Origin of the sequence: Pararhodobacter zhoushanensis (genome assembly GCF_025949695.1) — a bacterium.
Taxonomy (GTDB): domain Bacteria; phylum Pseudomonadota; class Alphaproteobacteria; order Rhodobacterales; family Rhodobacteraceae; genus Pararhodobacter; species Pararhodobacter zhoushanensis_A.
On sequence record NZ_JAPDFL010000001.1, the window covers coordinates 3,306,724 to 3,363,484 of the forward strand.

Sequence of the window (56,761 nt, forward strand, 5' to 3'; positions counted from 1 at the left end):
GGCGGCGATGGAGCCGCATATCATCAAGAAATGGGCCTGGGACGAGGCACAGCAGCGTCAGATCCATGCCGAGCATTTTGCTGAAAAACCGTTCTTTGCCATAGCGTTGAAGGGAGAGCGTATCGGCACGGTATCGATGCAGTCGCAAGTCAGTTATGTGCGGTTTGGCGAGTTTTACTTGCTGCCGGACCACCAATGCCACGGCATCGGCGCACGGGTTCTGGACCATTGTCTGAGCATAGCCGACGAGATGGACGTGCCTGTGCGGCTGGAATATCTTCGCTGGAGCCCGGTTGGCAGCCTGTATTCCCGGCACGGGTTTATCGAGGCCGGACGCTCTGACCTGAACATATTCTTGCAGCGCCCCGCCAAATCTGTCCGCGAGTCGGCGTAGACCCTGCGTTGTGACCTTCAGACTTTCTTGTCCAGCTGATGCGGCTCTTCGCTGAGGGTTGACGGCGCGCGGCTGACAGGTGGTTCCGGCGCTGAGGGTTCTGGGGTTTCGTCGGTGTCATCCGTGACGCTGGCTGCGTCGGTTTCGCCCTCAGGTTCGTCAACCTCGTCACCCGGTGGGGGGAAACGGATTGGGCAGGCGGTGCCTCTCTGACCGGGTCGGCAAGCCGGGTGCGAATATCTTGCAACACGTTGATTTCAAAAGCCGGCGGAGGCCCCACGGGCCGCTCGCGCGCGGTTTGGTTGCGCGGGGGTTCAGCCGGGGCGCGGCTGTCCACGGGCGCAGGCGCGCGTGCCGTTTCCACCGGGGTAGCGCGGGCAACCGCGCGATGACCCTGCGGTTGCCCGGTCAGGGGCAGGTCACGGGCCGGGGCGCTGCTGGGCGCGAGAGGGGACAGAACAGTGGTCATGGCAAACCTCGATGCGTGTCGATGCCCTCACTCTATATATGGAGCCTTAAGCGTCTCTTAACGTCTCAAGTTTTAACGAAAGAAACCCCGGCGCGTTGGGAACGCGGACGCCAAGGCGACAGCCCTGCCCGCCCCCCACCCGCGCAGCAAAAAGGCGCGACCCCGAAGGATCGCGCCTGATCTGACTGCGTCTGAACCCTCAGCCCTTGAGGATCGAACGCCCGGCGTATTCCGCCACTTCACCCAGCATTTCCTCGATACGGATCAACTGGTTATACTTGGCCAACCGGTCCGAGCGCGCCAGCGAGCCGGTCTTGATCTGACCGCAGTTGGTGGCGACGGCCAGGTCGGCAATCGTCGCATCCTCGGTCTCGCCCGAGCGGTGCGACATGACGTTGGTATAGCGCGCGCGGTGGGCCATATCGACGGCCTGCAGCGTCTCGGTCAGGGTGCCGATCTGGTTGACCTTGACCAGCATCGAGTTGGCGACGCCGTCCTTGATACCCTTGGCCAAGCGCTTGGGATTGGTGACAAAAAGATCATCGCCCACCAGCTGGATCTTGTCGCCCAGACGCTCGGTCAGGATCTTCCACCCCTCCCAGTCATCTTCGGACATGCCGTCCTCGATCGAGATGATCGGATAATCTTCGCAGAGTTTCGCCAGATAATCAGCGTTTTCAGCCGAGGTCAGGCTCAGACCTTCGCCCTTCATCTCATATTTACCATTGCGGTAGTATTCGGTGGAGGCACAGTCGAGCGCGAGGTAAATGTCTTCACCGGGTATGTAGCCCGCTTTTTCGATGCTGCTCAGGATCAGATCCAGCGCCGCCGTGGTCGAGCTGAGGTTGGGGGCAAAGCCACCCTCGTCGCCAAGGCCGGTGGACAGGCCCTGTGCGGTCAGCTCTTTCTTCAGCGTGTGGAATACCTCTGACCCCATGCGCACGGCATCGCGGATGTTGCCCGCGCTGACCGGCATGATCATGAATTCCTGAATGTCGATGGGGTTATCGGCATGCTCGCCGCCATTGATGATGTTCATCATCGGCACGGGCAACACGCGGGCCGAGGTGCCCCCGACATAGCGATACAGCAGCTGTCCGGTGGCCTCGGCGGCGGCTTTCGCCACAGCGAGCGAGACGCCCAGAATGGCGTTGGCACCCAGCCGCGACTTGTTCTCGGTGCCGTCCAGCTCGATCATCGCGCGGTCGATGGCGACCTGCTCGGTCGCATCGGCACCGATCAGCAGTTCGGCAATCTCGCCGTTCACCGCGGCGACGGCGTTCAGCACGCCCTTGCCCATGTAGCGCGCCTTGTCGCCGTCGCGCAGCTCGACGGCTTCATGCGCGCCGGTCGAGGCGCCCGAGGGCACAGCGGCACGGCCCATCGTGCCGTCTTCGAGGATGACGTCGACTTCGACCGTCGGGTTGCCCCGGCTGTCGAGGATTTCGCGGCCGATGATATCAAGGATGGTGGTCATGGCGCCCCTCATGTTGGCTGTTTGGCGCCTCTATACTGCGCGGGACCCGGCGTTGAAAGGCCCGCCCGCGCGCGTTATCGCCACCGTTAGCGCCTGTGCCGCCGCTTAACGCTCACGCAGGCGCAGATTGCGCATCAGCGTGTAGAACCCGGCCACCACGATCAGCCCTGCCCCCGCCAGCGTCATCGCGTCGGGCCGCTCGCCAAACAGCGTCACCCCGATGATCATGGCGAAGACCAGACGCGCATAGCGAAACGGCGTTGTCGCGCCCAGATTGCCCGCCCGGGTGGCCAGCACCAGCGCGGCATAGGCCAGAATGCCACTGATGGCGGTGCCGAGCATGAACACGGCTTCCAGCGCATTGGGCATCACCGGCGCATCGCCGGTGATGGCCAGCAGCATCAGACCGCCGGGCACCCCGGTCAGAAACCCCCAGCCCGAGATCTTGAAGGTGGAGATGTCGCGCGGCACCGAGGGCGTGACCAGATCGCGCCCGGTCAGAAAGACGACGGCCAGCAGCGGGATCAGGACCAGCACGTCGAACCCGGCCATGCCCGGGCGCACGATCATCAGCACGCCGACAAAGCCGACAAGGATCGCGCTCCAGCGCCGCCAACCGACTGATTCACCTAGGAAAAGCGCCGCGCCCAGCGTCACGGTCAGCGGCACGGCCTGCAGGATCGAAGACACCACGCTGAGCGGCACAATCGCCACGCCCAGCACCATGGTCATCACGGCGCCCGTCTCGAACAGGTTGCGCCACAGCACTGCACCCTTGAGCGCGCGCAGATCCATCAGCCGCCCGCCCTCGCGCCGGACCATCAGGCCGAACACCAGCCCGCCGATCAGCCCCAGCGCGATGGCGATTTCGCCAGCCGGGATGCGCTGTGCCAAGGTTTTGATGAAGGCGTCTTCGATGGCGAAGCCTGCCATAGCGGCCACCATCAGGATCGGACCACGCACGCTGCTCATCGCCACACTCCTTGATTGTCCCGGTCACAAAGCGGGCAAGGCGCCCTGCCGGAAGGCGCGCCAAACAGGGGTTGACCCCGGCCGCCGCCACGGGTTCACTCGCACACTCATTTCACAGGTTCAAGATCCCCTATGTCCTCTGCCCCGCGCCGCCCGCTCGATCCGACCGGGTTCTGGCTTATGTTCGGTCTCGCGCTGCTGTTCGGCGCCAATAATCTCATGATCAAGCTGGGCAACGAAGGGTTGCAGCCGGTGTTCTTTGCCGGGGTGCGCTCGGTCATCGGCACGGGCGCGCTGGCGCTGTGGATGGCGTGGCGCAAGATCCCGGTGCGGCTGGACCTGTGGCGCGCCGGGCTGGTGATGGGGCTGTTGTTCAGCGCCGAGTTCATGCTGCTGTTCATCGCGCTCGACAACACCAGCGTCGTGCGCGCCTCGTCGCTGTTCTACGCCATGCCGATCTGGCTGGCACTGGCGGCGCATTTCCTGTTCCCGGGCGAACGGCTGACCGGCCCGCGTGCCTTGGGCTTTGCGCTGGGGTTCTCGGGTGTCGTGCTGACGCTGGCGGGCCGCGCCGGGGGCTTGGGGGACGGCAGCATCGCCGGCGATCTGGCGGCGATCTTCGCGGGCGTTTCCTGGGCGGCCATCGTGGTGGTGTCACGCAAGACTACGCTGGGCAACACCCCGGCCGAGACGCAGATCCTGTGGCAAACGGTTGTTTCGGCGGTCCTGCTCTGCGCGCTTGCCCCGCTCTATGGCGGCCCCTTGGTGCGCGATTTCGACAGCTTTCAGGCGATCATGCTGGTCGTGCAAGCGCTCGGCGTGGTCTGCGTCGGCTTTGTCACCTGGTTCTGGCTCCTTGGCCGCTATCAGGCGTCGACGCTGGCCAGCTTCAGCTTCCTGACCCCGGCGCTGAGCGCGCTGCTGGGCTGGCTGGTCCTCGACGAGCCCGTCGCGGCCACCACCCCCATCGCCATCGCCTTGCTGATCACCGGCCTGATGCTGATCAACCGCCACCGCGCCTGAGCCATTTTCTGTCTAAAAATATCCACGGGGGGATTTTCAAGGGGGCGCGTGCGTCCCCCTTGAAGCGGGGGCCCGGGGGCGGCAGCCCCCCGCCTTAACAGTAAACGTGGGGCGACAGCCCCCGGCACCTAGAGCGCCAGAGCCTCGTCCAGCAGCGCCTCCAGCGCCGCCTTTGGCACATCGGCGGTGACAAAACTCTCGCCAATCCCGCGCGCCAGAATGAAACGCATGGTGCCGTCCTGCACCTTCTTGTCCTGCGCCATCAGCGCGATCAGCGCGTCGCGGCCCGGCAGATCGCCCGGAATATCCGACAGCCGCCGCTTCATGCCCATGCGGGCCAGATGCTCGGCCACCCGCTCGGGCGCTTCTTGTGAACACAGACCCAGTCGCGCCGACAGATCGAAGGCCAAAAGGCAACCGATCGCCACACCCTCGCCATGCAGCAGCCGGTCCGAAAACCCCGTCGCCGCTTCCAGCGCATGGCCGAACGTGTGGCCCAGATTGAGCAGCGCGCGGTCGCCCTGCTCGGTCTCGTCGCGCTCGACGATATCGGCCTTCATCCGCACCGCGTGGCGCACCGCCTGCTGGCGCAGCGCCTTGTCGCCCGCGGCCATGGCGGGCGCGTTGGTGTCGAGCCAGTCAAAGAACCCGGCATCCCCCAGCAGCCCGTATTTCACCACCTCGCCATAGCCCGCCAGAAAATCCCGGCCCGGCAGGCTGTCGAGCGCATCAATATCGGCCAGCACCAGCGCGGGCTGGTGGAACGCGCCGATCAGGTTCTTGCCCCGCGGCGAGTTGATGCCGGTCTTGCCCCCGACCGAGCTGTCAACCTGCGCCAGCAGCGAGGTCGGGATCTGCACGAAGCGCACGCCCCGGCGCAGCACGGCAGCGGCAAAGCCGACCAGATCGCCGATCACCCCACCGCCCAGCGCGATGACGATATCCCCGCGCTCGACTTTCTGCTCCAGCAGCCATTCCACCGTCTGTTGCAGATACGGCCAGCTCTTGGTGCCTTCCCCGGCGGGCAGGATCAAAACCTCGCTGGTGATGCCGTCGGCCGAAAGCCCGGCGCGCAGACGGTCCAGCTGGCAGGCGGCGACGGTTTCTTCGGTGACCACGGCCACACGCGGACGGCGCAACAGCGGCGCAATCTCGGCCCCGGCGCGCGCGATCAGCCCGCGTCCGACGCGCACGGTGTAGGACCGCGCGCCCAGATTGACGGCGACATCTTCGATCGGGGCGGTGGTCATGCGGGGGGACTTTCAAGCTTTTCCAGCACATCGGGACGCTCGGCCAGTGCCTCGACTACCTTCAGGGCCGTGGTTTCAATGGCATAGTCTGCCGTCGTGGCGACGATCAGATCCGCCTGCGCATAGGACGGCTCGCGCGCGCGCATCAGATCGGCCAGCGTCTGGCGCGGGTTCGGTGTGCGCAGCAAGGGCCGCGTGTCCTTGCGTTTGACCCGGCTCCAGAGCGTGTCGAGATCGGCTTTCAGCCAGACCGACACGCCCAGTTCCGACACTTTCTCACGCGTATCGGCGCGCAGGAACGCGCCGCCGCCGACCGAGAGCACGCAGGGTTCGCCCTCGATCAGGCGGGCGATGACGCGGGCTTCCTTGTCGCGAAAGAAGGCCTCGCCGTCGCGCGAAAAGATTTCCGCGATCGTGGCATTGGCGGCACGCTCGATCTCGGCGTCCGAATCAACGAAGGGCACACCCAGCACATGGGCCAATTCCTTGCCCACGGCGGATTTTCCCGCCCCCATCATCCCGACCATCATGACGGTCTTGTGCAACCTCGGCTTCATCAAAACACCCGGCCCACTTCACATGCAGGCGATTTTTCGCTTTGTCCCCCTGAATGGCGTGAACTTGCCCAGAGTTCCAGTTATAAATCGGCAAACAACCGGCAGCAGATTGCCGAACCGATGTGAGGATCGAGCCCCCTATGCCCCGATATGACGACCGCCCCGGTTTTTTTGGCTACCTGTTCAGGCTGGTGCTGATTCTGGTGCTGGTGGGTGGGCTTGGCTTTGTTGCCTTTGCCTATTTCGGCGATCTTGGTCGCCCCCCCGAGCCGCGCAGCTTGCCGGTCGATCTGCAGCTGGGTTGACCCATATGGTCGCGCGCCGCTTTTCCACCGATTCGCTGCGCACCGTGTTTGTGGTGCTTGGCCTTGGGATGCTTCCCGGCAGTGTTCTGGCGCAAAATCCCAGCCCCTTGTCCGCCATCGACTGGTTACAGACACGCGGCGGGGTCGAGATGCCCGGCGCCTATCCGATCACCCCACCCGTGGCCAGCAGCGTGGGCGGCAGCACGGGCATTTCCGTGCGCGCGCTGGATGCCCTGCGTCCCGAGGCGGTGGGCCTGTACCCCGCCGCCCGGGTCGGCTTGCCCGCCGCGCTCTGGGGGACGACCCCGGCGCGGGCGCTGTCGGATCTGATTGCCGATCTGCCCGCCGACATGCTGCCGTCGTTGCGCGATCTGTCGCTGCGCCTGCTGCTGGCCGAGTTCAACGCCCCCTGCCCGGCACCGAGCCGTCGCCGGTGCCCGATTTCCTGCTGACCCGCATCGACAAGCTGATCGAATTCGGCGCGTTGGACCAAGCGGCGGCGGTGCTCGATACGCTGGATTCGGATGCGCCCGTGCTGCGGCTGCGCCGCTTTGACATCGGCCTGTTGCTGGGTGACGAACACACCGCCTGCCAGCCCGTCTTGCGCGAAGAGCCCCCCGTGGGCGATGCCGCCGCGCTGATCTTCTGCATGGCCCGCGCCGGGCAATGGCAGGAAGCATCGGCGCTGCTGGATGCGGCAGCGGAAGAAAACCGGGTCGCGCCCTATCTGGCTGAATTGCTGCAACATTTCCTTGACGGCGACGAAACGCTGCCCGGGGCCTCGACCCTGTTGCCCCCGCCCCCCGGCACGCCCGATCCCCTGACATGGCGTCTGCGAGAGGCTGTCGGCGACGGCCTGCCAACGCTTGGCCTGCCGGTCTCGTACGCCCATGCCGACCTGCGCGGCACCCAAGGCTGGCGCGCGCAGATCGAAGCCGCCGAGCGGCTGGTGCGCGCCGGGGCGCTGTCGCCCAACCGGCTGCTGGGGCTTTACACCGAGCGGCGCGCGGCGGCCTCGGGCGGGATCTGGGAGCGGGTGCGCGTGGTTCAGCGGCTTGATACCGCCCTGCGCAACGCGGATGCGGCGGCGACAAGTGCTGCCTTGATCGACGCCTGGCCGCAGATTCAGGCCGGTGAGCTGGAGGTGCCGCTGGCCAGCCTCTATGCACAGCCGTTGGGACAGATCGGCCTGACCGGCGAGGCGCGCGCGATTGCCTACCGCATGGGCCTGTTGTCCGAAGCCTATGAGACCGTCGCCCTGGGGCTACCCGCGGGCGCAGATGCTGAAGAGCGTTTCCTTGCTGCCGTTGCGCGCGGTCTGGACCCGGCGCAAGCGGGCGCGATGCGCGGCGAACTGGCCGCCGCCGTGGCGCTGGCCTTCGGGCCCGAGCCACCCCTGCCCGAGGGCATGGCCGAGCGGCTGGCAGAGGGGCGGCTGGGCGAAGAAATGCTGCGCATTCTGATGCAACTGGGCGGACCGGGCGATCCGCGCGTGCTGGCCGAGGGGCTGGGCGGCTTGCGCGCGCTGGGGCTGGAAGACATCGCCCGGCGCACGGCGCTGGAAAGCCTGTTGCTGGAGCGCCGGGGCTGATGGCCCTGAGCGACGACAACCGCCAGATTTCCACGTTTCTTGAGGCCATCGCCGCCGAAAACGGTGCCGCGCGCAACACGCTGCTGGCCTATGGGCGCGATCTGGCCCATGCGGCCGAGTGGCTGTCGGGGCATGGCAGTGCGCTGGACAGCGCCGGGCGCGATCAGATCGAGGGGTATCTGGTCTCGCTCGATGCCGAGGGCCTGTCGCGGGCCACGCGCGCACGGCGCCTGTCGTCGCTCAAGCAATACTACCGGTTCGCCTATGACGAAGGGTGGCGCACAGACAATCCGGTCTTGCGCATTGACGGGCCGGGGCGCAGCCAGAAACTGCCGGGCACGCTGACCGAAGACGAGGTGTCACGCCTGCTTGACGCCGCGCGCGACCACGGTCGCGACGCGGGCGAGCGGGCACGCAATGCCTGTCTGTTCGAGCTGCTCTATGCCACCGGCCTGCGGGTCAGCGAATTGGTGACGCTGCCGCAAGCCGCCCTGCGCGGCGCGCCCGAGATGCTGATGGTGCGCGGCAAGGGCAACAAGGACCGGCTGGTGCCACTGTCCGACCCGGCGCGCGCGTCGGTGGCGATCTGGCTGGCGCACCGCGACCGGGACGAGGATCTGGCGCGCAAGAAGGGGGTGCCGCCCTCGCGCTTTCTGTTCCCGGCGCGCGGGGCCGAAGGGCATCTGAGCCGCGTGCGCTTTCACACCATCGTCAAACAGGTCGCCGCCCGCGCCGGGCTGGACCCGGAACGCGTCAGCCCCCACGTGCTGCGCCATGCCTTCGCGACGCACCTGCTGGCGGGCGGTGCCGATCTGCGGGTGATCCAGACACTGCTGGGCCATGCCGATCTGGGCACGACCGAGATTTACACCCATGTGCTGGATGAACGCCTGCGGCAGCTGGTGATGGATCACCACCCGCTGGCACGGCGCTGAGGGCGTTCAGGGCAGAGCGCTATCCCGTGACACCAGCATGCGGCGTCGACATCGCCACGGCGAAGGCGGGCCAAGAGTGCGCCCGAGGACAGCAGACGCGCCGCCGGAACCAGCAGCGCGCGCAGCGGCCCTGTCTGTGCGCTTTCGTCAACGCACCAACCAGCGCAGAAACAGCGCGACTACCGATAACGGCACCGCCCCCGCCTGTCTGATATCCGTGCGGCTCAGGAATGCTCTTCCGCCGCCGTCGCTGCCAGCGCCTGAGTGAAGGCGCGCAGCGCGTCGACATGGCTGAGGCTGCCGACGACCCGCACCGCCCCGTCGCGCCCCTGCTGGGTGACAGCCAGATGCAGCGCGCCGGTGCGCTCGAAGATGCGCAGCGCGGGTTTGAGGCGCGACCCGGCGTCGATGCTCAGGCCTTGGGACAGAAGGCTATCAAGCGCCTCGGGGCTGAGCGCCCCGGTGGTGCCCTCCTGCTTGGTGATATGCGCGATGCCCACAAGTTGCAGCAGATACTCCTGCGGTCCCTGCGCAATACGCACATCGCGCCGGGCAAGCTGCGCCAGAAAGAACGAGCGTTTCACAAAGCGGCTGGCGACGGCCGAGGCGGTCGAGATCGCGGCCAGCACGGCTATGGCGGTCTGCCAGTCGCCGGTCAGTTCGAACACGATCAGCGTTGTCGAGACCGGCGCCCCCAGCACCGCCGCCGCGATCGCGCCCATCCCGGCCAGCGCATAGGTGGTCGCGCTGCCGGAATAGGCCGGGATCAGCTGCGTTGCGATCAGGCCAAAGGCCAGCCCGGTCAGCGCGCCGATGACCAGCGCCGGCGAGAACACCCCGCCCCCCATGCGCCCGCCCAGCGTGATGGCAACCGCGATGGTCTTGGCGACGGCGATCAGCATCACCTCGCGCAGGGCCAGATCGCCGGTCAGCGCGCGGGTGGTGACTTCATAGCCGATGCCGATCACCTGCGGCACGAAGATCGCGATGACCCCGACCAGCGCCCCGGCCACGGCAGGGCGCAGCCAGCGCGGCATCCCGGTGCGGGCCTGAACGGCGCTGGCGACGGTCTCGGCGAAGAAGATCGTCCGCATCAGGGCGACGGCGACCAGCCCGGCGACAAGGCCAAGGATCAGATAGGCCGGGATCTCCCAGTAAAACGCCACCATATTGCGCACCGGCAGCGTGAACTCGGCCACGTCGCCAAAGGCCAGCCGGTTGACCAGCGTGCCCATGATCGAGGCTATCGCAATGGGCGCGAATGCGTGCAGCGCGTAGTGGCGCAGCACCACTTCCATCGCAAAGATCGCCCCGGCGATGGGCGCGTTGAACGAGGCGGAGACGGCAGCGGCCACCGCGCAGCCGAGCAGATCGCGCCCGGTGATGCCATTGGCGTGGATGCGGTTGGCGATGCGGGTCGAGATCACCGCGGCAAGGTGCACCACCGGCCCCTCGCGCCCCGCCGAGCCGCCCGAGCCCAGCGTGATCATCGACGCCACCGCCGAGGCCAGCCCCTCGCGCACCTCTACCCTGCCCCGGTGCAGCGCCGCACCTTCGATCACATCGGCCACGGCGCGGACCCGGCCATCGGGGGTGAATCGATGCAGGATCAGGCCGACGATCAGCCCACCGGTGGCCGGAATCGCCACCAGTTGCCACCACGGCATGACCGAGGCCGAGGCCAGCACGGCGTGGTCCTGCGCGTTATAAAGCAGCGACTCCAGCGTCAAGATGCCCAACCGGAACAACAGCGCCGCCAACCCCGCCGCCGTGCCCAGAAAGAAGGCGATCAGCCAGAACAGCGCTTCGGACGGGCCGTGCTGGCGCACGCGGCGCAAGCCCAGACTGAACTGGCGCAGGATCTTGCGGCGGTGGCTGGTGCGGCTCATGGACGGTCCCTCACTTGGGTCTTGCAAAGCGCAGATTGCCCCCGGTTGCAAGGCTTTGCACAGGATGACCAAGGTATTGGCGCGGGCGACAGGCTCTCTGGCATCGCGCCCGGCCGCGCGCTAAGCTTGGGCCAGTTTGAGGAGACACCGATGCCGACCACCGCCGCCGCGCTTGATGCGCTCACTGACCTGCTGGGCGACCGCCTGAACCGCTCGCAATCCGACCGCGACCTGCACGGACGCTCGGAAAGCCATTTCAAGCAAATGCCCCCCGACGCCGTAGCCTATCCCGAAAGCACCGCAGAGGTCGCCGAGATCGTCAAGATCTGCCATGGCGCGGGCCTGCCGATCATCGGCTGGGGTGCCGGGACGTCGCTGGAAGGGCACGCGCTGGCGCCGCGCGGCGGGGTGACGGTGGATTTCTCGCGCATGGCCAAGGTGTTGGACATCGTGCCCGAGGACATGGTGGTCAGCGTCCAGCCGGGCGTGACGCGGGAAGCGCTGAATACCGAATTGCGCGCAACGGGCCTGTTCTTTCCGATTGATCCGGGCGCGAATGCCTCGATCGGCGGCATGGCCTCGACCCGTGCGTCGGGCACGACGGCGGTGCGCTATGGCACGATGCGCTCGAACGTGCTGGGGCTTGAGGTGGTGCTGGCCGACGGGCGGGTGATCCGCACCGGCACGCGGGCGCCGAAATCCTCGACCGGGTATGACCTGACGGCGCTGTTTGTCGGGGCCGAGGGCACGCTGGGGCTGATCACCGAGATCACGCTCAAGCTGCACGGCCAGCCCGAGGCCTCGCGCTCGGCGGTCTGCGCGTTTGATACGATGGCGGGCGCGGTGGATGCGGTGATCGCGACCATCCAGTCGGGCATCCCGATGGCGCGGATCGAGTTCGTGGATACGGCAGCGGCAGCGGCGTTCAACAAGGGCGCGGGCACCGACTGGCCGGATGCGCCGCATCTGATGGTCGAGTTCCACGGCTCGGAGGCGGGGGTGATCGAGCAAACCGAACGCTTCGCCGAAATCGCCGGGGACTTTGGCGCGCAGGGGTTCCGCTGGGCGGCCAAACCCGAGGAACGCACCGCGCTCTGGGCGATGCGCCACAACGCGTATCGCACGACGCTGCAGGCCTATCCGGGCTGCACGGCGATCACCACGGATATCTGCGTGCCGATCTCGCGGCTGGCGGAAGCGGTCGAGGAAACCGCCGCCGAAATCGCCGCCTCGGGACTGCCGGGACCGATCGTAGGGCATGTGGGCGACGGCAACTTCCACGCGCTGCTGCTGCCCAAAACCGGCGATGCGGCTGAGTGGGAAACTGCAATGAAACTCTCGGCCAACATGGCCGAACGCGCGCTGCGGCTGGGGGGTACGGTGTCAGGCGAGCACGGGATCGGGCTGGGCAAGACGAAATACATGCGCGCGGAACATGGCGACGCCTGGGACGTGATGGGGGCGATCAAGGCGGCGCTCGACCCCGAGGGCGTGATGAACCCGGGCAAACTGCTGCCGGGGAACTGAGACAAGGCGGGTGCGGCGCTCAGGGGCATCGAGCCCCTGAGCGCCGCGCGGGGGCGCTGCCCCCACCGGGCCGTTCCGGCCCGCCCCCCGGGATATTTAAGGAGCAAAGAGGGGCGTTAACGAAGGGTTAACCGCGCTTTCTTTGCTCTTCAAATATCCTCGGGGGGTGAATTCGCTGAAAGCGAAGAGGGGGGCTGACAGCCCCCCTCCTTTTTCCTGGCGAAACCGGCGAAAGCGTCAGGCTTTGCCTTTGTAGATATCGACCAGCTTGCCCAGCATCGACAGCGCATCCTCGCGCGACCGCTGGAAGCTGTTGCGCCCGATGATCGAGCCGTTGCCGCCGCCATCGCGGATCGCGCGGGCGTCGTCGTACACTGCGTCTGCGCCTTTGGCAGCGCCACCCGAGAAAACGATGATCCGGCGGCCATTGAACGACGATTGCACGCAATGCTTGACGCGTGCGGCTTGGGTGGCGACGTCGATGGCTTCCTTCTCGTAGACCTTCTTGGCTTCGGGCAGCATCAGGTGGTCGGTCGAGAGCTTGATCTTGATGATATGCGCGCCCAGCAGCGCCGCGATATGGGCGGCATAGGCCGCCACGTCGATCGCCGTTTCGCCGTCCTTGGTGATCGCTTCCCCGCGCGGGTAGGACCAGATCACGGTAGCCACGCCCTTGGCGGCGGCCTCTTTGCGCATTTCGACGATCTCTTCGAACATGTCGAGCGCGCAGTCCGAGCCCGGATAGATCGTGAACCCGATGGCCGAGCAGCCCAGACGCAGCGCGTCATCGACCGAGGCGGTGATCGCCTGGTTCTTGCCCGCGGTGTCCGACATCAGCGAGTTGGACGAGTTCACCTTCAGGATCGTCGGGATCTGCCCGGCGAAGGTATCGGCGCCGGCTTCCAGCGAGCCCAGCGGCGCGGCATAGGCCGAGAGACCGGCGTCGATCGCCAGCTGGTAGTGGTAGTGCGGGTCATACCCCGCCGGGTTCGGCGCGAAAGAGCGGGCAGGCCCGTGCTCGAACCCCTGATCCACCGGCAGGATGATCAGCTTGCCGGTGCCGCCCAGCTTGCCCTCCATCAGAATACGGCACAGGTTGGCTTTCACACCGGGGGTTTCGCCCTCGTAGTTGGCCAGGATCTTTTGAACGAGCTTGGTGGCGCGCATGGCGGGTCCCTCTTGTTTGACTGCTGGGGACAGGGATACGCGGGGGAAAGTGACACGACAATGGCGCGGTTGAGACGTTAGCGCCCACAGTCGGAATTTTCTGCGCCCGCGGCAGAAAACCACGCCAAATCAGCGCGATTTCGCCGGGGCCGGGCCGCGGACCGCCGTGGCGGGCCACTGGGATGGCGGATCGGGCGGCGGCGGTTCGATGCCCCCGCCGCCCGGGGGTTCGTCAGTGGTCGAAGACCAGCGAGCGGTGCACCGTCGCCCCGGCCCAAGACCCGTCGGCGACGGCCAGAGCCAGCGAATGCGGCACGCGCGCCGCGTCGCCACAGGCATAGATCCCGGGCCGCGAGGTTTCCTTCAGCGAGTCGGTGTCGATCTGCTGACCCATGGGGGTTTCGGCCAAGCTAAGCTCTGCCGCCTGTGCGATCCCGGTGGCAGGCGTAGCGCGCGAGGTCACGAAAAGCCCGGCGAAGGGTTTCAGACGGCGGCCGTCGGTCAGCACGACCTCGGCTTGGCCCTCGATGGCCGCGATCGGCGTCTCCTCAACGGTGATACCGTACCCGCGCATGGCGGCGGCGTGATCGTCATTCATGCTGAATGCGCCATTGATCAACAGGGTCACGTCGCCCCATTCGGAAAACAGCCCGACATGGCCGGTGATCGCAGGCGCCGAGGCGATGACGCCGATGCGGCCGCGGTTCAGCTCGTATCCGTGGCAATAGGGGCAGTGGAATACCGATTGCCCCCAGCGCTCGGCAAGGCCGGGGATCTCGGGCAGCGTGTCACTGACGCCGAGCGCGAGGATTACCCGGCTGGCGCTGAAAGCCGCGCCATCGCTCAGGTGGACGACAAAGTTGCCCTTTTCGCCCTCGATCCGGTTCGCTTCACCGTCATACCAGTCGAGATCCGGATACGCCTCGATCTGGGCGCGGGCCTTGGCGGCGATGACGGCAGGGTCTTCGCCGTCCTGAGTCAGAAAGCCCTGCGCGTGGCTGGCGAACCGGTTGCGGCGCTGGCCTGCGTCAATGATCAGGACATCACGGCGGGCGCGCAGCAGTTGGAGGGCGGCGGCCATTCCGGCATAGCCGCCACCGATGATGATGACATCGGGCATGGGATTACTCCTGTGGGGGGGGTCGTTTGGCGTCTGGCTGCGTGACGGCGCGCAAAGTCGCGCGCCAGCGTGGCGAGGGTGATATGGGCGAAGTGGTCGAGCAACAGGGCTTCGGCCTGAGCGAAGGCATCATGAAGGGCGGCGTTGACCGCCTGCTCGACGAGACAATCGGGGGTCTCATTCCGGTTGCCGATGGCAAAGACCGCGGGTTCGCCCAGCGCGTTGTGCAGATCGCGCAGGGTGACCTGTTCCAGATCGGCGGTGATCGTCCAGCCCCCCGAGGGACCGCGCGCCGAGGCGACGATCCCCGCCTCGCGCAGCAGGCCCATCGTACGGCGGACCACGACGGGGTTGGCGGTCATGCACTGGGCAAGGGTTTCCGAGGTCATCGGCTGGTCGTGTTCGGCCATGTGCAAAAGCGCATGCAGAACGGAGGAGAGGCGGCTGTCGCGTTTCATGTAACTTCATTTATTACGATTCGATCCGCGCGTCAAGATCGGGGCGGGACGGGGTGGTGTTTCGCCCGCGCCCGGCACGCCTTGCGGCGCGCAGGTCTTGGGCGACCCGCGCGCCGCCGTTCCGGCGGCGCAGGGGGCATTCTGCCCCCTCGGCCCGTGCCGGGCCTCACCCCCTGAGGATATTTGCAGAGCAAAGAGGCGCCGTTTCGGTCAGTCGAGGCGCAGGCCGCGGGCGCGGAAGAGTTCTTCGGCGATGATCAGTTTGCGCACTTCGGTGGTGCCGCCGCCCAGGCTTGCGATGCGAGCGTTGCGGTAGTGGCGGTTGACCTCGGTCTCCCACACGAAGCCCGAGCCGCCGTGGATCTGCACCGCCCGGTCGGTGACCTGCGCAATCATGTCCGCGCCGAACAGCACCGAGCCGGCGCAGAGGCGGTGGATCTCGCCCCTGCCCCCCTCGCCGCGCGCCAGTCCGTCGCAGGCCGAGAGGGCGCGGTAGGCATAGAGGCGGGCGGCGTCGATCAGCGTGGCCATCTCGGCCAGATGCGCCTGGATCATCTGGAAACTGCCGATGGGTTTGCCAAATTGCCGCCGCGTCGCGGCATAGTCGAGCGAGAGGTCGAGGCATCGCTGCGCCGCGCCGATATAGGGCAGTCCCAGAAAGGCGCGCTCGATGTCGAGGCCGGACATGACCACGCCGACCCCGGCGTTCTCGGCCCCCAGCAGATTGGCCGCCGGGACGCGCACACCCTCGAAGACCAGCTCGCCGGTGGGGCAGCCGCGCCAGCCCATCTTGGTTAATGTCTGCGCCACCGAGAAGCCCTGCGTCCGGGTGTCGACGACAAAGGCCGAGATGCCCTTGGCCCCGCGTTCGGGTGCCGTCTTGGCGTAGGTCAGCACCAGATCGGCGACCGGCCCGTTCGAGATGAACATCTTGCGTCCGGTCAGCACATAGTCATCGCCATCGCGCACCGCCTTGAGCGCCATCGAGCCCAGCGCATCGGACCCCGCCCCCGGCTCGGTCAGCCCCAGCGCGCCGATCTTGCGCCCGGCGATCAGGTCGGGGACGAAACGGGCGATCTGCTCGGGCGTGCCATTGCGCAGGATGTTGTTCAGGCACAGGTTTTCATGCGGCCCCCAGATGAAGGCGGCGTTGGTGTTCCAGTACCCAAAAGCCTCGGCCACCATGCCCGCCGACATCAGGTCCATACCTGCGCCGCCCAGATCCTGCGGCGCGGTCAACCCGCAATAGCCATCCGCGCCGAGCTGCGCGATCAGCTGGTCGGGGAACCAGTCCTCGTCATCCATGCGGGCGAAAAGCGGGTGCAGCCTGGCTTCGGCGTAGCGAAAGGCGGCGTCGTAGAGGGCTTGCTGCTCGGGCGTGGGGGTGAACTGCATGATTTATACCGCGCTGATCTGGCCGGGGGCCTCGGCACGCTGGAAGGCGGGGCGCGCCTTGAGCCGGGCGAGATAGGCCTGTGTCTGGGGTTTGTAGTGCTGGCTGATGCCGATCAGCTCGCCCAGATAGAGCGCATAACCCACGGCGATATCGGCGGCGGTGAAACGGTCGGCGCAGAGGAAATCGCTGTGCTCGACCCGCGCGTTCACCAGTTTGAGCCGCGCAAGGAACCATTGCGTGTAGTCGTCGACGACCTGCGGCTGGCGGCGGTCACCGGCCTCGAACCGGCCATACCGCAGGACCAGCGTTTGCGGGAAGGTCAGCGTGGCATCCGAGTGGTAGAGCCAGTTGAGCCAGTCGCCATAGGCCGGATCATCGGCGGCGACGGCGAGAGAGCCTTCGCCATAGCGGCGCGACAGGTAATGGGTGATGCCACTCGATTCCGTCATATGGGTGTCGCCGTCGGTCAGGTAGGGCACGGTGCCCAGCGGATTGACGCCCAGAAACTCGGGGTTGGTGGCGCGGGGCGGGAAGCCCAGCATGTGCAGCTGATAGGGCACGCCCAGTTCTTCCAGCGTCCACAGGGGGCGGAAGGAGCGTGCGCCTTTGCTATGCCATAGCTCGATCATGGGGACTCCGGGTCGAGGGTTATCAGGGGTTGGCGCGCGCGGACCTGCGCGCCTTTGGTCAGCGCAAGGCTGGTGATGCGGCCCGCGAAAGGCGCGCGGAGCGGGTGCTCCATCTTCATCGCCTCCAGAATGGCGAGGGTCTGGCCCTGTGTCACCCGGTCACCGAGCGCGACGTCAACGGCCAGCACGGTCCCCGCCATCGGGGCAAGGATGCGCCCGTCGCCCTGCTGGGCGCGGGTTTGCGCGGGCGCAAGGGTGATGTCGGTGAGTGTGAGATCGGCGAGATGGAGCGTGTCGCCGTCGCGGGCATAGGGCAAGGTTCGGGCGACGCCGTTCAGGCGGGCGCGGGCATGGGTCGGGGTGACGCTGTCCAGCGTGACACGGGGGCCGTCAGGGAGATGGGCGGTGGGGCCGTCCAGCGTGACGGTCACGCTGGCGGTGCCGGTGCCGGTGTCAAAGCGCCGGGTCAGGGTTGGGCGCGGGCCGGTGGTGAAGCCGAAGCGCGGCGCGGGGGCTCCGGCAAGGAGGAGCACGGCGAGCGCCAGCAATGCCGGGTCTGGCGGGGTTGGGGTGAGCGAGGGGTCGGTTGCGAAATCGCGCTCAAGAAAGGCGGTGGTCGCGTTGCCTTGGGCGAAGACCGGGTGCGCCAGAACGCGGCTGAGGAAGGGTTTGTTGGTGCGCAGCCCCAGTACTTCGGTGCGGCTGAGGCCCTCGATCAGCCGCTGGCGCACGGTTTCGCGGTCGGAACCGTGGGCGATCAGTTTGGCCAGCATCGGATCAAACCCTGCGCCGACCTCGACGCCCTCGGCCAGCGCATCGTCGCTGCGCAGGCCTTCGTCCGGGGCCCAGCGCAGGATGCGCCCGGTCTGGGGCAGGAAGCCATTGGCGGGGTCTTCGGCATAAAGCCGCACCTCGATGGCGTGGCCGGTCAGGGTGATCTGGTCCTGGCTCAGCGGCAACGGCTCGCCGCGCGCGACGCGGATCTGCCAGTCGACCAGATCGAGCCCGGTAACAGCCTCGGTCACCGGGTGTTCGACCTGCAGGCGGGTGTTCATCTCGAGGAAATAGAACGCGCCATCTTCGAGCAGGAACTCGACCGTCCCAGCGCCCTGATAGCCGCAAGCCTTGGCCAGCCCGACTGCCGCCGCGCCCATCTGTTCGCGCAGGGCGGCATCCACGGCGGGCGATGGCGCTTCCTCGACCACCTTCTGGTGTCGCCGCTGGATCGAGCAATCGCGTTCGCCCAGATGCACCACACTGCCGTGGCTGTCACCAAACACCTGCACCTCGATATGGCGTGGCGCGAGGAGCGCCTTCTCAAGGATCAGCGCGCCGTCGCCGAAACTCTTCTCGGCCTCTGATGCAGCGCGGGTCAGCGCCTCGGGCAGCGCGGCCAGCGCGCGCACCAGCCGCATCCCCTTGCCGCCGCCGCCCAGCGCCGCCTTGACCATCAGCGGCACGCCAATGCGCGCGCCCGCTTCCAGCAGATCCTCGGTCGCGCCGGGCAGGCAGGGCACCCCCGCGGCCTGCGCCGCCGCCTTGGCGCTGCCCTTGTCGCCCATCAGCGCGATCGCTTCGGGCGAAGGGCCGATGAACACCAACCCGGCCTCAGCGCAAGCCGCGGCGAAACCGGCATTTTCCGACAGGAACCCGTAGCCCGGATGCACCATCCCGGCCCGCGTCGCCAGTGCCGCCGCGATGATCGCAGGCCCGTCCAGATAGCCCGATACCGCGACCGCCAGATCGGCGGCAAGCACATGCGGCGCGCCCGCTTCGCCGGGGCCATGCACCGCCACGCAGCCATAGCCCAGCGCCCGCGCGCTGCGCATGACGCGCAGGGCGATCTCTCCCCGGTTGGCAATCAGGATCTTCATAGCCGCGCCACCCCGAACGTGTTGGGCCGCGTCACCCGCGCGCCCTCGGACGCGATCAGCCCCAGCACCAGCCCCAGAATATCGCGCGTCTGGCGCGGGTCGATGATGCCGTCATCTTCCAACCGGGCCGAGGACGCCAGCGCCGTCGTCGCCTCGGCCAGCATCGCTGCCGTGCCCTGCTCCAGCGCGTCAAGCTTGGCCGTGTCCGCCGCGCCCGCCCGCGTCATCGCGGCCTCGGTGACGATGCGCATCACCTGCCCCGCCTGCGCCGGACCCATGACCGAGGTGCGCGCGTTGGGCCAGGCGAAGAGAAAGCGCGGATCAAAGCCCCGGCCGCACATCGCATAGTTCCCCGCGCCATAGCTGCCGCCGACGACAAGGCTCAGCTTGGGCACCCGCGCATTGGCCACGGCCTGAATGAGTTTCGATCCATGCTTGATGATCCCGGCCCGCTCCGGCTCGGTCCCCACCAGAAAGCCGGTGGTGTTGTGCACGAACAGCAAGGGCACCCCGGCCTGATCGCAGAGCTGAATGAACTGCCCGGCCTTCGCCGCGCCCTGCGCGGTGATCGGGCCGTTGTTGGCGATGATGCCAAGGGCGTGACCCTCGACGCGGGCATGGCCACAGACGGTGCCTGCGTCATACGCGGGCTTGAAGTCCAGAAAGCCCGACCCATCCACCAGCCGCGCCAGAATTTCCCGGCAGTCATAGGGCTGCTTGGGGTCGGCGGGTACGATGCCCATCAACTCAGACGCCGGATATAGCGGCGGGACTCCCGCTGTCGCCGCGCTATCCTCAGGCCAGGGCAACGCGCTGATCACGGCCCGCGCCAGCCGGATGCCGTCTGCGTCATCCTCGGCCAGATAGTCGCCGACGCCCGAGACCTGCGTGTGCATCTCGGCCCCGCCAAGCTCCTCATCCGTCGCCACCTCGCCGGTCGCGGCCTTCAGCAAGGGCGGCCCGGCCAGATACATCGTCGCCTGACCGCGCACCAGGATCACGTAATCCGACAGGCCCGGCTGATACGCGCCCCCCGCCGTGGCCGAGCCATGCACCACCGTCACCTGCGGAATGCCCAGCGCCGAGAGCCGTGCCTGATTGGCAAAGCCGCGCCCGCCGGGGATGAAGACCTCATGCGCGTATTGCAGATTGGCACCGCCCGACTGGCTCAGACTGACCAGCGGCAGCCGGTTCTCGCGCGCGATCTCCTGCAGGCGCAGCTTTTTCGCCAGCCCGTCCGGCGTCACCGTCCCGCCCTTGACCGCGAAATTATCGACGACGACCACGCAGGACCGCCCCGCCACGCGCCCGACCCCGGCAATCGCCCCGGCGCCCGCGCCGGTGCCGTCCTTGTCGCCATAGCGCTTCCACCCGGCAAAAGGACACAGCTCCAGCCAGGGCGCGCCCGGGTCCACAAGCAGCGCCAGCCGCTCGCGCGGCAACAGCATCCCGCGCTTGGCGTACCGCCCGCGCACGCTCTCAGCCGCCATCTCGACCGCCTCGCGCACCGCCAGCACGGGTGCCAAGGCCGCTTCCATCGCCGTCGCATTCGCGGCGAACCCCGGCCCCGCCGCGTCAATTTCCGATGTCAGCCCCTGCACAACGCTGCCCTTTCATCTTGCCCGAAATACGCCCGGGGGCGGCGCATCGCGCCAGTGGGGGTGGAACCCCCGCGCGGGCCGAGGGGGCTCGATGCCCCCGAGGCGCGCCCCCCGCTCACCCGATCCCCCAGAGCGCCCGCGCCTCAGCCGCGCTGGCGACCGACCGTCCCGCCTCGCGCGCCACCCGTGCCAGAGCCTCGACCAGCGCGCCATTGCCCGAGGCGCGCGATCCGTCGGGCAGATAGAACGTGTCCTCCAGCCCGGTGCGCAGATGCCCGCCCAGCTCGGCCGCGCGGCGGTGCAGATCCCAGACTTCGGCCCGGCCGATCACCGTGGTCTGCCACGGGCAGCCCTCGGGGCGGTATTTCAGCACAAGCGGCAACAGATCCGGGTCGGCGGGCATCCCCGACGACACCCCCATCACGAAATTCACCTGCGGGCGCGCGACCAAGCCGACCTCGGCGAACATCGCGACTGACCGCACGATCCCGGTATCAAAGCACTCGAATTCCGGCTTTGTGCCCGTCTCGTCCATCACACCGACGATCTCGGCGATCTTGTCGACCGGGTTGTCGAACAGCATCGGCGGCCAGGCCCACTGCCCGCCCGAGCGCGTCTTGAGGTAATTCAGCGAGCCCGCGTTACAGGCCGCGATCTCGGGCCGCCCGGCGCGCAGGCAGGCGATCGGGCCGGACTGGTCGCGCCCGACGATGCCGGTGGTGAAGTTCAGGATCACGCCCGGACAGGCGCTGCGGATCGCCTGCGCCACCTCGACCGCCAGCGCGGGATCCCAGCTGGGCAGGTGCCCGCGCCCCGCGCCCTGCTGGCGGAAATGGACATGCATGCAGACCGCGCCTGCGTCCCAGGCCTCATGGGCCGAGGCGGCCAGGTCCTCGGGCGTCACCGGCACCGGGTGTTGGCGCGGATCGGTCAGCACGCCGGTCAGCGCGCAGGTGATGATGGCGGTGTCTGTCATGGGCCTCTCCCTGCGTGCCAGCCTAGCAAGCCGCGAAAAACAAGCAAGCGCTTGGTTGTTTTCCGCCACGTCACGGCGTAGACACGTCCCATGACCGCGCCCCTCTTCGATCCCGAAAAACCCCGCGACCGGCTGCTCTCTGCCGCCGCGCGGCTGTTTCACCGTCAGGGGTATGCGGCCACAACCGTGCGCGAGATCGGGGCCGAGGTCGGCATCCTGTCTGGCAGCCTGTTCCACCATGTCAAAAGCAAGGAGGATATTCTCTTTGCCGTCATGGACCGCGTCATCAGCGCCATGCTCGACGCCCTGCGCGCCGGGCTGGCGACCGCGACCGATCCGCGAACCCGCCTGCGCGCGCTGATCAGCGTCGAGCTGCACTATCTGCACGGCCCTGCTGCCGATGCCACCGGCGTTCTGTTCCACGAATGGCGCGCGCTGTCCGAGCAGCGGCGCGCCGTGCTGCTGGACGGGCGCAGCGCCTATTTCGCGCTGTGGCAGCAGGTGCTGACCGAGGCGCAGACTGCGGGTCTCACGACACTGGACCCCACGATGCTGCGCCAGTTCCTGCACGGGGCGCTTGCCTGGACCAGTTTCTGGTACAAGCCGGGCGGCGCGCTGGACCTTGAGGCGCTGACCGATCAGGCGCTGACCCTCGTCCTGCCCCCCTTGCGCTGACGGGGCCCGCGCCGCAGGATGCGCGCGAACTGGAGAGGTTTATGGACGATTTTGACAACCTTCTGCGTGCCAATCCCGCGCCCGCCCCGCAAACGCGCCTGCTGTGGGAGGCGGTCGTGACCTGCCTGCCCAAGCAGGATCTGGGCATCGGCCCCTATGGCGAACGGTTCATCGTGCCCATCACCGGCGGGCTCTTTCGCGGCGCCCCGGGATTCGAGACCCTGAGCGGCACGGTCCTGTCCGGTGGCGCGGACCGCCAGTTGCTGCGCGCCGACGGGGTCAAGGAACTCGAGGCGATCTACGAGATGCAGGTCGACGATGGCACCGTGCTGCATATCGAGAACCGCGTGACCATCGACGATCCCACCCCGAACGGGCGCTATGCGCTCTCGCATCTCAGAATTACGGCCCCCAAGGGCCGGTGGGACTGGCTGAACCGTCGGGTGTTTGTCGGCTCGATGAACAGCCTGCCCCCGGCCGAGGTGCGGTGAAGATCAACGTCTGGCTGGTCGAACCGGCGTGAACGACGCACCCGAACCGCAACCAGAGCTGCAACCGCTGCGCCCCTCGGCATGGCAGGGCACCGGACGCCCGCGCAGGCCGCTGGGGCTGGTCGGTGCGCTGGTGGTCTTCGCGTTCTGGCTGGGGCTTTCCTCGCTGGGGTTCTTGCCGGGCACCTTTGGCCCGATCGCTCAGGCGCCGGTGCCACAAGCGCTCGGCGTCGGGTTTCTGCTGCTGTGCCTGCTGGCGTTTCGCTGGTCGGATCTGGCGCTGGGCTTGCCCAGACCCGGCACGCAGCGGATCATGTGGTTGCCGTGGCTCTATCTGCCCGGTTTTGGCGCGCTGGTCGTCTGGGTCGGCACCCCTCCCGCGATACAGCTGATCGGGTTGTTTGGCCTGATGGTCTGGATTGCGGTGTCCGAAGAGCTGATGTTTCGCGGCATCCTGTTCCCGGCCCTGCGGCGTCGGCTGCGGATCTGGCCCGCGATGCTGCTGACCAGCGTGGTGTTTGGCCTGGTCCATCTGGGGAACGGGCTGGAAATGGGTGACTTCCGCCCCGCCGCCGTGCAATCCGTCGCCGCCATATCGACCGGCCTTCTGCTGCTGGCCATGCGGTTGCGCCGAGGCTCGATCTGGCCTGCCGTGGTGTATCACCTGTTGTGGAATTTCGGTGCGTTCTCGCTGGAACTCGCGCTGCGCCAGCAGGGCAAGGACGGCGCGCCGGCGCTGTTTTCACTGATGATCCTGCCGCTGATCGTGGTGGTGCCGAACGGGCTGTACGCCCTGTGGCTGCTACGCCATGCCAGGCGCGGCGACCTGCCCGGCGATGTCCCCGGCGCGCCCTGAGACCGGCCAGTCGGTGAGGATCGGCACGCTTCGCCCTTCGCCCTTTTCCGCAGCGCGGCGGGTGCTGGTCCTGCTGAACCCGGCATGGAATGCTGTGATGCGCGCCTTATGTCACGCACGCAAAACGTAACACCGGCAAATCAACGTGTTACAATGCGAAAAATTCCAGGTGGTAGCCGCTGTGGGACTCGAACCCACACGCTCATACGAGCAACGGATTTTAAGTCCGGTCTGTCTACCATTCCAGCAAGCGGCCACTGCTAACGTTTTCAGCACGTTGGGGCGTTGGGCGCAAGGGGCGTGCCGGGATGTTTGCGCGAGCGGTTCATGATTCTCGCCCCGGCCCCCGGCCTTGGGTTTCCGCCAAAAGCGTGTCGAAATCTGCGCCAAGGTTGACCGCTTGCAATGTGCCGTGCATCCGGTCTGGGACCGCCCCCCTGAAAGGCGTGACGTGACGATCGCCGACGATATCGGTTAACTTGACGTGTTGTCTCAGCTCATCACTTCCCCCATGATTGCAAAATTATCGCCTAATGCAACCCTGAGCTTGCCGAGTGTCCCTTCGTTCCCTGCGTTTCGAACTTGCCCTCTGTGCGGCGCTGCTCGGTATATGGTGCGTTCTGGCTGGGCGCTTCTTCTTGGGAAACTGGGCACCGGACATCTCGGCGGTGTATATCGCAGGCTGGCTGTGGGCGAATGGTCAGGAGTCGCTGATCTACGCCGTGCCACCCGGCTTTTTCGGCGGCATTTCCGACACGTGGCACCCGGTGGTAGCGGTGCTTGGCATTGCCGATCTTGATAGCTTTCCTTTCCTCTACCCGCCCCTTTGGGCCGTGCTCGCGTCCGGCGGTGCCCGCGAAACGGGCCCGCAACAATTCGCAGACCTTGTGCTCATGTACCACGTCGTGCTGCTTGCACTCTGTGTTGTGCTGGCGGGCCGTATTGCCCGCCCTGCGTCGGTCTCGTGGAGGGCCTGGACCCTGATCGGCATTGCTCTGCTGTCGTTGTCGACGCCAGCCCTGCACGCACTTCTTCAGAACCAACCGACGATTACCGTGACGTTTCTGATCCTGGCCTCGGTCGACCGTCTGCTGGCTGACAAGGCTGCCAGTGCGGGCGTTCTGCTAGCGCTCGCGGCGGCGATAAAGCTGACGCCCGTTGTCTTCGTTCTGATCTTTGTGCTGGACCGCCAGCCCAGAGCAGTTGTTGCCTTTGGCGTGGCCGGTGCCCTGCTGGCGGCAACCTCGGTTGCGCTGGCCGGATGGCCGCTGCACCGCGCCTTTCTCGATACGATGGCAGCAATGGGGTGGCAAACCAGTTTTGGGGCGTTCAACCCGACATTGGGCAATGCCCTGCTCCCTTTGCTCTCAGCCCTTGGGGCAATACCCGCGCTTCAGCACCCGACTGACGTTGTCACCATACCGGCCGCGCTGGGCATCGGCTTGCGGCTTGCTGCCCTTGGCCTTGGAACGGCGGTTGCCGTCTGGCTTTGGCAGATCCCCCGGCGCGAGCGCCTTGTGTTGGGGCTTACAGCACTGTCCATCGCCGTCCCGCTGTTCGGGCCTATCGGGTGGCAGCATTACTATGTCCTGCCCCTGCTGCTGGCCCCCGGCGCAATCGCCCTCATGCCTGCGTCTCGCCGGTTTGTGGCCTCGGCGGTGGTGATCGCGGCGTCGGCTTTCCCGCTCTATGTCGCCTTGCGGCTCGGTGCCCTGCGGTTCACCGATCTTGCCCTGGTGCTGAATGTTACCGGTTGGGTGATGTTTCTCGCGCTTGTTTGCGCTGCGGGGAAGCCGGCCCAAGGGCGCGCCCGACCAGAACCAGCGCGCGATCCGTGACGCGGTGAGACCACGCCCGGTGGAAGCAAGGATCGCGAGTCACGGCCCCTTCCCTGCGCCCTTACGGCGGGACCGCTCGTGCCATTTTTGACATTGCCCTTGTCTAATTGACATGTATAGTGTCGACATGAAAGCCAAGAAGCTCTACGATCTCGTTTGGACGTCCCGCCCCCTGATGCAGGCCGCGGAAGCCTGCGTGGAGAACGGGCTTGCCGGCACCGATCTGACCGTCCGCATGCGTGCCGTTCTGGAAATCCTTCTCGCACAGGGCGCGTTGCCGGTTCCCGACATTGCCGCAAAGCTCGAAATTCAGCGGCAATACGTGCAGGTGATGGTGAATGAAACCCTGGCGTCGGGCTTCACGGCGCAGCACCCCAATCCTCGACACAAACGATCCCCCTTCTGGCGCTGACCGATCAGGGGCGCGCCGTGATCGAAGACATCCGGCAAAAGGAAATGGCGTTGATGACGCTCATCGCTGCCGATTTCGAAGACGATGACATTGCCACCGCCTTGAGGGTGATCGAGGCGGTCACCGCAAAGCTGAAACAGATGAGGGATGAACAGCCATGATGATCGCTTCTGTGCTTGGGGTGCTGGCCCTGTCCGCAGCGCTTTGGCTGGCGCTCGGGATCCGGCGCATCGGGGCGATCAGTCGCGGAAAGCCGATTGGCGCGCGGTCGGGGACGGCAGTATTGCTGATCGACCTGCAATCGGTCTTTTGGGATCACGGCCCCTATCCCGAGGCCGCGACATCGGTCGCCGAGGCCGCCATTCTCGATGAAATCAGCGCAGCAAAGCGGAACGGCCTGCCGATTATCGCCATCCGTCAGGAATGGTCGATCCCGTCGACCAAGGTGATCGCAAGGCTGGCGATGAAGGGCCAGGCGGTGGAAGGCACCCCCGGCGTCGACCTGGCTGCGCCTTTTTCCGGGCTTGTTGACCACGTCCTTGTCAAGCGTGTGCAAGACGCGTTTGAAACCGGGGATCTGGACAGGCTGCTTGCAACGCTGGGGGTTGGAACCCTGCGCATCGTCGGGCTGGACTTCAACTATTGCGTGCTGAAAACCGCCCTCGCGGCGCGCAACCGTGGGTACGCGGTAACGGTCGTGAAGCAAGGCACGCTGTCAGCGAAACCGACCGCGCAGGCTGAACAGCGCATGGCCACGGCGGGGTTGCACGTTCAATAGCCGCGAGTTCTGCGCAACGAGCCGTCGCCCGACCGATGAGAACCGGTCGGGCGCTTGGCGTTGGGTTTCTTCCCGCGGGTAACCCCGGCACGCCGCTGTTAAGCGCGTGGGCGTTTGCGGTCGGGGTCATAGACGGGCATGCGGACCACGGTGCCAGAGGTCCCCGCGACGGAAACGACAGTGCCTTCGACAGCCTGAGCCTTGGCGATGCGGGCAAGCGCCAGCATCTTCCCCTCCAGAGCCGGTGAGGGAATGGCCATGCTGATCGTCCCGACAGATGCGCCATCGACCGTGATCTCTGCCCCGTCCAGACCTTGGCTGTCTGCCGGAAAGGCAAGGGACGCCAAGGTCAGGTTTGTGCTGTCCTTTGACGCAGCAAGCGCCGCTTTGCCCTGAAACTCGGGCTTGGTCAGATCGACCGCCCATCCCATCCGGCATTCCCACGGGGTCGAGGTTTCGTCATATTCCAACCCGCCCATGATGAGCCCCGCTTCGATGCGGGCCATCATGAGACCCGCGCCCCCGACCGACCGCAAGCCGTGATTCTGGCCCGCCTTGGTCAGCGCGCGCCACAGGTCCGGCGTCTTGGATACGGGCAGGAGAAGCTCATAGCCAAGCTCACCGGTGAAGCCCAAGCGGCTGATCTGCATCGGAATTCCGGCGATGGCCACGCCATCGCGGAAATCATAATAGCGCAGCGCCGTGTTGGAGAGATCGTCACCGGTGAGCTCTTGCAGCAAGGCGCGCGACTTGGGCCCCTGCACCGAAATATGGGCATAGTCCGCGCCGCAATCGCGGACTTGGACACCCGGCCCGGCAGCAAGCGCAAGGTCGTCTGCCAGACGCGGGTTGGCCCCCATCACCATCACGCGGTCCGGGCCGTGGTAAAACACCGTGCAGTCGTCAACCATATGACCGTCAGGATCGACCACGACACCATACGCAACGCGCCCCGGTTTCAGCGCCGTTACGTCGCGCGAAAACACCCGGTTCACGCATTCCGCCGCCCCCGGTCCGGTCACATCAACCTTCAGCAGCATCGAGAACTCGATGACAGCCACGTGGTTGCGGATGGCGTCGCATTCGGCCGCCGGGTCGCCCCATGTGACGGGGATGGCAAAGCCGAAGACATCCATCCATTCCACCACGCCCTCGCCATAGAGCGGCGCGAGGGGGGTGGGTTTGAGCGTATCAGGAAAGCTCATTTCAGCGTCCTCCGCCAAGACTGGCCGACAGGCTTTGCGCCCCCAGCCGGTAGTCGTCTTCGGTCGCGCCAATAAGGCGACGCTCGCGGATGAAGGGCTGGTGGGTGTCGGGATCCTCGGTGTCAAACTCGCGGGCCAGTCGCGCCCCCGAGAACGTGGCCTGTGCAATCATCCCCGGTGTGTGGGCATCACCGATCAGATGGATCGAGTCGATACCGGCCTCTTTCAGCCGCTCTGGCTGGGCCTGCAACTGATCGTAGATCGCGCATTCCGATTTGCGGTACGTGACCATCAGGACCGAGTCATAGGCGGTTTCCGTTTCCTCGGCGGTCCATTTGTTCACCGACGTCACCTTGCCGCCCTCGACCGAAAGCGCGAAGTGCAGCGGCACCAGTTTGACGCCCAGTTCCATCAGCTTCATGTGCACCCGCTGCTCTTCCAAGGTGAAGCGCAGATAGGGGCCGACACTTTCATTATGGGTCAGATAGGTGACTTCATGGCCTTTCTGAGCAAGGTCGATCGCCACCGCTGAACCCATGTAATAGGCGTCATGGTCGATCACCACGACGCGCTTGCCCACGGGCTTGCCATCCCGGATATACTGGTCAGGCGTCACGATTTCGGGTCTGGACGCATCGGCGCCGACGATGTGGTCATGGATCGGCGCGCTGAGACCCTCGGTGTCCCAGCTGGAGCCGGTGGCAAAGATCACATGCTGCGCGCCATAGCTCAGAATGTCATCGATGCTGAGCTTGGTGTTCAGCTCGATGCCCACCCGGGTGTGCAGGCTGAGCTGGGTCTTGCGCCAGTCCACCACCCGCTTCCATGTCCCGAAATCCGGCAGTTTGGTCACCCAGTTGAGATGCCCGCCCACCGCCGGTTGCGCATCGACAAGCTGCACGGTTTCATAGCCGCGCTTGCCCAGAACCATGGCGCATTCCAGCCCGGCCGGGCCAGCGCCGACCACCATGATCGCGGGTTCGGCGTTGCGGGTGGGCACGAAGATCTCGGGATGCCAGCCGCGCCGGTATTCCTCGCCCGCCGTCGTGTTCTGGGTGCACCAGATCGGCGGACCACCCTTTTCCCAGCGGCTGACACAGACATTGCAGCCGATGCATTCGCGGATGTCCTCGTAGCGGCCATCCCTGATCTTGTTGGGCAGGAAAGGGTCGGCAATCGAGGGTCGCGCCATCCCGATGATGTCGCATTGCCCCGAGTTGATCGCCTTGACCATCACATCGGGGTCGGTGAAGCGGCCCACGTTGATGACAGGCTTCTTCGAGACGCTTTTGGCGTGCCGGGTGTAGGGGGCTTCGTGGTTCGTGTCGAAAAAGCGCGAGGAACCGGCGTCTTCGCCCCAGTTCAGCGTGCCGATGTTGATGTCCCAATAGTCGACAAGATCATCCAGCAGCGCGACGAATTTCACGCCCTCGTCTTCAGCCCGCACACCCAGATCACCATAGCCAAAGGGCGCATCCAGCGTGTCGATCGGGAACCGGATGCCGATGGCGCAATCCTTGATCTCGTCGCGCATCATCTGCATCAGTTCAACGGTGAACCGCGCCCGGTTTTCAAAGCTGCCGCCATAGGCGTCGGTGCGTTTGTTGTTCCATGGATAGAGGAAGTAGTTCGGCACGGTGGCCAGACCGCAGAACACGGTCAGCAGGTCAAAGCCGGCCTCGCGCGCCCGCAACGCGGCGTCGACGTGATCGCGCTGCATCTTGCGGATGTCGCGCAGGGACATTTCCCGCGCGCTGGACATGCCTTCCATCTCGTTCGGAATTTGCGAGGGTGCGCGGTTCGGCATGCGGGTTTCGGCGTTGAAGCAAAAGCTCGACCCGTGCGTCAGCTCAACGCCGGCAAGGCAGCCGTGACGATGGGCTTCTTCGGTCATCATCCGCAGGTTCTGGATATCGCCCTGATCAATCAGCTTGGACCCGACCCAGGGCATGGCGTCACTGTCCGGGGCAACCATGCAGACCTCGGTGAAGACGGCGGCAAAACCGCCCTGCGCCTTCATGCCCCGGTGCATGGCCTGAAAGCCGGGACGATCCGATCCGGCGCCGTTGCAATGGGGCACCTGCCAGAAGCGGTTGCGCAGGGTCTTCGGCCCGATCTGGATGGGTTCAAAAAGGATGTCATGTCTGGGATCACGAGTCATGTGAGTGCCTTTCGTGTTCAGGTTTCGTCAGGGAGAGGTGAAGGGGCACGGAACGGACGGTCCCGGCCCCTGTCTGGACGCCATCAGTCGCGGTTGGCGCCCAATTTCGCGAAGTCCGCAGGTCTGGTCTGTGCCATCTTGCTGGCAACCAGATAGCCGATCAGGCCGAACAACGGCACAAGACCGGGAAGGATGTAAGACAATGGCGCGGTGGTGGCCGTTGCCGGTCCGAACCCGATCAGCGTGTAGGCCGCCATGCCCGCCATCATCAGCCCCGACACCACCGGAGCCAGAACCACTTTCCATGCGGGCTCTTGCCCGGGGTGTTTGCGAAAGTAAGCCACCACGGCAAAGGACGTGATCGCCAGCATCGTCAGCACCCCAAACACGCTGACCTGAGCGATCCAGGTGAACAGGTTCAACACCGGATCAAGCCCCAGTGCGGCAAAGACCAGCACCACGATGACAGCCATGAGAGTTTGCACGACCGAGCCGACATGCGGGCTTTGGTGGCTGTCATGGGTGACCCCCATGAAGCCCGGAAGCAGCCCCTCACGCCCGGTGACATAGAAGTAGCGGGCGATGAAATTGTGCATCGCCTGAGCCGACGCGAATATCGACGTGACCAGCAGCACCCCCAGGATCATCGCAACCGTGCCGCCCGCGTATTGCTCGGCAAGAGCGAACAGAAAGAACGTCGGATCCGGCAAGGCGGCAATGGTGGGAACCAGCGCCTCGACTCCGGTGCCGACAACCATGCTCCATGTCGTGAAGGCGTAGAACAGCCCGATCAGCAAGATGGCACCGAAAGTGGCCTTGGGCACCGTCACCGTCGCGTCGCGCACCTCTTCGGTGTAGATCGCTGTCGCTTCAATTCCGATGAAAGACCCGAAGGTGAAAAGGATCGCCGCGACCGTGCCGCCCCCGGCAAAGATCAGCTGTGGATCAAGGATGTTATAGGTCAGATCCCCTGCCCCGCCCTTGGCGAGGATCGAAAAGGCGACGATCAGGCCAATGACAACTTCCAGCGCCACCAGAAGCATCAGCACTTTTGCCGAAAGCTCGGCTTCCTTGTACCCTAGGATGCCGACCAGACCCGTGGCGATCAGGCTCCATGTCCACCAGGGCAGGTTCAGGCCGAACTGCCCGAAAACCCCGGTGGCGACCCCGCCCAAGAGCCCCAGCAGCCCGAACATCATGGCGTTATAGGCCAGCACCGCGATGAGGGCGACGGCACCGCCGGCCCGGCCCCCCAAGGCGCGCGCGCTGTAGGCGTAGAAGGCACCCGCGTTGCGGACACGGCGGGCCAGCGTGACAAAGCCGATGGCCCAGATCGCCATGATGATGGCCATGATGACAAATGTGCCCGGAATGCCCGCGCCGTTGCCCAGCAGCATGGCTATGGGGATGGCTCCGGCAATCCCCGTCAGGGGGGCCGCCGCCGAGATCACCATAAACACCAGCAGGCTGAGACCGATCGAGTTCTTCTTTAAGCTATGCACCTGAAGCGGTGTCGCTTGTTCCATAGTTGCGCATCCCTGTTCGCATCGTTCTAGTTTTTTTGCCCCCTTCCCCACGCCTTGAACAAAGGTCGGCCCTGACGAGCCAAGCGGGCTCGCCGTGACATCGGCGGATGTCTCGGTCGTCGGGAGAGAGGGTTTGATGTCGCAGTTACGCTCTGCGTTGCGGGCAGTTTTGCGAGGATCACCCCACAAGTCAAGTTTTTCTTGCGTTTCGGATTGCACAGTGCCGCTTTGACGGGCATGGTGACACATGCTGGCGCGAAAGCGCGCACAGGCCCTTGATAACTATTCGTAATCCCGAAACCCTCACGCGGCCTTCGGCCTGCGCAAAACGGTTTCCCCCGTGCGGTTTGTTATCTAGATTGCCGGTCAAAGGAATGTTTCATGAAGCCCGAAGACTTTCTGCTCGTCCAACCGCAACAAGACCGCGCCTTCGCCAAGTTTCACAAGATGGTTCAGGCAGCCAGTGAGATTCTGGCCGAAGACGGCTTTGGCGGGCTGACGTCTGACGCCATTGCCGCCCGCGCCGGGGTGAACATTTCCACCTTTTACAAATACTTCGCCAACCGCGACGCGGTTCTGGGGTATATGGCGGTGGCTTTCATCGAAGAGCAGACCGCCTCGCTTCAGCGGCTGATCGCCCGGATGCCGCCGGACGCCCCGCTTGAGCAGGTGATTCCCGCGATGATCGACACCGCCGTCGACGACTGGACCAGTAACCCCACATCGCGCGCGCTTCAGGGATGCTTCATTCTCGACCCGGTGCTCTATGCCGAATACAGCCAGAGCAGTCTGATCGTCGCCGCCGCCCTGCGGCCGTTCATCACCGTCTGGAATATCGCGGGTACCCATGACGATTGGGACCGCATGCATTCGGTATTCGGTGATTGCGCCATCGTGCTGTACGACCGCGCGGCCAAAGCAGAACCGGCAGAACAGGCCGAGGTGGTCATTCAGCTGAAAAACCTCGCTGTGGCCTATTTCAAGACAGCGGTCGCAGCGCCGTAGGCACCCTGAACAAACGCCGTCGGTTGCGGGGCCTGGTCACAGGGGTGCAGCACGCATTGCCTTTGGAAAACGCTGGTTGCCGTGCCCGGATCTTGATGCGCGCGGTGGGCGTCTGATCACAGACCGCAAAGGGCCGGGCTCCCGGCGGCGCGTGATCGCCGCCGGGATGCGCTCAGAGCGGGCGTAAAGAGTTCGCGCGTGTGTTTGCCAGCAGGACGAACACCAGCACCGTCAGCAGCCCCATCAGGACGGCAGCGCTCGTCAACAGCGCCGCATGGGTCGCCGAGAAAGCGGCCTTGCCGGCCGAGATCAGCGCCATCCCCTGCTCGGCACCAAGCTGCCGGGCAACGAGATAGAGATCGCCAATCGAGCTGGCGGCCTGATCGATCAGGATGTGCGGCGCGCCATCGGGCAGGACCAGATGGTGTTGGAAAACCACCGATATGAAGACGCCAAACAGCGTAATGCCCAGACCGCTGCCCAGTTCATAGCCTGTTGCCTCCAACGAGCCCGCCGCCCCGGCTTCATGGGCATCGGCAGCGCCCATGATCGCGATGGACGAGGCGGTCAGCCCGATGCTCAACGCAAGACCAAGGCCCGCCAGCAGCACGGGTACGATCACCCCGGGATCGTGGAAATCCGTGACCGCAAGGCCCGCAAGCGTCCCCGCCGCGACCGCCAGCGACAGACAAGCCACCGATCTGAGACCGAAGCGGCCTGTCAGCCAACCGGCGACCGGCCCGCCCAATGCCGCCGCCGCCATGATCGGGATCATGAAGATCCCCGCCTGAAGCGGCGTCTTGTCCAGCACATATTGCAGCTCTTGTGCCAGGGTCAGTTCCACCCCGGCCAGCGACCCGCTTGCGACGATGGCCATGATGATCCCCGCCAGAATTGCCGGGCGTTTGAACAGCGCCAGATTCAGCATCGGCGCGGCGCTGCGCAACTGCAGGCGGACAAACAGCCACAAAAGCCCCAGACCCGCGGTCAGCACCACGGCAACGACGCCCAGCGGTTGCTTGGCACCGAAGCCGGCCTTGATCGCGTAGACCGTCGCAATCATGCCGAGGATCAGCACCACCGCTTGCCCGATGGCCCAATGGCCGGGGGTGATGTGCTCGCGCCGGGGCAGCAGAAACCAGCAGGCGGGCAGGACGACCGCCATCACCGGGACGTTGATCAAAAAGACCGAGCCCCACCAGAAATGCCCCAACAGCGCGCCGCCGATCAGCGGGCCGACGGCGGCACCGGCGGCGCCGACCGTGCCCCAGAGTCCAAGGGCGATGCCACGCTCGGTCTCGTCCTCGAAGGTGCGGCGGATGATGCCCAGCACGCAGGGCATGATCATCGCACCGCCCAGCGCCAGCATCATCCGCGCGGCGATCAGCAGCGGTGCATTCGGCGCAAAGGCCGCCAGCGCCGAGGCGAGGCCGAAAATGGTCAAGCCGGTCAGCAGGATGCGCCGGTTGCCCACGCGGTCGGCCAGCGTGCCCATCGGCACCAGAAGCCCGGCCATCAGCAAGGGATAGATGTCGATGATCCACAGCACCTGCGTGTTGGACGCCGCCAGTGCCTGCGTCAGCGTGGGAACCGCCACATGCAGGATCGTCATGTCCAGCACCACCGGCAAGAACGCCAGCATGACCGCCAGCAGAACCAGCCAGCGTTTCGGGTCAGGTTGACGGGGTCGCATGCTTCACCTCAAATGACGTTGCAGGCGTCCATATAAATACGTACGTATGGATTGCAACATTGAAAATCGGGGAGAGGGCAACCCATGGGCAGAAAGCCGACGATCAACCGTGAGGCATTGCTGGACGTTGCCCAGGAAATCGTGCGCACAGGCGGAGGGGCGGCGCTGACCATCGGGGCGCTGGCGCAGGCGGCGGGGATATCCAAGGGCGGGGTGCAATATTCCTTTGCCAGCAAGGATGATCTGATCCGCGGCCTGATCGACCGATGGACCAGCCAGTTCGATGCCCTGCTCGAAGGCGCGGCAGGCGACGCCCCCCTGCCCTTCGTGCGGCGCTACATCGCCGCCACACGGGCTTCGCAGCAGGCGATGAATGCCAAGATGGTGGGACTGCTGGTCAGCTATCTGGAAGACCCCGCCAACCTGCGCGAGACGCGCGACTGGTATCGCGGGATCTTCGACCGGCTTGGCGGCACGTCTGCTGACGCACAGGCCGCCCGCGTCGCCTTTCTTGCCGTCGAGGGGCTGTTCCTGATGCGTATCAACGGCATCGACGAAGACGGGCTATGGACCGACTTCCTTGACGATGTCGAGGCGGTGCTCGATCGGCTGAGCGTCTGAGCACCCCCGACGGGTTCGATTGGGCCGATCAGACAGGCACGGCGCGTTCAGAACGCGCCAACGCTGGTCGTCGGCAGCGGTCTTCACGAAATCTCCACGAAACCTGAGCCATTCATCCACAGCGTGATGCCAGATACAGGCCTTGTGAAATGGATGGACTGAACGATGGCACGCCGAAGCGTCACACTCTTTTTGATCATTGGGCTGATGGTGGGGGCTTTGGTCTTTGTCCGCCTTGCCCAACACCCGCAAGAGGCGGTCGCGCAGGACATGGGGTCTGCCAGCACGGTTCTGTTGACTGTCGCGACGGCGCAACCCGAGCAGATCACGCTTGAGACCGAATACGCAGGCCGTGTGGCAGCCTTTCGCCGGGTCGAGATCCGCCCGCAGATCGGCGGCGTGATTCTGGAAAGACTGGTGGACGCAGGCAGTCTGGTGTCGGCAGGGGATGTCCTGTTCCGTATTGATCCGGCCCCCTTCAATGCCGATCTCGGCACGGCCCAAGCCGCCTTGGCGCGGGCCGAGGCGGCCGAGGCCTTTGCCCAGCGAGCGCTGGAGCGTTCGGATGCCCTGCTGGCCCGAAATGCGGTCAGCATCGAAAGGAACGACAGCGCGCATAATGATCTGCTGCTCGCCCGCGCCAGTCTGGCCGAGGCGCAGGCCGCCGTGGCGCGCAAAAGGCTCGATCTTGAGTTCACGACGCTGCGCTCTCCGATTGATGGCTATGTCGCCGCCGGGATCACCGATCTTGGCGGGCTTGCCGCGCAGGGAAGCGATCGGCCCCTGGCCATCATCCAGGATCTTGAGACCGTTTTTGTTGATGTGCGACTGCCAGCCGACGCGCTGGATGCCATTCTGGCGGCCTCGGAAGCCGGGCTGGGCCCGGTTCGGATCACGACCGCCCGGCACGATGGACCGGTGCTGGAGGGGCGGGTCAGGTCATCGGATCTGATCGTCGATCCCGGGACCGGCGATGTCTCGGTCCGCGTCGAGACCCCGAACCCGGGGCTTGACTTGCTGCCGGGTATGTTGGTTCGCGCACATCTGCCGCGCGGGGTTTTGCCTGACGCGCTTCTGGTGCCCGAAGAGGCCGTCCTGCGCAGCGGCGGCGGCGCGGCGCAGCTTGTCCTTGTTTCGCCGCAGGGCGAGGCGACGCGCAGCGATGTCAGCCTTGGTGACCGCGTTGGCAATCGCATCGTGGTGACATCGGGCCTCAGGCCCGGAGATATCGTGGCGGTCCGCGGGCAGGACCGCGTGCAGACCGGTGCTGCGGTGCCGGTCACGACCATTGCCGCAGGCGATCAGCCTGCCGCCGTAAATCCCTGACGACCCAACCCCGAAAGACCGGCCTCCATGTCGCAATTCTTCATCACCCGCCCGGTCTTTGCCTGGGTTATCGCGATCTTTATTGCGCTGGCGGGGATCGCCGCGCTTCCGCGACTGCCGGTGGCGCGTTTTCCAGATATCGCACCGCCCAGCATCAGCATTTTCACCAGCTATGCGGGTGCCGATGCGCAAACCGTCAGCGACAGCGTGATCCGCCCGATCGAACGCGAACTCTCCAGCGTCAGGAACGTGCTGTATTACGAATCCAGCGTGGATTCGACGGGCGGCGCGAACATCACCGTGACCTTCACCCCCGGCACGAACATCGAACTGGCACAGGTTGACGTCCAGAACCGCCTGCGAAATGCCGAGGCCATGCTGCCCGCCGCCGTGCGTCGCGCGGGCATCGGCGTCGAGGCGGCCGAGTCGGGCTTTCTGATGGTCCTCACGTTGCGATCGCGCGATGGCTCAACCGACGAGCTGAGCCTTGGCGAGTATCTGACCCGCAGCCTTGCCGAAGAGCTCAAACGCGTTCCGGGTGTCGGGCGAGTCCAGCAGTTCGGCTCGGAACGCGCGATGCGGATATGGGTTGATCCGGCGGCGCTGGGCGCTCATGGCCTGACGATGACCGATGTGACCGAGGCCATCGCCCGTGAAAACGTGCAGGCGACGGCCGGTCGCGTCGGGGATCAACCGACCGTCCCCGGCACCCGCGTGTCGACCCCGCTGTCTGTCCAAGGCCAGTTGCTGACCCCCGAGGCATTTGCCGCGATTCCCCTGCGCGCCAATGTCGATGGCTCGCGCCTTGTTCTGGCCGACGTCGCCCGGGTTGAACTGGGTGCCCAAACCATGGCCTTCAGCGTCAGCAGCAACGGCCGGCCCGCCGCCGCCGCCGCGATCCAGATGTCACCGGGCGCCAATGCCGTGCGCACCGCTGCTGCCATCGAGACCCGGCTCTCCGAGCTGCGCCTTGCCATGCCCGACGATATGGAAGTCTCGATCTCGTTCAACACAGCGCCTTTCGTGAAAGTGTCGATCACCAAGGTGATCCAGACTCTTTTCGAGGCAATGGCGTTGGTTTTTCTGGTGATCTTGCTGTTCTTGCAAAAGATCCGCTACACGCTCATCCCGACAATCGTCGCGCCCATCGCGCTTTTGGGCACCTTTGCCGTGATGAGCGTTGCGGGGTATTCGATCAATGTGCTGACAATGTTCGGCATGGTTCTGGCCATCGGCATTATCGTCGATGATGCCATTGTCGTGGTCGAGAATGTCGAACGTATCATGGCGAGCCAGAACCTGTCGCCCAAGGCTGCGACGCAACAGGCAATGCGCGAGATTTCGGGCGCGATTGTCGGCATCACGCTGGTGCTGGTCGCCGTCTTCATCCCGATGGGGCTGGCAGGCGGATCGGTCGGCGCGATTTACCGCCAGTTCAGCCTTTCCATGGCGGTCTCAATTCTGTTCTCGGCCTTTCTGGCGCTGACGCTGACGCCGGCGCTTTGTGCGACGATCCTCAAACCCGTGACCGGGCATGCCCCCAAACGCGGCTTTTTCGGTGCGTTCAACCGCCGCTTCGATGCGCTCACGCGGCGCTATACCGGCTGGGTCGGCTGGACCCTGCGGCGCGGTGGACGCATGCTTTTTCTGTATGCGGCGCTGATCGCGGCCATGGGTATCGGCTATATGCGGATCCCCACGTCCTTTGTCCCTGACGAGGATCAGGGAAACTTCATGGCGATGTTCGAGCTGCCCGCCGGTGCCACCGCCGAGCGCACCCGCGCCGTGATCGCCGCCTATGAGGCCCATACAGCGACCCGCGCTGACATCACCGAAAACACGGTGATCCTTGGGTTCGGCTTTTCCGGCTCGGGTCCGAATGCAGCGCAGGCCTTCACCAGCCTGAGAGACTGGAGCGAGCGCGACACCACGGTCGACGAGGAAATCGCGGCTGCCGAGGCGGCTATGGCCGATATTCCCGAAGGCATTGCCATGATCATGAAGCCGCCGGCGATTGAATCGCTGGGCACGACATCGGGGTTTTCCCTGCGGCTTGAGGACCGCGCCAATGCCGGACCGGACGCGTTGAAAGCCGCAGAGGATCAGCTGATTGCGCTCGCATCCGCCAGCCCGCTTCTGGAAGAGGTGATGAGCGAAGGCCTGCCCGACGGCATGCGGATCGCGCTGCGCATCGACCGGCAGCGGGCGCAGGCCTTCAGGTTGGGATTCGACACCATCAGCGAGACGATCTCGACCGCCGTCGGCTCTGCCTATGTGAACGAGTTTCCCAATCAGGGACGCCTGCAACAGGTGATCGTGCAGGCCGACGCGCACGCGCGGATGCATGCAGAGGATGTGCTGCAGCTTGAGGTGCGCAATCTTGACGGCGGCATGGTGCCGCTGTCCGAGGTGGTCACGCCGGTCTGGGAAAGCGCGGCGCTGCAAATGGATCGCTATAACGGCTACCGCGCCGCGCGCATCTTTGGCGCGGCGGCAAGCGGCGTGTCGAGCGGCGCGGCCATGGCCGAGATGGAGCGGCTGGCAAGAGAGCTGCCGCAGGGCTTTGCGCTGGCTTGGACCGGCCAATCCCTGCAAGAGCAGCAATCGGCCAATCAGGTCCCCCTGTTGCTCGCCGCGTCGATGCTGGTGGTGTTTCTGGTGCTGGCGGCGCTGTACGAAAGCTGGTCGTTGCCCTTCTCGGTGATGCTGGTGGTGCCCTTGGGGGTGCTGGGTGCGGTAAGCGCGGTGCTGGTGCGCGGTATGGACAATGACGTCTTCTTCAAGGTGGGTCTGATTACCATCATCGGGCTATCGGCCAAGAATGCGATCCTTATGGTCGAATACGCCCGGCATCTGCGCGAACAGGGGATGGGCGTGCATCGGGCAACCTTGCAGGCTGCGCGGTTGCGGCTCCGCCCGATCATCATGACCTCGCTGGCCTTTATCCTCGGCGTCGTGCCGTTGATGCTGGCCCGGGGTGCGGGGTCCGAGATCCAGAATGCCATTGGGACCGGGGTCTTTGGCGGCATGGTATCGGCGACGGTACTGGCAGTTTTCTTCGTGCCGGTGCTTTATGTTATGGTCAGCCGTCTGACGCACAAGGCGTCAGACGACGCGACCGGAAAGGCCAATTCATGACCGACGCCCTGATCCTGATCGTCGAGGATGAACCCGAGATCGCCGACATCCTCGAGACCTATTTCGCCCGCGAAGGCTTTCGCGTGATCTGCGCGCGTGATGGCACGACCGGCCTGTCGCATCACCAGCGCCTGCGCCCCGATCTGGTGGTTCTGGACATCAAGCTGCCGGGACAGGACGGGTACGAAGTGCTGGCGGCGATCCGGCGACGCGGCGAGACGCCGGTCATCATGGTCACCGCGCTGGCAGAAGACCTCGACAAACTGCAGGCGCTGCGCATCGGGGCGGATGACTATGTCGTCAAACCCTTCAATCCGCTTGAGGTCGTCGCGCGGGCGCGCGCTGTGTTGCGCCGCACGCGGGGGCAGACGCCGACCCATCTGTTGCGCGTCGGGCCGCTTACCGTCGATCCTGACGCTTACCGCGCCACGGTCGACGGGGCCGACCGGCCCGTGATGCTGGATCTGACCCCCACCGAATACCGCATCCTTGCCCATATGGCGCGCGCGCCGGGCCGGGCGTTCAGCCGCAGCGATCTGGTTGACGCCTGCCTTCCTGACAGCCCGGCGCTGGATCGCACCGTTGACAGCCACGTCAGCAACCTGCGCCGCAAACTTGCGGCGGCGGGGGCGGATCGCCTGCTCGAGGGTGTGCGCGGGATCGGCTACCGTCTGGATGTGCCCGATGTCCGCTAATCTGAACGCGCGCATCACCCGGACGATGATCGCGCTGACGCTGGTTGCGGCCTTGGTCGTCTATCTGGGTCTGATGGCCTATTTTCTGTTCATTTATGAATGGCTTTACCCCGACCCCGACGATTTTGCAGGCTGGCGGACGGCAGATACCGTGATGGTGCTGGTGCTCTTGACCTTTGGCCTGCTGACCGCCTCGGCGATCGGCTGGCGGCTTGCGCGGCGCATTGTCGAGCCACTGAGATCGGTCGCAGGCGCCGCGCAACGGATCGCCACCGGCGATTTCTCGGCCCGCGCGACCCTGCCGGTCGGCAGCTTTCGCGAAGCCGCGGATCTGATGGTGGATTTCAACGCAATGGCCGAGCGTCTGGAACGCGCCGAGGCCGAGCTTGCCTATTCCAATTCCGCGATTGCGCATGAACTGCGCACGCCCCTGACCATCCTGCGCGGTCGCCTGCAGGGTCTGTCGGATGGGGTGTTCCCCCCACGCCGCAACTGTACGACAGGCTGATCACGCATGTCGATCATCTGTCCGTCATCGTGGAAGAGCTGCGGACGCTGGCGCTGAGCAACGCCGGGCAGCTCGAGCTGATCTACAGCCCTGTCGATCTGGCCGATGCGGTGGGCGCTGCGGTGACCGGACTGGAGGCCGAACTGACGGCGGCAGGGATAACCCTGACCCGCGCGCTGGGTCAGGCGAAGACAAGGGCCGACCAGATGCGGATCCGACAGGCCTGTGTGGCGGTGCTGGAAAACTGCCTGCGCTATGCGCCGCAAAGCCATGTGCATGTCGAGACCCGCACCGAAGGCGACGACGTCGTCTTTCGCTGTTCAGACACCGGGCCCGGTCTGGTTCCCGAAAATCAGGCGCGCGCCTTTGACCGGTTCTGGCGTGCCGACGAGTCCCGCGCGCGCAGTTCTGGCGGCTCGGGCCTTGGCCTGCCGATCGTGCGCGCCATCGCCCGCGCCCATGGGGGCGACGCCCGGATCGTGCCGCAGGAAACCCCGGGCCTGACGCTGGAAATACGCCTGCCGCAACACCCTGCCGCGGTCGGAAAGACCGGGGACTGAACAGGGCGTCCAGCCCGGTCTGGTGGCGCAGCCCCTCTCGTTCCGGGGCGTGGCGCGGATGTCTGCGCTGTCGCGCAAACCGGGCGCAGCCGTTGTCACGCAGAGCGGATGCAGCGCCGAGACCACGGCGCAACGGATCAGGGTTCCGCTAGGTCAATGGCTTATCCGACGCAGCGTCGTGATGCTTGACCACCCCGGTCATTCGGATACGCATAGGGCAAATAGGGGAGAACCGATTATGCTTGGCCAGATGATGAACCAGCCGCTGTTGATTTCCAGCCTGCTGGTGCACGCGGAAAGACACCACGGCGACCGCGAGATCGTGACACGTCGGCCTGAGGGCGACATCCACCGCAGTTCGTGGCGCAAGATCGCGCAGCGGTCACGCAAACTGGCGAATGTGCTCGAAGGCATGGGCATTGCGGCGTCGCAGCGCGTCGCGACGCTGGCGTGGAACACCGACCGGCATATGGAGCTGTATTACGCGGCCTCGGGCGCGGGCATGATCCTGCACACCCTGAACCCGCGCCTGCACCCCGACCAGCTGATCTGGATCGCCGACAACGCCGGGGATCAGGTGATCTTCTTCGACATCACCTTCCTGCCGCTGATCGAAGCGACTGCCGCGCGCTACGCCACCGTCAAGAATTTCGTGTTGATGTCGGACCGCGCGCATATGCCGGCGGACAGCAAGATCCCCAACCTGCACTGCTATGAGGATCTGGTCGAGGCGGCTTCTGACGCCTACGACTGGCCGCAGATCGACGAGGATCTGGCCTCGTCGCTGTGCTATACCTCGGGGACCACGGGCAACCCCAAGGGCGTGCTCTACTCGCACCGCTCGACCGTGCTGCACGCCTTTGGCTCGGTCATGCCCGACGCGCTGAACCTGAGCGCGCGCGACGCGATCCTGCCGGTGGTGCCGATGTTCCACGTCAACGCCTGGGGCCTGCCCTATGCGGCAGCGCTGACCGGGGCGAAGATGGTGTTCCCGGGCGCGGCCATGGACGGCAAGTCGCTGTATGAGCTGTTCGAGGAAGAGGGCGTCACAGTCTCGGCGGGCGTGCCAACCGTGTGGCAGGGGCTGCTCGGTCATACCGAGGCCAATAATCTGACCTTCAGCACCATGCGGCGCACGGTGATCGGCGGCTCGGCCTGCCCCCCGGCAATGCTGCGTGCCTTCGACGAGAAATACAACGTTCAGGTGCTGCACGCCTGGGGCATGACGGAAATGTCGCCGCTGGGCACGGTCTGCACGCTGAAAGCCGGTGCCGAAACCATGACCGCGGATGAGCGCTTTGCGACGCTGTCCAAACAAGGCCGGGCGATTTTTGGCGTCGACATGAAGATCGTCGATGAAGACGGCAACGAACTGCCGTGGGACGGCAAGACCTCGGGCGAGCTGCTGGTGCGCGGTCCGTGGATCGTCGAGAGCTACTTCAACCGCCACGGCGAAGACACCCTGCGCTTTGACGCAGCGGGCCTGGGCTGGTTCCCGACCGGCGATGTTTCGGCCATTGATGCCAACGGCTTCATGCAGATCACCGACCGCACCAAGGATGTAATCAAATCGGGCGGCGAGTGGATCAGCTCGATCGATCTGGAGAACATCGCCATGGGCCACCCCGGCGTCGCCATGGCCGCCTGCATCTCGGCACACCACCCGAAATGGGATGAGCGGCCCTTGCTGGTCGTCATGGCCAAACCGGGCGCCGAGATTACGAAAGAAGACGTCCTCGGCTTCTTCGACGGCAAGATCGCCAAATGGTGGCTGCCCGATGACGTCGTGTTCGTCGACGCAATCCCGCTGGGCGCGACGGGCAAGATGCAGAAAAACAAACTGCGCGAACAGTTCAAGGACTACGCACTTCCCACCATCTGACGTCACGCCTCTGGGCAACAGGGAAAGGGGGGCCTTCAGCCCCCTCTTCGGCTAAAGCCGAATTCACCCCCCGAGGATATTTGAAGAGCAAAGAAAGCGCGGATAACCCTTCGTTAACGCCCTTCTTTGCTCCCTAAATATCCCGGGGGGCGGGCCGGAACGGCCCGGTGGGGGGCAGCGCCCCCCGCGCGGCGCGAGGGCCCTCGATGGGCCCGAGCGCCGCACCCGCCTGCCCGGGTGCTCAAAGCGGGCCGCCACGCAAAAGGGCTGCCCGCGCGGGCAGCCCTTTCTCTTCCCGATCGCCGCTGCCTCAGGCGGCGAAAAGCGTTTTCGCTTCGGCGCCGGTCAGCACCGGGCGGGCAGCCGTGAAGCTGTCGCGGCCCGCTTGCGTCGCCAGTTCCGGGAACAGCCCGAGCAGTTCGGCGCGGGTTTCGCTTTCCAGCGCGTTGATCACCGCTTCGGCGGGCTGGAAGCTTTCGGTCCAGCTGCCCTCGGCGCGGATGATCTGGTGCGCCTCGCACATCACGTGGATGTAGCTGACCGCGCCCTCGGTGACCTGCTCGACCCCCGGCAGACCCAGCAGGTCGGCGGCGGCGACCAGCACTTCACGCTCGCCGAACATCAGCTCGGCGCGGGCGCCGGTGACCAGCATCCGGTGGCGCGGCGAGACGGTGAGGTCACGCTCGGGCAGATCACGGCCCAGCGCGCCTGCCTTGATGCGGATCGGCGCGGCGCTCGGGCAGGATGCCAGCTCGGCTTGCGTCAGGTCGCGGCGCCCGGTCCAGGTGAGGTCCTGGTAGCCATGGTCGCGGGTCAGGACCTTGTCGCCAATCACCAGGTCCTCGACCGCGACGCGGCCCCGCGTGGTGTCGATCAGGGTGCCGGGCGTGAAGCAGATGATCTCTTCGAAGCTCTCGAAATCCATGCGCGAGCCATCGGGGAAATCGACATAGCCGGTCTTCGACGTGGTGCCATCACCGTTGTCGATCTCGCTGGTGACCGTCACCACCGGCGCGGGATCGCCCGGCGCGGGGTCCGGCAGGACCAGCGTGTCAAAACCCGACCCGCCATGGACAAAGCCGGTGGTCGAGGTGATCACCTCGACGTTGTCGTCGCCCGTACCCAGGAGGTTGCGCTCGATCTCCGAGAAGTTGATCTGCGCGCCGGCGCGGTCGATCGTGCCTTCTTCATCGCCCGAATAGGCGACGTTCACGCCTTCGGTCACTTGCGTCAGATCGAGCTTGTCACCCAGCGCCGTTTCGCCGGTTTCACCGCCAACAATCTCGTGGTTGCCGAAATCATCGAAGACCTGGAAGACGTCGTCGCCAGAGCCGCCATGCGCCGTGTCATCGCCGGTGTCGGTCACCAGCGTGTCATTGCCATAGGTCGGCTCGGCAGGGTCGGTCGGTTCACGGCCCCCGGAATCGCCGGGGTTGTTGTCGCCGATCAGCAGATCGTTGCCCGCGCCGCCGATGATCAGGTCATCGCCGCCACCGCCGATCAGCTTGTCGTCGCCGTCGTTGCCCAAAAGCGTATCATTGCCTTCGTTGCCCCAGAGCGTGTCTGCGCCCAGACCGCCCGACAGGCTGTCATTGTCGTCGCCGCCAAACACCCAGTCGTCGCCGTCGCCGCCGTCGATGGTGTCGGGGGAATAGCTGCCGTAAACAGTGTCATTGCCACCGCCAGCGTCGACCACCGAGCCGTTTTCGTCGAAGGCATCGCCTTCGCCGTCAACGTAGCCCGAGCGGATCACCTCGCCAGCGTCGGTTCCATCGACAACCCCAGCGGCCTGGGGGGTCGGGTTCTGCGGATTGTTAATCGGTGGCATTGTCTTCTCCTGGTGTCCGCGCGCGGACATGATCTCGAATACTCACACCGGGCCTTTGCGGCACCCGGCACACCCATCCGGCGTCAGCGGCGCCGGTCTTGTGAGACATTGTCCATGGCATGAGTCATCGTGCGACCACGGTCGGGAAACAATCTCTCAAACACCCCGGATACTTTTGGCAGCATCCCGCCCGACCACCCCCATGGCCTGACTACCCACACTGGGCCGTATCTCAGTATATCAATTGCCAATAATTAACAAAAAGAATTCAAGGGGTGACGCGCTTTTGCGCGGCCGGCCGTCGCCCGGTCCGGCGTCAGCACGGGCAAGGGTGTTTCGATTCAAGAAACAATTTTAGCCCTATTTCTGCCGCATTTTGGCCGGTTATTGGCCTTTTTTGCCCCTGAATCGACAGCTATCCGCCTTTTTGTGGTCGCGACAAGGCGGGATTGTCCGCCATACCGAACCATTGCCACCCACCTGCCCCGACAGCGACGCGCAGGTACCGGGGGCGCAGGAACGTTTCCAGGATCTGGTGTTTGCCTGCAGTTTGGACAAATTGTCCGCATTATTGGAAAAGCCTGTGATTCGCTGCACCCTGCGCCAGCACGCCCAAAGACCCTTGGCGGCCCACCCTGACAGGGCCGCCGCCGCCGGGTGACTGTATGGCAGGCGCGCTCACCGTGGAGCCCGGCAACACGGCAGCGGCGTTGCGCGACAAAAACGCACTCGCTATGCACAGGAGGGATTTGGCAGCCGACGCCCCCTTCCCCGACAGACTGGATGGACCGCAATGCAGACCGTGCCCTTGACTGCCGCCGCCGCCCATGCCGCTTACCGTGCGCGCCATCGGTTCGGGGCGCTGGACGGGTTGCGGTTTCTGGCAATCCTTGGCGTTCTGGTGCTGCACAGCCCGCTTTCCGACCGTCTGGGTGACATCTCGCGCCTGTTCACGCGCGGGTTTCTGGGGGTGGATCTGTTCTTTGTGATCTCGGGCTTTCTGATCACCACGCTGTTGCTGCGCGAACAGGTGCGCGAGGGCCGCATCTCGCTCAGCGGGTTCTACTGGCGGCGCGCGTTGCGAATTCTGCCGCTCTATCTGTTGGTGATCACCGCCATCGGGGCCTATTACGTGCTGGTCAAGCAAGAGCCGGGTGCAAGGGCAGCGTGGCCGTACTACTATGTGTTTCTTGCCAATTTCCTGACCGATCATATCCCGCTGCTTGGCCCGACATGGTCACTGTCGGTCGAAGAGCAGTACTACCTGCTCTGGCCCCTGCTGCTGGTTCTGCTGGCGCGCCGTACGCTGAAATGGATCGTTGTGGGGTTCGCCGGGCTTTACACACTGGCGATCATGGCCGGGCTGGCCGCAGGCGCATGGCGGCCCGGACCGCTGGCGATCGAGCTGACGGCACTGCCTTATACCGCGATCCTGCTGGGGTCTGGACTGGCGCTGGTCATTCATGGCCGGCGTGGGTTCGTGCGGCTCTGGGCCTTGCTTGGCGGGCGCTGGACGTCGCTTGTGCTGGCGCTGCTGCTGGTGGCCGAACTGGCGTTGCTGCCGGTCACGCTGCTGGGCTGGCCGCTGCTCATCGTCCATGTGACCATGACCGCATGGCTGGGGTCGCTGGTGATGCGCGAGGATGGGCCGCTGATGCCCCTGCTCACCCTGCGCCCGGTCGTGCGCATCGGGGTGGTGAGCTATGGCATCTATCTGTTGCACCTGAGCGCCGATCACATCGCCGGGGTCGTGGTGCGCCGGGTGTCGGGCGCGCCCGAAGACGCGCTGATCCTCTATATCCCGCTTTACTGGGGATTGGCGTGGCTGATGGCCGAGATCAGCTTCCGGTTCTACGAGAGCCGCTTTCTGGCCCTGCGCCACAAACCCTTGGGTCAGGTCGCACAACGCTGAGGGGCGCCCGAAGGCGCCCCGCAACCGTCTCAGTCCTGCTTGCGATAGGTGAGACGCGACGCGTCGTGGATGGGCCAGGGGTGAACCTCGGCGCCGACTTCCATCTGGGTGTGCTCTTCGACATGCGGCTTTCTCGAGCCGCCGTTCGCCTCGCCCCACAGGATCGACAGCTTGGTGCCCTGCTCGGCCAGATCGGCGCGCACCATCGCCAGCGAGATCCACGCCCGCTCATTTGCGGAATAGGTCGGGTAGGTCGACAGACCGACCCTTTCACCGTTCAGCAGCACCTGATCATAGGGATGCGCGGCATAGTTGCCGGTGGGCATTTCCATCAGTTTGGGGCCGGGGAAGGCCTCCATCAGACCGCCGAAGATCTTGAGCACGTCTTCCTTGTCCCAGACCAGCGTGACCTTCACCCGGTGCGGGCCGTCCACCATTTTCTCGAGCGCAGCGCGACCGATGAAGTCGTGGTCGAACTTGATCACGCGGTGATAGGCCAGATCCCACGGCGTCAGGTAGTAGTCGCTGACATCCTCGGGCTCGAACGAGCCGCCGACAGCGGTGGTCGCCTCGAACCCGTTGGCGGGCAGCCAGTCGCGGTAAGCCTGCATCGCGTCGCCCGAGTAGATCGCGGGCAGCGGCGAGGGGATCCAGCCCGATTCCATCGCAGCGGTCGAATAGGCCCGCGCCCCGGCGCGCAGCATGCCGTATTTCGCACCGACTTCCATCAGGCGGTCATAGACTTTCTCGTGCTCGGCATAGGGGCCCCAGATTTCAAGGCCCTGCGCGCCGCCCATGCCGTGGCTGAGGGTCCGCGCCTTGCAGCCGGCGATGGTCATCTCGCCCATGTTGAAGAATTTGGTGGTCAGCGGGCCGCCCTCGTTCACCTCATTCAGAATATCCAGCGCCTTGGGGCCCTGCACCTCATAGCGATACAGTTTGCGCGGCTGGTCGGGGTTCTCCAGACTGCGGATGTCGAATTCGGTGGTGACATTCAGCCCCGAAATCTCGGCCTGATACGCCACCCAGTTGCACACCGGCGGGCGGCCGATCAGCAGGGATTCATCGTCTTCCAGCCCCAGACAGATCACGTCACCGATGACGAAACCGTCCTCGTTCACGCAGACGAGCTGCTTGGCCTTGTTGCGACCCCAGGTGGCAAAGCTGTTGATGCCGACGCGTTCGAGCAGTTTCCTGACGTCCGGCCCGCGCAGATAAAGGTCGGTCATGTGGTAGGACTGGTTCAGCAGCACCGCGCTGTTGCGCCAGGCGCGCGTTTCCTCGACCCAGTTGGTATAGGCGGGCGGGATGGGGAATTGATACGGGCCGGTCGCTGCGTTTTGCAGCATGTTCGCGGCGGTACCGCTCTCGCGGATGCGGTCGGACAGGGTCTTGGCGGTCATGATGGGTTCCTCCCTTGATGCGCGCAGCCTAGCATGCGGGTTTTCGCGCCGCTTATGCGCAGATTGAATAGGGCCTTCCGATCTGCTTATATCAGGGTCCGCCATGTCGGGGTAAACCCCGACCTACACGCCCCGTAGGTCGGGGTTCACCCCGACTCGCGCAGCCTCATGCAACCGTCCCTGCCCCTCACCGCCCGCGAAGCCCGCGTCATCCGCGCGCTGGCCGACCACCGCCGCCTGAGTGCCGCCGCCGAAGCGCTGGCGCTCAGCCAGTCATCCCTGTCGCGCGCGCTGGCCGAGGCCGAGGCGCGGTTGGGCGTGACGCTGTTCCAGCGCGGCTGGACTGGCAGCGAGCCGACCGCCCCCGGCGACGTGGTGGTCGCGCAATGCCAGCGGCTGCTGGCCGATATCGAGACGGTCGAGCGCGTCGATCTGGGCGCGCGTCACGCCCGGCTGGCGGGGATGGTGCAATGGCGACACCTGAGCGCGCTGGCGGCGGTGGTAACGACCGGCAGCGCGTCGGCGGCGGCGCAGGCGCTGGGGGTCCGGCAGCCCGCGATCAGCCAGACGCTGCGCGATCTGGGTGCCTTGGTCCCTGCACCGCTTTTTCGGCGTCACGGCAGCGGCTTGACGCCCGAACCTGCCGCCTTCACCCTCGCCGCGCTCTGGGACCGGGTGCAGGACGAACTGCGTGCTCTGCCTGCCCTGTTGGCGCAGGCAGCGCAGGGGCTGACCGGGCGCGTCGCGGTGGGGCTGATGCCGTTCAGCGGGCAGGCGCAGGTGATGGCGGCGTTTGGGGATCTGACGCGAGTCGCCCCGAACCTGCGGCTGGTGGGCGTTCCGGGCAACTATACGGCACTGTGTGAGGCGCTCAAACGGCGTGAGATCGACGTGATCGTCGGCCTGCTGCGCTCGCCTGCGCCCTACCCCGGTTTTGTCGAAGAGCCGCTCTACCAAGAGCGTTTCACGCTGGTCGCCCGGCGCGATCACCCGGTCCATGACGCCCCGGTCAGCATCGCCACCCTTGCCGCGCAGCGCTGGGTCGTGGCCCCGCATGGCACGCCGGTGCGGCGCTATTTTGAGACGGCCTTCCGGCGGCTGGGTGCGGTGCCCCCGGCGCAAAGCTATGAAATCTGGTCCTTTGCCGATGCCGAGCAGATGATCGCCGACAGCGATTCGATTGCCCTGCTCAGCTATTCAGACGCCACGCTCGACGCCCTGCGCCCGGATCTCAAGGCGGTGGCGTTCGATCTGCCCGACGCGGGCGTTGCCGTCGGCCTGACCCGGTTGGGCGACACACCGCAGTCACCAGCGGTCACAGCCTTTGCTCAAGCGCTGGCGGCGCGGTTCACCACAGCGACAGCTGCACGCCCTGTTCTGCAGGCTCGTCTTCCTCACCGCTGAGCGTCGACAGCGTCACCCCCAGCAACCGGATGCCCTTGGCCACCGGAAACACCCCGTCGAGCAGCGCAAAGCTCAGCGCCTGCATGTCTTCGGCCGAGGCGAGCGGGACCGACAGCGTGCGGCTGCGGGTGATCTGCTGGAAATCGGCGTACTTGACCTTGACCACCACCGTGCGTGCCTTCAGCCCCTTGTCGTCGGTGTGCCGCCAGACGCGGGCGACCAGCTTGGCCAGTTCCTCGCGCGCCAGCGCCGGATCGAAGATGTCTTCCAGAAACGTATCCTCTGCCCCCACGGATTTGCGCTCGCGGTGCGGCTGTACCGCGCGTTCGTCGATGCCGCGCGAAATGCGGTAATACCAGCCGCCCGATTTGCCGAAATTCTGGCGCAAGAATTCCAGCGATTGCGCGCGCAGATCGGCGCCCGTGGTGATCCCCAGCCGCGCCATCTTGGCCGCTGTCGCTGGACCCACGCCGTGGAATTTGGCCACCGGCAGGGCGGCGACAAACTCGGCCCCGTGCCGGGGCGTAATCACCGCCTGCCCGTTGGGTTTGTTCAGATCCGACGCCATCTTGGCCAGAAACTTGCAATACGAGATCCCCGCCGAGGCATTGAGCCCCGTGACCTCTTTGATCCGCGCGCGCACCACCTGCGCCAATTCGGTGGCCGAGGCGATGCCCTGCTTGTTCTCGGTCACGTCGAGATAGGCCTCGTCCAGCGACAAGGGTTCGATCAGGTCGGTATGCTCGGCAAAGATCTCGCGGATCTGGCCAGACACCTCGCGGTACACATCGAAACGGGGGCGGGCGAAGATCAGCTCGGGGCATTTGCGCCGCGCGGTGACCGAGGGCATGGCCGAGCGCACCCCGAACACCCGCGCCTCATAGCTCGCCGCCGCAACCACACCGCGCGGGCCTGCGCCGCCGACCACGACGGGCTTGCCGCGCAACTCGGGGTTATCGCGCTGCTCGACCGACGCATAGAAGGCATCCATGTCGACATGGATGATCTTGCGGCGCGGTGCCTCGGGCGGTGTCGGGTCGCTGTCGGTCGTCACGGGCCTTGCCCCTGCCAAGCGGATTGGCGGCCAGAATAGCGGGTGCGGGTGCGGCAGGGAAGAACGAAAGGGGAATATTTACCTCTTTTCGGTCAGACTGCGGTATGGCACGGTAGTCGGATGAGCATCCCTGCCCCACCCGACGCCGTCGCTGCGGCCTTTGAGCGCCTGCCGCACGCCCTGCACGCGCGCCTCCAAAGCGTGCGCGCACTGATTTTCGCCGTGGCGCAAGAGGCAGCGGTCGGTCCGCTGACCGAAACGCTGAAATGGGGAGAGCCCGCGTATCTGACGCCCGGCCGCACGGGCACGACGCTCCGGATGGGGGTCAGCAGATCGGCCCCCGATCAGGTCGCGCTGTTCGTGCCTTGTCAGACGACATTGATCGACGGCTTTCGCGACCACTTCGCCGACACCTTCGCCTATGAGGGCAAGCGCGCCTTGATCCTGCACCCCGGCCCGATCCCCGAGGCCGCGCTGGCGCAGTGTATCCGCGCCGCGCTGACCTATCACCGGCGCGGTTAGAGCAGCGGGCGCTTGGCCTCGCGGTTCTCGTCCACCAGACCGGTAGAGCGGAGCTTGTCGAAATCATGCACCTCAAGCACGCCCTTGGACCACGTGGCGATCTTTTGTTGGCGCAGCTCGGCCAGCGTCTTGTTGGTGTGGACCAGTGACAGCCCCAGCGCGTCGGCCATGTCCTGCTGGCGGAACGGCAGCGGCACCGACTTGCGCGTCCCCAGCCCGACAGCGCGCAGCCGCATGAAGAGGCGCGTCAACGCCCAGGAAACGCGCTGTAACCCGTCGCGCTGACCCAGCGTGGCAATCGTCTCACCCAGAAAATGCTCCTCGACCGCGCTGATCCAGGTCAGGTCAAAGGCGCGCGAGGGATGGGAGCGAAACACGTCCCACAACGCCTCGCGACGGAAGACACACAATGTCATATCTGAAGCCGCTTCGACGCTGTGCTGCATCTCACCCATGACGCCAGCCTGAAGCCCGAGAAAGTCGCCGGGCATGGCGAAATTGATCACTTGACGACTGCCGTCCTCAAGCAATTTATACCGGATTGCCATACCTTTCAGAATGGTGAAAAGCTGTCCGCTGTTCGAGCCTTCCATCAAGATTGTTGTGCCTTTGGTGACCGTCAGCTCGCCACTTTTGAAGTGGGCCATGAAGTCGAGCTCGTCATCACTGAAGGGAGTAAAGAGGTCGCACTGGCGTAAAGGGCACGCTGCACAATCGGTCATGTCCATCCGCAGATCTTCCTCTGTATGTCGCAGTTTAATGCACGACCCGGTGAAAAGTTCCATTGTCCCGCCTTCAACTGTGAAAGAGAGACATGACCACTTCCCCCTCGCGACGCCCCCGGACCCTTTGTCTGCTGGTTTTGACTGACTGGATGATGATGGAAGACGTGGCCGAGGGGTTGGTCGAAATCGCCCCGAACACAGATATCCAGCGCGCCGAGTCCTTTGACGCGGCGCTCGAGTTGCTTGAGACCCTGCCAAGACCGGATTACGCCATCATCGACGCCCCGGGCGAGATCCGCGGTTGCGCAGCAGCTCACTGCGCAGCTGGTCGCACAGGGCACCAGCCTTGCCCTGGTTGCGCATGACGGCGTGAGCGTGTCCCGCGCGCATTTCCCGGTGCTGGATCGGCCCTTTGGGTATTCAGAGCTGCAAAGCTTCCTGATTGAAATGCTTAAAAAGCGCCAACCGGCGAGCCTACCCCAGCAAGACTGCACCTTGCTTCGGCCCAGCGTCCCGCCCGAGTCTTGAAAAACCCTTGAGGCCGCTCAGTCGCGCTCGATCAGGCCAAGGCCGCGCAAATAGATGCCGATCCCGGCTTCAAGCAATTCCTCGGGCGTAAACGGAGCGCGCCCGCCGGGTTTGCCGCGGGTGTAAAGCTCGACAATGCCATGGCTCATCGCGGTGATATGCGCCGCGAACATGGCCGACGGCGGGCGGCGATCGGCCGGAATGCGCACCGAAAGCGCGTCGGCAGCGCGGGTCAGCACCTTGTTGGCGCGCTCGGAAGCGCGGGACAATTCCGGCGTCTGTCCGGGCGACACACCCGATTCGAACATCGCCATATAATGACCGGGATATTTGCGCGCGAAGGCCAGATAGGCCCGGCCCACCGCCTCGAAGGACGCAAGCGGCGAAGGTTTTCCGTCGTTATAGGCGAAATCCAGCACATCCGCGAACAGTTCGAACCCCTGCGTCGCGATCTCGGCAATAAGGTCATCGCGGCCCGAGAAATGCCGGTAGGGCGCTGCGGCCGAGACCTCGGCGCGCTTCGCCGCCTCGGCCATGGTGAATCCGGTCGGTCCCTTCTCGGTGATCAGGTCCAGCGCTGCCTCAACCAAGGCCTGCCGCAGATTGCCGTGATGATAGCCGCGTTTGCTCATGATGCTCTGTTCGGACGGACCAGTGCGCAGTATCGCAGATCGCGCCCCGCTGGCAACTCAGGCCCCGCGCGCCCACAATGCACCCTTGCAATAGCGTCAGCGCTTGAATATGTGATCCGCGAGAGATCGGCGCGGGCAGGCGTTTCGCCAACCCGGTCAGGTCCGGAAGGAAGCAGCCGCAACGAATCCCGCTTGGGTCGTGTCCGGTCTCTCACCCAGCGCCTTAGCGCTTGCCTTTACCACCCTTGCCCGCCGGTTTGCCACCGCTGCCCATCGAGCGCGCAGCTTCAGCGGCCGACCGCAGTTCTTCGGCGATTTCATCGGCTTCATCGGGATCGAAATCGAGCGGCAGATCGATGCCGCCACCTTCGACATAGATGCGCACCATGCCCAGCGTGGTCGGGCCGATTTGCAGATTGGCGGCGAGATCGCTCTCTTTGTTAATGCTCATGACAGCCTCGTGTTTTGCGTTTGGTGTGCGTACCCCGCCGGTCTGCGCAGCGCAAGCGCCGGGCACTTGACGCAGCCCGTGCCCGCATCGACACTCTCACGATGGAGATATCCCTGCACCCTGTCGCGGCAAGTGATGCCGCTTGGCTGATCGAGCGGCATCATGTGCTCTATGCGCAGGATGAAGGCTTTGATGACAGCTTCGGCGCGCTGGTCGCGCAGATCGTCACCGAGTTTCTTGCAACCCGAATCGACGGGCGCGAACAGGGCTGGATCGCGTGGCGCGACGGGCGGCGGCTGGGGTCGATTTTTGTGGTCCAGCGTGACGCGCAGGTGGCCAAGTTGCGGCTGTTCCTGCTCGAGCCCGAGGCGCGCGGCACAGGGCTTGCCCAGCGGATGCTGGAGCAGGCTTTCGGCTTCGCGCGTGCAGCGGGCTATGCGCAAATCGTGCTGTGGACGCATGAAAGCCACCGCGCTGCCGGGCGACTCTATGCGCGCAATGGATTCGCTTTGGTCGAATCGGAACCCCAGCACTCGTTCGGCCAAGATGTCGTCGCACAGACATGGCATCGAAATCTCTGACCCATTGCCCCCTTGCAATTGGTTCAGAGCAGGGCTAAACGCCCACCGTGTGCCGCCTTAGCTCAGTTGGTTAGAGCGCTAGATTGTGGATCTAGAGGTCTCCCGTTCAAGCCGGGAAGGCGGTACCACCTCCCCCTTTTGTGATCAGGCGTATCGGTGCTGCGTCTTGCCAAGGCGCAGGGTGATCCCCACGATACGCACAGCGCGGGAGACGAAGATGGCAGGCCCAGAACGCAAACACGATGACGCGGCACGGGCGGCCTGGCTGGCCTATATCGGCGGCTGCAAACAGGATGAAATCGCACAAATCCTTGGGATTTCGCGCCAATCCGCGCAACGGCTGGTGTCGCAGGCGCTGGCTGCAGGGCTGGTGAAGGTCCGCATCGACCACCCCATCGCCCGCTGCATGGAACTGGCCCGCGCCTTGCAGGACCGCTTTGGTCTGGAAATCTGCGAGGTCGTGCCGTCGCTCGATTCGGTGCAGAACTCGGGTCAGGCCGTGGCACAGGCGACCGGCGATCTGCTGGAACGGTGGCTGTTGCGCGAAGAGCCGCTGGTGGTCGGGTTGGGCACCGGGCGCACCCTGCGCGCGGCGGTCGAGCATCTGCCGCATCTTGACTGCGCCCAGCACAAGATCGTCTCGCTGACCGGGAACATTTCCCCTGACGGCTCGACCGCGTATTACAACGTGCTGTTTACCATCGCCGACAAGATCAGCGCGCGGACATTTCCCGTGCCGCTGCCGGTGATCACCGCCTCGGCCGGGGAACGCACGGCGCTGTTGGGCCAGAAGACGCTGATCGGCACCCGCGCGCTGTCAGCGCGGACGAATGTGCGGTTTCTGGGTGTCGGCACGATGAATGAGCGCGCGCCGCTGGTCATCGACGGGTTCATCACGCCAGCCGATCAGCAACGGCTGCGCGACAAAGGCGCGGTGGGCGAGATCATCGGGTATGTTTTTGACGCCGAAGGACAGTTGCTGGACGACGAGATCAACAGCCGCGTCAGCTCGGCCCTGCTGTCCCCTGCCCCTCCGGGGCCGACGATTGCCGCCGCCCATGGACCCGACAAAGTCCCCGCGATTCGAGCGGCGCTGCTGGGCAAACTGGTGAACGGGCTGGTCACCGACGAAAACACGGCGATTGCGCTAACAGCGTAAATACCCGCCGATCCCTCATTTTTTCTGAACAGTCTCAGTACCTTGCTGCGTCCCAACGGCGCGCGGCCAAGAATTCTGTTGACCTGTGACAAATTGTCGTGAGAAATTGCCCATGAGCTTAGCATTTGCTCACCTTGGGAGGATACCATGACAAAGACCCTGCGCGCCCTGATGGGTGCGACGGCACTGACGGCTGCGGGTTTCGGCCTTGCAGCACAGGCCGAAACGATCACCATCGCGACCGTGAACAACGGCGACATGATCCGCATGCAGCGTCTGGCCAGCCATTTCACCGAGATGCACCCCGACGTCACCGTCGAGTGGGTCACGCTTGAAGAAAACGTGCTGCGTCAGAACGTGACGACCGACATCGCCACCGGCGGCGGTCAGTATGACGTCATCACCATCGGCACCTATGAAGTCCCGATCTGGGGCGAGCTGGGCTGGCTGCAGTCGCTCAACGATCTGGGCGATGATTACAACATCGACGACCTGCTGCCCGCTGTGCGCGGCGGTCTGACGGTGGACGGCAATCTCTATGCCTCGCCCTTCTACGGCGAAAGCTCGATGGTGATGTACCGCACCGACCTGATGGAAGCGGCCGGGCTGGAAATGCCCGAGGCCCCGACCTGGGACTTCATCCGTGACGCGGCAGCGGCGATGACCGACCGCGACAACGAGATCTACGGCATCTGCCTGCGCGGCAAGGCCGGCTGGGGCGAGAACATGGCGTTCCTGACCGCCATGGGCAACTCGTTCGGCGCGCGCTGGTTCGACATGGACTGGACCCCGCAATTCGACACCGAAGCCTGGTCGAACACGCTGAACTTCTACATCGACATGATGACCCAGTCGGGCCCTCCGGGTGCGTCGAACAACGGCTTCAACGAGAACCTCGCGCTGTTCCAGACCGGCCATTGCGGCATGTGGATCGACGCGACGGTGGCGGCGTCCTTCGTGACCAACCCGACCGACAGCCAGGTGGCCGACAGCGTCGGCTTTGCGCTGGCACCGGACAATGGTCTGGGCAAGCGCGGCAACTGGCTCTGGGCGTGGTCGCTGGCGATCCCGTCCTCGTCTGATGCACCCGAGGCTGCCCGCCAGTTCATCGCTTGGGCAACCGGCCCGGACTATGCCGCGCTGGTCGCCAGTGAAGAGGGCTGGGCCAACGTCCCGCCGGGCACCCGCACCTCGCTTTACGAGAACCAGGAGTACCTCGACGCAGCGCCGTTCGCTGCGATGACCCTGCGCTCGATGGAAGCGGCAGATCCGACCAACCCGACCGTGGACCCGGTGCCCTATACCGGCGTGCAGTTCGTCGCGATCCCCGAGTTCGCGGGCCTTGCGACCGAGGTCGGTCAGTTCTTCTCGGCAGCGCTTGCCGGGCAGACCACGGCGGCCGCAGCGCTTGAGCAAGCGCAAGAGCTGGCCACCGAAGAGATGGAGGCCGCGGGGTACTGATCCCACGGCACCCATAGGGCGAGGCGCGCCCAACCCGCGCTTCGCCCTGCTTTTCCCTCCTCCTTGATGAGAACGCACGCGGCCTTCGGGCCGCGTGCCCCCTCTCCCCCCTTTTTCCTGA

The 56,761-nt window shown here is 65.4% G+C and carries 51 protein-coding genes, 2 tRNA genes and 1 other RNA gene (1 of these 54 cut by a window edge); 30 read left to right on the plus strand and 24 right to left on the minus strand.

Features of this window, described 5'->3' with window-relative positions:
* A protein-coding gene (locus tag OKW52_RS16430; RefSeq protein WP_264506670.1) for a GNAT family N-acetyltransferase crosses the window boundary here: on the plus strand, window positions 1-394 show its 3' portion. The gene continues 89 nt to the left of window position 1, outside the view; the window shows 394 of its 483 coding nt (coding positions 90-483); its start codon lies off the left edge, out of view; the stop codon is at window positions 392-394.
* A 668-nt stretch (window positions 395-1,062) separates the two neighbouring features.
* Here OKW52_RS16430 and eno read toward each other — a convergent pair.
* Window positions 1,063-2,340, minus strand: coding sequence for a phosphopyruvate hydratase (gene eno, locus OKW52_RS16435; protein ID WP_264506671.1), 1,278 nt, complete (start codon window positions 2,338-2,340; stop codon window positions 1,063-1,065).
* Window positions 2,341-2,445: 105 nt separating this feature from the next.
* Window positions 2,446-3,312, minus strand: a complete 867-nt coding sequence (locus tag OKW52_RS16440) for a DMT family transporter (RefSeq protein ID WP_264506672.1) — start codon at window positions 3,310-3,312, stop codon at window positions 2,446-2,448.
* Between the two features lie 132 nt (window positions 3,313-3,444).
* On the opposite strand from OKW52_RS16440, the gene OKW52_RS16445 reads away from it, so the two are divergent.
* A complete protein-coding gene (locus OKW52_RS16445) occupies window positions 3,445-4,335 on the plus strand; it encodes a DMT family transporter (protein WP_264506673.1) in 891 nt (296 codons plus the stop codon).
* A 128-nt stretch (window positions 4,336-4,463) separates the two neighbouring features.
* On the opposite strand, the gene aroB is transcribed toward OKW52_RS16445, so the two are convergent.
* A complete protein-coding gene (aroB, locus tag OKW52_RS16450; RefSeq protein ID WP_264506674.1) occupies window positions 4,464-5,585 on the minus strand; it encodes a 3-dehydroquinate synthase in 1,122 nt (373 codons plus the stop codon).
* The gene (locus OKW52_RS16455; protein ID WP_264506675.1) at window positions 5,582-6,142 is read right to left on the minus strand and encodes a shikimate kinase; all 561 of its coding nucleotides are present in this window, start codon (window positions 6,140-6,142) and stop codon (window positions 5,582-5,584) included. Before OKW52_RS16455 ends, aroB begins: the two co-directional genes overlap by 4 nt.
* Window positions 6,143-6,282: 140 nt before the next feature.
* On the opposite strand from OKW52_RS16455, the gene OKW52_RS16460 reads away from it, so the two are divergent.
* Genes OKW52_RS16460 through OKW52_RS16475 form a run of 4 tightly spaced genes read left to right on the plus strand, consistent with a single transcriptional unit; the run spans window position 6,283 to window position 8,973 of the window.
* Window positions 6,283-6,447, plus strand: a complete 165-nt coding sequence (locus OKW52_RS16460; protein WP_264506676.1) for a hypothetical protein — start codon at window positions 6,283-6,285, stop codon at window positions 6,445-6,447.
* A 5-nt stretch (window positions 6,448-6,452) separates the two neighbouring features.
* Window positions 6,453-6,899 carry a hypothetical protein gene (locus OKW52_RS16465; RefSeq protein WP_264506677.1) on the plus strand — a complete coding sequence of 149 codons (447 nt, stop codon included), beginning with the start codon at window positions 6,453-6,455 and terminating at the stop codon, window positions 6,897-6,899.
* On the plus strand, window positions 6,881-8,038 hold the full coding sequence (locus tag OKW52_RS16470; protein WP_264506678.1) for a hypothetical protein: 1,158 nt from the start codon (window positions 6,881-6,883) through the stop codon (window positions 8,036-8,038). Before OKW52_RS16465 ends, OKW52_RS16470 begins: the two co-directional genes overlap by 19 nt.
* On the plus strand, window positions 8,038-8,973 hold the full coding sequence (locus OKW52_RS16475; protein ID WP_264506679.1) for a site-specific tyrosine recombinase XerD: 936 nt from the start codon (window positions 8,038-8,040) through the stop codon (window positions 8,971-8,973). Before OKW52_RS16470 ends, OKW52_RS16475 begins: the two co-directional genes overlap by 1 nt.
* A 224-nt stretch (window positions 8,974-9,197) precedes the next feature.
* On the opposite strand, the gene OKW52_RS16480 is transcribed toward OKW52_RS16475, so the two are convergent.
* Entirely contained in the window at window positions 9,198-10,862 is a 1,665-nt protein-coding gene (locus OKW52_RS16480; RefSeq protein WP_264506680.1) for a chloride channel protein, read from the minus strand.
* 150 nt (window positions 10,863-11,012) lie between these two features.
* Here OKW52_RS16480 and OKW52_RS16485 point away from each other — a divergent pair, with 150 nt between their 5' ends.
* A complete protein-coding gene (locus OKW52_RS16485; protein WP_264506681.1) occupies window positions 11,013-12,389 on the plus strand; it encodes an FAD-binding oxidoreductase in 1,377 nt (458 codons plus the stop codon).
* A 237-nt stretch (window positions 12,390-12,626) separates the two neighbouring features.
* On the opposite strand, the gene OKW52_RS16490 is transcribed toward OKW52_RS16485, so the two are convergent.
* From OKW52_RS16490 to OKW52_RS16525, 8 genes are all read right to left on the minus strand, one after another.
* Window positions 12,627-13,556, minus strand: coding sequence for a class I fructose-bisphosphate aldolase (locus OKW52_RS16490; protein ID WP_264506682.1), 930 nt, complete (start codon window positions 13,554-13,556; stop codon window positions 12,627-12,629).
* 232 nt (window positions 13,557-13,788) lie between these two features.
* A complete protein-coding gene (locus tag OKW52_RS16495) occupies window positions 13,789-14,676 on the minus strand; it encodes an NAD(P)/FAD-dependent oxidoreductase (RefSeq protein ID WP_264506683.1) in 888 nt (295 codons plus the stop codon).
* A complete protein-coding gene (locus tag OKW52_RS16500) occupies window positions 14,592-15,134 on the minus strand; it encodes an RrF2 family transcriptional regulator (protein ID WP_319800479.1) in 543 nt (180 codons plus the stop codon). Before OKW52_RS16500 ends, OKW52_RS16495 begins: the two co-directional genes overlap by 85 nt.
* Before the next feature lie 210 nt (window positions 15,135-15,344).
* Entirely contained in the window at window positions 15,345-16,529 is a 1,185-nt protein-coding gene (locus tag OKW52_RS16505) for an acyl-CoA dehydrogenase family protein (protein WP_264506684.1), read from the minus strand.
* 3 nt (window positions 16,530-16,532) lie between these two features.
* Window positions 16,533-17,159, minus strand: a complete 627-nt coding sequence (locus tag OKW52_RS16510; protein ID WP_264506685.1) for a glutathione S-transferase family protein — start codon at window positions 17,157-17,159, stop codon at window positions 16,533-16,535.
* Entirely contained in the window at window positions 17,156-19,033 is a 1,878-nt protein-coding gene (locus OKW52_RS16515) for an acetyl/propionyl/methylcrotonyl-CoA carboxylase subunit alpha (RefSeq protein WP_264506686.1), read from the minus strand. Before OKW52_RS16515 ends, OKW52_RS16510 begins: the two co-directional genes overlap by 4 nt.
* On the minus strand, window positions 19,030-20,634 hold the full coding sequence (locus OKW52_RS16520) for an acyl-CoA carboxylase subunit beta (RefSeq protein WP_264506687.1): 1,605 nt from the start codon (window positions 20,632-20,634) through the stop codon (window positions 19,030-19,032). The genes OKW52_RS16515 and OKW52_RS16520 overlap by 4 nt, the downstream gene beginning before the upstream one ends.
* A gap of 115 nt (window positions 20,635-20,749) precedes the next feature.
* Window positions 20,750-21,610, minus strand: a complete 861-nt coding sequence (locus OKW52_RS16525; RefSeq protein WP_264506688.1) for a BKACE family enzyme — start codon at window positions 21,608-21,610, stop codon at window positions 20,750-20,752.
* A 90-nt stretch (window positions 21,611-21,700) separates the two neighbouring features.
* On the opposite strand from OKW52_RS16525, the gene OKW52_RS16530 reads away from it, so the two are divergent.
* From OKW52_RS16530 to OKW52_RS16540, 3 genes are read left to right on the plus strand one after another with little or no spacing between them, the layout of a single operon-like run.
* A complete protein-coding gene (locus OKW52_RS16530) occupies window positions 21,701-22,285 on the plus strand; it encodes a TetR/AcrR family transcriptional regulator (RefSeq protein ID WP_264506689.1) in 585 nt (194 codons plus the stop codon).
* A 41-nt stretch (window positions 22,286-22,326) separates the two neighbouring features.
* Window positions 22,327-22,776 carry a DUF3237 domain-containing protein gene (locus tag OKW52_RS16535; protein WP_264506690.1) on the plus strand — a complete coding sequence of 150 codons (450 nt, stop codon included), beginning with the start codon at window positions 22,327-22,329 and terminating at the stop codon, window positions 22,774-22,776.
* Between the two features lie 28 nt (window positions 22,777-22,804).
* Complete coding sequence (locus tag OKW52_RS16540) at window positions 22,805-23,632, plus strand: CPBP family intramembrane glutamic endopeptidase (protein ID WP_264506691.1); 828 nt, start codon at window positions 22,805-22,807, stop codon at window positions 23,630-23,632.
* 170 nt (window positions 23,633-23,802) lie between these two features.
* Here the strand turns inward: OKW52_RS16540 and OKW52_RS16545 are convergent.
* Window positions 23,803-23,888: transfer RNA gene (locus tag OKW52_RS16545), tRNA-Leu, on the minus strand.
* Between the two features lie 382 nt (window positions 23,889-24,270).
* Between OKW52_RS16545 and OKW52_RS16550 the strand changes: the two genes are divergently transcribed.
* The 4 genes from OKW52_RS16550 to OKW52_RS16565 all read left to right on the plus strand — a co-directional run bounded on the left by OKW52_RS16550 (window position 24,271) and on the right by OKW52_RS16565 (window position 26,660).
* Window positions 24,271-25,470: a glycosyltransferase family 87 protein gene (locus tag OKW52_RS16550; RefSeq protein WP_264506692.1), complete on the plus strand. Its 1,200-nt coding sequence runs from the start codon at window positions 24,271-24,273 to the stop codon at window positions 25,468-25,470.
* 127 nt (window positions 25,471-25,597) lie between these two features.
* A complete protein-coding gene (locus OKW52_RS16555; RefSeq protein ID WP_264506693.1) occupies window positions 25,598-25,882 on the plus strand; it encodes a MarR family transcriptional regulator in 285 nt (94 codons plus the stop codon).
* A 17-nt stretch (window positions 25,883-25,899) separates the two neighbouring features.
* On the plus strand, window positions 25,900-26,043 hold the full coding sequence (locus OKW52_RS16560; RefSeq protein ID WP_264506694.1) for a hypothetical protein: 144 nt from the start codon (window positions 25,900-25,902) through the stop codon (window positions 26,041-26,043).
* Entirely contained in the window at window positions 26,040-26,660 is a 621-nt protein-coding gene (locus tag OKW52_RS16565; RefSeq protein ID WP_264506695.1) for a cysteine hydrolase family protein, read from the plus strand. Before OKW52_RS16560 ends, OKW52_RS16565 begins: the two co-directional genes overlap by 4 nt.
* 98 nt (window positions 26,661-26,758) lie before the next feature.
* Here the strand turns inward: OKW52_RS16565 and OKW52_RS16570 are convergent, their stop codons facing one another.
* From OKW52_RS16570 to OKW52_RS16580, 3 genes are all read right to left on the minus strand, one after another.
* A complete protein-coding gene (locus OKW52_RS16570) occupies window positions 26,759-27,865 on the minus strand; it encodes an aminomethyltransferase family protein (RefSeq protein ID WP_264506696.1) in 1,107 nt (368 codons plus the stop codon).
* Window position 27,866: 1 nt separating this feature from the next.
* Complete coding sequence (locus OKW52_RS16575; RefSeq protein ID WP_264506697.1) at window positions 27,867-30,026, minus strand: oxidoreductase; 2,160 nt, start codon at window positions 30,024-30,026, stop codon at window positions 27,867-27,869.
* 83 nt (window positions 30,027-30,109) lie between these two features.
* Window positions 30,110-31,552, minus strand: coding sequence for an APC family permease (locus OKW52_RS16580; protein WP_264506698.1), 1,443 nt, complete (start codon window positions 31,550-31,552; stop codon window positions 30,110-30,112).
* Window positions 31,553-31,933: 381 nt separating this feature from the next.
* On the opposite strand from OKW52_RS16580, the gene OKW52_RS16585 reads away from it, so the two are divergent.
* Complete coding sequence (locus OKW52_RS16585; RefSeq protein ID WP_264506699.1) at window positions 31,934-32,557, plus strand: TetR/AcrR family transcriptional regulator; 624 nt, start codon at window positions 31,934-31,936, stop codon at window positions 32,555-32,557.
* Between the two features lie 172 nt (window positions 32,558-32,729).
* Here the strand turns inward: OKW52_RS16585 and OKW52_RS16590 are convergent, their stop codons facing one another.
* Window positions 32,730-34,250 (minus strand): MFS transporter, encoded by a 1,521-nt coding sequence (locus OKW52_RS16590; RefSeq protein ID WP_264506700.1) that lies wholly within the window; start codon window positions 34,248-34,250, stop codon window positions 32,730-32,732.
* 84 nt (window positions 34,251-34,334) lie between these two features.
* On the opposite strand from OKW52_RS16590, the gene OKW52_RS16595 reads away from it, so the two are divergent.
* The 7 genes from OKW52_RS16595 to OKW52_RS16625 all read left to right on the plus strand — a co-directional run bounded on the left by OKW52_RS16595 (window position 34,335) and on the right by OKW52_RS16625 (window position 42,980).
* Entirely contained in the window at window positions 34,335-34,871 is a 537-nt protein-coding gene (locus OKW52_RS16595) for a TetR/AcrR family transcriptional regulator (protein WP_264506701.1), read from the plus strand.
* Window positions 34,872-35,036: 165 nt separating this feature from the next.
* Complete coding sequence (locus OKW52_RS16600; RefSeq protein WP_264506702.1) at window positions 35,037-36,197, plus strand: efflux RND transporter periplasmic adaptor subunit; 1,161 nt, start codon at window positions 35,037-35,039, stop codon at window positions 36,195-36,197.
* Between the two features lie 27 nt (window positions 36,198-36,224).
* A complete protein-coding gene (locus OKW52_RS16605) occupies window positions 36,225-39,335 on the plus strand; it encodes a multidrug efflux RND transporter permease subunit (protein ID WP_264506703.1) in 3,111 nt (1,036 codons plus the stop codon).
* On the plus strand, window positions 39,332-40,030 hold the full coding sequence (locus tag OKW52_RS16610) for a response regulator (protein ID WP_264506704.1): 699 nt from the start codon (window positions 39,332-39,334) through the stop codon (window positions 40,028-40,030). Before OKW52_RS16605 ends, OKW52_RS16610 begins: the two co-directional genes overlap by 4 nt.
* Complete coding sequence (locus tag OKW52_RS16615) at window positions 40,020-40,538, plus strand: HAMP domain-containing protein (protein WP_264506705.1); 519 nt, start codon at window positions 40,020-40,022, stop codon at window positions 40,536-40,538. Before OKW52_RS16610 ends, OKW52_RS16615 begins: the two co-directional genes overlap by 11 nt.
* A 29-nt stretch (window positions 40,539-40,567) precedes the next feature.
* The gene (locus OKW52_RS16620) at window positions 40,568-41,098 is read left to right on the plus strand and encodes a sensor histidine kinase (RefSeq protein WP_264506706.1); all 531 of its coding nucleotides are present in this window, start codon (window positions 40,568-40,570) and stop codon (window positions 41,096-41,098) included.
* Between the two features lie 238 nt (window positions 41,099-41,336).
* Complete coding sequence (locus tag OKW52_RS16625; protein WP_264506707.1) at window positions 41,337-42,980, plus strand: 3-(methylthio)propionyl-CoA ligase; 1,644 nt, start codon at window positions 41,337-41,339, stop codon at window positions 42,978-42,980.
* 310 nt (window positions 42,981-43,290) lie between these two features.
* Here OKW52_RS16625 and OKW52_RS16630 read toward each other — a convergent pair whose 3' ends face one another.
* Complete coding sequence (locus OKW52_RS16630; RefSeq protein ID WP_264506708.1) at window positions 43,291-44,808, minus strand: Hint domain-containing protein; 1,518 nt, start codon at window positions 44,806-44,808, stop codon at window positions 43,291-43,293.
* Between the two features lie 793 nt (window positions 44,809-45,601).
* Between OKW52_RS16630 and OKW52_RS16635 the strand changes: the two genes are divergently transcribed.
* Window positions 45,602-46,720 carry an acyltransferase family protein gene (locus OKW52_RS16635; protein WP_264506709.1) on the plus strand — a complete coding sequence of 373 codons (1,119 nt, stop codon included), beginning with the start codon at window positions 45,602-45,604 and terminating at the stop codon, window positions 46,718-46,720.
* A gap of 29 nt (window positions 46,721-46,749) precedes the next feature.
* Here OKW52_RS16635 and OKW52_RS16640 read toward each other — a convergent pair whose 3' ends face one another.
* The gene (locus OKW52_RS16640) at window positions 46,750-48,123 is read right to left on the minus strand and encodes an aminomethyl transferase family protein (protein WP_264506710.1); all 1,374 of its coding nucleotides are present in this window, start codon (window positions 48,121-48,123) and stop codon (window positions 46,750-46,752) included.
* A gap of 168 nt (window positions 48,124-48,291) precedes the next feature.
* On the opposite strand from OKW52_RS16640, the gene OKW52_RS16645 reads away from it, so the two are divergent.
* Entirely contained in the window at window positions 48,292-49,527 is a 1,236-nt protein-coding gene (locus OKW52_RS16645; RefSeq protein WP_264506711.1) for a LysR family transcriptional regulator, read from the plus strand.
* Here OKW52_RS16645 and dinB read toward each other — a convergent pair.
* Entirely contained in the window at window positions 49,472-50,581 is a 1,110-nt protein-coding gene (dinB, locus tag OKW52_RS16650; protein ID WP_264506712.1) for a DNA polymerase IV, read from the minus strand. The genes OKW52_RS16645 and dinB overlap by 56 nt on opposite strands.
* Window positions 50,582-50,701: 120 nt before the next feature.
* Here dinB and OKW52_RS16655 point away from each other — a divergent pair, with 120 nt between their 5' ends.
* Entirely contained in the window at window positions 50,702-51,103 is a 402-nt protein-coding gene (locus OKW52_RS16655; RefSeq protein WP_264506713.1) for a DUF1801 domain-containing protein, read from the plus strand.
* Here OKW52_RS16655 and OKW52_RS16660 read toward each other — a convergent pair.
* The gene (locus tag OKW52_RS16660) at window positions 51,100-51,831 is read right to left on the minus strand and encodes a Crp/Fnr family transcriptional regulator (protein ID WP_127110077.1); all 732 of its coding nucleotides are present in this window, start codon (window positions 51,829-51,831) and stop codon (window positions 51,100-51,102) included. The two genes, OKW52_RS16655 and OKW52_RS16660, sit on opposite strands and share 4 nt — an antisense overlap.
* Before the next feature lie 542 nt (window positions 51,832-52,373).
* Window positions 52,374-52,988, minus strand: coding sequence for a TetR/AcrR family transcriptional regulator (locus OKW52_RS16665; RefSeq protein WP_264506714.1), 615 nt, complete (start codon window positions 52,986-52,988; stop codon window positions 52,374-52,376).
* Window positions 52,989-53,107: 119 nt separating this feature from the next.
* On the opposite strand from OKW52_RS16665, the gene ffs reads away from it, so the two are divergent.
* An RNA gene (gene ffs / locus OKW52_RS16670) (signal recognition particle sRNA small type) lies at window positions 53,108-53,205 on the plus strand.
* Between the two features lie 6 nt (window positions 53,206-53,211).
* Here ffs and OKW52_RS16675 read toward each other — a convergent pair.
* The gene (locus OKW52_RS16675) at window positions 53,212-53,439 is read right to left on the minus strand and encodes a DUF6324 family protein (protein ID WP_127110071.1); all 228 of its coding nucleotides are present in this window, start codon (window positions 53,437-53,439) and stop codon (window positions 53,212-53,214) included.
* 101 nt (window positions 53,440-53,540) lie between these two features.
* Here OKW52_RS16675 and OKW52_RS16680 point away from each other — a divergent pair, with 101 nt between their 5' ends.
* The 4 genes from OKW52_RS16680 to OKW52_RS16695 all read left to right on the plus strand — a co-directional run bounded on the left by OKW52_RS16680 (window position 53,541) and on the right by OKW52_RS16695 (window position 56,640).
* On the plus strand, window positions 53,541-54,020 hold the full coding sequence (locus OKW52_RS16680; protein WP_264506715.1) for a GNAT family N-acetyltransferase: 480 nt from the start codon (window positions 53,541-53,543) through the stop codon (window positions 54,018-54,020).
* Window positions 54,021-54,071: 51 nt separating this feature from the next.
* A tRNA-His gene (locus OKW52_RS16685) sits at window positions 54,072-54,148 on the plus strand.
* A gap of 89 nt (window positions 54,149-54,237) precedes the next feature.
* A complete protein-coding gene (locus tag OKW52_RS16690; protein WP_264506716.1) occupies window positions 54,238-55,179 on the plus strand; it encodes a sugar-binding transcriptional regulator in 942 nt (313 codons plus the stop codon).
* A gap of 147 nt (window positions 55,180-55,326) precedes the next feature.
* Window positions 55,327-56,640, plus strand: a complete 1,314-nt coding sequence (locus OKW52_RS16695) for an ABC transporter substrate-binding protein (protein WP_264506717.1) — start codon at window positions 55,327-55,329, stop codon at window positions 56,638-56,640.
* Window positions 56,641-56,761: the final 121 nt, after the last annotated feature.

Coding starts and splice junctions, on each gene's coding strand:
- OKW52_RS16535 (WP_264506690.1), top strand. CDS start 22,327: ATGGACGATTTTGACAACCTTCTGCGTGCCAATCCCGCGCCCGCCCCG.
- OKW52_RS16680 (WP_264506715.1), top strand. CDS start 53,541: ATGGAGATATCCCTGCACCCTGTCGCGGCAAGTGATGCCGCTTGGCTG.
- OKW52_RS16690 (WP_264506716.1), top strand. CDS start 54,238: ATGGCAGGCCCAGAACGCAAACACGATGACGCGGCACGGGCGGCCTGG.
- OKW52_RS16635 (WP_264506709.1), top strand. CDS start 45,602: ATGCAGACCGTGCCCTTGACTGCCGCCGCCGCCCATGCCGCTTACCGT.
- OKW52_RS16455 (WP_264506675.1), bottom strand. CDS start 6,142: ATGAAGCCGAGGTTGCACAAGACCGTCATGATGGTCGGGATGATGGGG.
- OKW52_RS16590 (WP_264506700.1), bottom strand. CDS start 34,250: ATGCGACCCCGTCAACCTGACCCGAAACGCTGGCTGGTTCTGCTGGCG.
- OKW52_RS16655 (WP_264506713.1), top strand. CDS start 50,702: ATGAGCATCCCTGCCCCACCCGACGCCGTCGCTGCGGCCTTTGAGCGC.
- OKW52_RS16625 (WP_264506707.1), top strand. CDS start 41,337: ATGCTTGGCCAGATGATGAACCAGCCGCTGTTGATTTCCAGCCTGCTG.
- OKW52_RS16500 (WP_319800479.1), bottom strand. CDS start 15,134: ATGAAACGCGACAGCCGCCTCTCCTCCGTTCTGCATGCGCTTTTGCAC.
- OKW52_RS16555 (WP_264506693.1), top strand. CDS start 25,598: ATGAAAGCCAAGAAGCTCTACGATCTCGTTTGGACGTCCCGCCCCCTG.
- OKW52_RS16570 (WP_264506696.1), bottom strand. CDS start 27,865: ATGAGCTTTCCTGATACGCTCAAACCCACCCCCCTCGCGCCGCTCTAT.
- OKW52_RS16585 (WP_264506699.1), top strand. CDS start 31,934: ATGAAGCCCGAAGACTTTCTGCTCGTCCAACCGCAACAAGACCGCGCC.
- OKW52_RS16440 (WP_264506672.1), bottom strand. CDS start 3,312: ATGAGCAGCGTGCGTGGTCCGATCCTGATGGTGGCCGCTATGGCAGGC.
- OKW52_RS16675 (WP_127110071.1), bottom strand. CDS start 53,439: ATGAGCATTAACAAAGAGAGCGATCTCGCCGCCAATCTGCAAATCGGC.
- OKW52_RS16465 (WP_264506677.1), top strand. CDS start 6,453: ATGGTCGCGCGCCGCTTTTCCACCGATTCGCTGCGCACCGTGTTTGTG.
- eno (WP_264506671.1), bottom strand. CDS start 2,340: ATGACCACCATCCTTGATATCATCGGCCGCGAAATCCTCGACAGCCGG.
- OKW52_RS16695 (WP_264506717.1), top strand. CDS start 55,327: ATGACAAAGACCCTGCGCGCCCTGATGGGTGCGACGGCACTGACGGCT.
- OKW52_RS16580 (WP_264506698.1), bottom strand. CDS start 31,552: ATGGAACAAGCGACACCGCTTCAGGTGCATAGCTTAAAGAAGAACTCG.
- OKW52_RS16600 (WP_264506702.1), top strand. CDS start 35,037: ATGGCACGCCGAAGCGTCACACTCTTTTTGATCATTGGGCTGATGGTG.
- OKW52_RS16630 (WP_264506708.1), bottom strand. CDS start 44,808: ATGCCACCGATTAACAATCCGCAGAACCCGACCCCCCAGGCCGCTGGG.
- OKW52_RS16515 (WP_264506686.1), bottom strand. CDS start 19,033: ATGAAGATCCTGATTGCCAACCGGGGAGAGATCGCCCTGCGCGTCATG.
- OKW52_RS16495 (WP_264506683.1), bottom strand. CDS start 14,676: ATGCCCGATGTCATCATCATCGGTGGCGGCTATGCCGGAATGGCCGCC.
- OKW52_RS16595 (WP_264506701.1), top strand. CDS start 34,335: ATGGGCAGAAAGCCGACGATCAACCGTGAGGCATTGCTGGACGTTGCC.
- OKW52_RS16445 (WP_264506673.1), top strand. CDS start 3,445: ATGTCCTCTGCCCCGCGCCGCCCGCTCGATCCGACCGGGTTCTGGCTT.
- OKW52_RS16505 (WP_264506684.1), bottom strand. CDS start 16,529: ATGCAGTTCACCCCCACGCCCGAGCAGCAAGCCCTCTACGACGCCGCC.
- OKW52_RS16480 (WP_264506680.1), bottom strand. CDS start 10,862: ATGAGCCGCACCAGCCACCGCCGCAAGATCCTGCGCCAGTTCAGTCTG.
- aroB (WP_264506674.1), bottom strand. CDS start 5,585: ATGACCACCGCCCCGATCGAAGATGTCGCCGTCAATCTGGGCGCGCGG.
- OKW52_RS16475 (WP_264506679.1), top strand. CDS start 8,038: ATGGCCCTGAGCGACGACAACCGCCAGATTTCCACGTTTCTTGAGGCC.
- OKW52_RS16660 (WP_127110077.1), bottom strand. CDS start 51,831: ATGGACATGACCGATTGTGCAGCGTGCCCTTTACGCCAGTGCGACCTC.
- OKW52_RS16610 (WP_264506704.1), top strand. CDS start 39,332: ATGACCGACGCCCTGATCCTGATCGTCGAGGATGAACCCGAGATCGCC.
- OKW52_RS16575 (WP_264506697.1), bottom strand. CDS start 30,026: ATGACTCGTGATCCCAGACATGACATCCTTTTTGAACCCATCCAGATC.
- OKW52_RS16510 (WP_264506685.1), bottom strand. CDS start 17,159: ATGATCGAGCTATGGCATAGCAAAGGCGCACGCTCCTTCCGCCCCCTG.
- OKW52_RS16565 (WP_264506695.1), top strand. CDS start 26,040: ATGATGATCGCTTCTGTGCTTGGGGTGCTGGCCCTGTCCGCAGCGCTT.
- OKW52_RS16640 (WP_264506710.1), bottom strand. CDS start 48,123: ATGACCGCCAAGACCCTGTCCGACCGCATCCGCGAGAGCGGTACCGCC.
- OKW52_RS16645 (WP_264506711.1), top strand. CDS start 48,292: ATGCAACCGTCCCTGCCCCTCACCGCCCGCGAAGCCCGCGTCATCCGC.
- OKW52_RS16530 (WP_264506689.1), top strand. CDS start 21,701: ATGACCGCGCCCCTCTTCGATCCCGAAAAACCCCGCGACCGGCTGCTC.
- OKW52_RS16525 (WP_264506688.1), bottom strand. CDS start 21,610: ATGACAGACACCGCCATCATCACCTGCGCGCTGACCGGCGTGCTGACC.
- OKW52_RS16490 (WP_264506682.1), bottom strand. CDS start 13,556: ATGCGCGCCACCAAGCTCGTTCAAAAGATCCTGGCCAACTACGAGGGC.
- OKW52_RS16615 (WP_264506705.1), top strand. CDS start 40,020: ATGTCCGCTAATCTGAACGCGCGCATCACCCGGACGATGATCGCGCTG.
- OKW52_RS16460 (WP_264506676.1), top strand. CDS start 6,283: ATGCCCCGATATGACGACCGCCCCGGTTTTTTTGGCTACCTGTTCAGG.
- OKW52_RS16605 (WP_264506703.1), top strand. CDS start 36,225: ATGTCGCAATTCTTCATCACCCGCCCGGTCTTTGCCTGGGTTATCGCG.
- OKW52_RS16665 (WP_264506714.1), bottom strand. CDS start 52,988: ATGAGCAAACGCGGCTATCATCACGGCAATCTGCGGCAGGCCTTGGTT.
- OKW52_RS16485 (WP_264506681.1), top strand. CDS start 11,013: ATGCCGACCACCGCCGCCGCGCTTGATGCGCTCACTGACCTGCTGGGC.